This is a genomic window from Actinokineospora inagensis DSM 44258 (assembly GCF_000482865.1).
Lineage (GTDB): Bacteria > Actinomycetota > Actinomycetes > Mycobacteriales > Pseudonocardiaceae > Actinokineospora > Actinokineospora inagensis.
Map to the genome: position 1 here is coordinate 50,761 of NZ_AXWW01000017.1, position 57,671 is coordinate 108,431.

54 protein-coding genes, 1 CRISPR repeat array and 1 riboswitch (1 of these 56 running past the window's edge) are annotated in these 57,671 nt (G+C 70.3%); of the genes, 22 read left to right on the plus strand and 32 right to left on the minus strand.

From position 1 onward, the window contains the following. Positions 1–502: 502 nt before the first annotated feature. Genes H504_RS0107155 through H504_RS0107165 form a run of 3 tightly spaced genes read left to right on the plus strand, consistent with a single transcriptional unit; the run spans position 503 to position 3,709 of the window. Positions 503–1,822, plus strand: coding sequence for a hemolysin family protein (locus H504_RS0107155; protein ID WP_026422221.1), 1,320 nt, complete (start codon positions 503–505; stop codon positions 1,820–1,822). Further along, positions 1,819–2,865, plus strand: coding sequence for a hemolysin family protein (locus tag H504_RS0107160; RefSeq protein ID WP_026422222.1), 1,047 nt, complete (start codon positions 1,819–1,821; stop codon positions 2,863–2,865). Before H504_RS0107155 ends, H504_RS0107160 begins: the two co-directional genes overlap by 4 nt. Before the next feature lie 4 nt (positions 2,866–2,869). Then, positions 2,870–3,709 carry a hypothetical protein gene (locus H504_RS0107165; RefSeq protein ID WP_026422223.1) on the plus strand — a complete coding sequence of 280 codons (840 nt, stop codon included), beginning with the start codon at positions 2,870–2,872 and terminating at the stop codon, positions 3,707–3,709. 879 nt (positions 3,710–4,588) lie between these two features. Here the strand turns inward: H504_RS0107165 and rnhA are convergent. The 5 genes from rnhA to gcvP form a co-directional block, all read right to left on the minus strand. Next, a complete protein-coding gene (gene rnhA, locus H504_RS0107175) occupies positions 4,589–5,035 on the minus strand; it encodes a ribonuclease HI (RefSeq protein ID WP_026422224.1) in 447 nt (148 codons plus the stop codon). Next, complete coding sequence (locus H504_RS0107180) at positions 5,032–5,526, minus strand: SecDF P1 head subdomain-containing protein (protein WP_026422225.1); 495 nt, start codon at positions 5,524–5,526, stop codon at positions 5,032–5,034. Before H504_RS0107180 ends, rnhA begins: the two co-directional genes overlap by 4 nt. Positions 5,527–5,851: 325 nt before the next feature. Next, positions 5,852–7,585, minus strand: a complete 1,734-nt coding sequence (locus H504_RS0107185; RefSeq protein ID WP_051385587.1) for a substrate-binding domain-containing protein — start codon at positions 7,583–7,585, stop codon at positions 5,852–5,854. 138 nt (positions 7,586–7,723) lie between these two features. Continuing rightward, positions 7,724–8,548, minus strand: coding sequence for an aldo/keto reductase (locus H504_RS0107190; RefSeq protein WP_026422227.1), 825 nt, complete (start codon positions 8,546–8,548; stop codon positions 7,724–7,726). A gap of 133 nt (positions 8,549–8,681) precedes the next feature. Continuing rightward, positions 8,682–11,555, minus strand: coding sequence for an aminomethyl-transferring glycine dehydrogenase (gene gcvP / locus H504_RS0107195; protein ID WP_026422228.1), 2,874 nt, complete (start codon positions 11,553–11,555; stop codon positions 8,682–8,684). Between the two features lie 184 nt (positions 11,556–11,739). Next, a riboswitch (glycine riboswitch) is annotated at positions 11,740–11,841 on the minus strand. Positions 11,842–11,919: 78 nt separating this feature from the next. On the opposite strand from gcvP, the gene H504_RS0107200 reads away from it, so the two are divergent. Continuing rightward, entirely contained in the window at positions 11,920–12,696 is a 777-nt protein-coding gene (locus H504_RS0107200; RefSeq protein ID WP_211239279.1) for a GNAT family N-acetyltransferase, read from the plus strand. Here H504_RS0107200 and H504_RS0107205 read toward each other — a convergent pair whose 3' ends face one another. The 8 genes from H504_RS0107205 to H504_RS0107240 form a co-directional block, all read right to left on the minus strand. Next, positions 12,697–13,257, minus strand: coding sequence for a MerR family transcriptional regulator (locus H504_RS0107205; RefSeq protein WP_026422230.1), 561 nt, complete (start codon positions 13,255–13,257; stop codon positions 12,697–12,699). A 300-nt stretch (positions 13,258–13,557) separates the two neighbouring features. Next, positions 13,558–14,031: a bifunctional nuclease family protein gene (locus H504_RS0107210; RefSeq protein ID WP_026422231.1), complete on the minus strand. Its 474-nt coding sequence runs from the start codon at positions 14,029–14,031 to the stop codon at positions 13,558–13,560. 147 nt (positions 14,032–14,178) lie between these two features. After that, positions 14,179–14,886, minus strand: a complete 708-nt coding sequence (gene ftsR, locus H504_RS0107215; RefSeq protein ID WP_026422232.1) for a transcriptional regulator FtsR — start codon at positions 14,884–14,886, stop codon at positions 14,179–14,181. A 6-nt stretch (positions 14,887–14,892) separates the two neighbouring features. Next, positions 14,893–15,345 (minus strand): glycogen accumulation regulator GarA, encoded by a 453-nt coding sequence (gene garA / locus H504_RS0107220; protein WP_026422233.1) that lies wholly within the window; start codon positions 15,343–15,345, stop codon positions 14,893–14,895. Between the two features lie 142 nt (positions 15,346–15,487). Further along, entirely contained in the window at positions 15,488–15,868 is a 381-nt protein-coding gene (gene gcvH, locus H504_RS0107225) for a glycine cleavage system protein GcvH (RefSeq protein WP_026422234.1), read from the minus strand. Positions 15,869–15,911: 43 nt separating this feature from the next. Continuing rightward, a complete protein-coding gene (gene clsA / locus H504_RS0107230; protein WP_026422235.1) occupies positions 15,912–16,511 on the minus strand; it encodes a cardiolipin synthase ClsA in 600 nt (199 codons plus the stop codon). 134 nt (positions 16,512–16,645) lie between these two features. Then, positions 16,646–16,864: a hypothetical protein gene (locus tag H504_RS0107235; protein ID WP_026422236.1), complete on the minus strand. Its 219-nt coding sequence runs from the start codon at positions 16,862–16,864 to the stop codon at positions 16,646–16,648. Positions 16,865–17,104: 240 nt separating this feature from the next. Then, positions 17,105–17,665, minus strand: a complete 561-nt coding sequence (locus H504_RS0107240) for a type 1 glutamine amidotransferase domain-containing protein (RefSeq protein ID WP_026422237.1) — start codon at positions 17,663–17,665, stop codon at positions 17,105–17,107. 58 nt (positions 17,666–17,723) lie between these two features. On the opposite strand from H504_RS0107240, the gene H504_RS0107245 reads away from it, so the two are divergent. Both H504_RS0107245 and H504_RS33750 read left to right on the plus strand, forming a co-directional pair. Further along, complete coding sequence (locus tag H504_RS0107245) at positions 17,724–19,100, plus strand: FAD-binding oxidoreductase (RefSeq protein WP_026422238.1); 1,377 nt, start codon at positions 17,724–17,726, stop codon at positions 19,098–19,100. A gap of 37 nt (positions 19,101–19,137) precedes the next feature. After that, positions 19,138–19,845 (plus strand): SAM-dependent methyltransferase, encoded by a 708-nt coding sequence (locus H504_RS33750; protein ID WP_084467450.1) that lies wholly within the window; start codon positions 19,138–19,140, stop codon positions 19,843–19,845. Here the strand turns inward: H504_RS33750 and H504_RS0107255 are convergent. Both H504_RS0107255 and H504_RS0107260 read right to left on the minus strand, forming a co-directional pair. Continuing rightward, the gene (locus H504_RS0107255; protein WP_026422239.1) at positions 19,834–21,546 is read right to left on the minus strand and encodes an AMP-binding protein; all 1,713 of its coding nucleotides are present in this window, start codon (positions 21,544–21,546) and stop codon (positions 19,834–19,836) included. The genes H504_RS33750 and H504_RS0107255 overlap by 12 nt on opposite strands. Positions 21,547–21,627: 81 nt before the next feature. Continuing rightward, positions 21,628–22,449 carry a crotonase/enoyl-CoA hydratase family protein gene (locus H504_RS0107260; protein WP_026422240.1) on the minus strand — a complete coding sequence of 274 codons (822 nt, stop codon included), beginning with the start codon at positions 22,447–22,449 and terminating at the stop codon, positions 21,628–21,630. A 125-nt stretch (positions 22,450–22,574) separates the two neighbouring features. Between H504_RS0107260 and H504_RS40890 the strand changes: the two genes are divergently transcribed. The 3 genes from H504_RS40890 to H504_RS0107275 all read left to right on the plus strand — a co-directional run bounded on the left by H504_RS40890 (position 22,575) and on the right by H504_RS0107275 (position 24,605). After that, positions 22,575–22,748, plus strand: a complete 174-nt coding sequence (locus H504_RS40890; RefSeq protein ID WP_157440261.1) for a hypothetical protein — start codon at positions 22,575–22,577, stop codon at positions 22,746–22,748. A 118-nt stretch (positions 22,749–22,866) separates the two neighbouring features. Continuing rightward, positions 22,867–23,391 carry an ArsR/SmtB family transcription factor gene (locus H504_RS0107270; RefSeq protein ID WP_245614101.1) on the plus strand — a complete coding sequence of 175 codons (525 nt, stop codon included), beginning with the start codon at positions 22,867–22,869 and terminating at the stop codon, positions 23,389–23,391. 14 nt (positions 23,392–23,405) lie between these two features. Next, positions 23,406–24,605 (plus strand): MFS transporter, encoded by a 1,200-nt coding sequence (locus tag H504_RS0107275; protein WP_035303539.1) that lies wholly within the window; start codon positions 23,406–23,408, stop codon positions 24,603–24,605. A gap of 33 nt (positions 24,606–24,638) precedes the next feature. On the opposite strand, the gene H504_RS0107280 is transcribed toward H504_RS0107275, so the two are convergent. After that, positions 24,639–25,277, minus strand: a complete 639-nt coding sequence (locus H504_RS0107280) for an FMN-dependent NADH-azoreductase (protein ID WP_026422243.1) — start codon at positions 25,275–25,277, stop codon at positions 24,639–24,641. Positions 25,278–25,368: 91 nt separating this feature from the next. Here H504_RS0107280 and H504_RS33755 point away from each other — a divergent pair, with 91 nt between their 5' ends. Next, positions 25,369–25,833, plus strand: a complete 465-nt coding sequence (locus H504_RS33755; protein WP_245614102.1) for a MarR family winged helix-turn-helix transcriptional regulator — start codon at positions 25,369–25,371, stop codon at positions 25,831–25,833. A 142-nt stretch (positions 25,834–25,975) separates the two neighbouring features. Then, positions 25,976–26,553: a CRISPR direct-repeat array (repeat unit 29 nt; unit sequence GGAACAGCCCCGCGCGTGCGGGGATGACA). Positions 26,554–26,639: 86 nt separating this feature from the next. Here H504_RS33755 and uvrB read toward each other — a convergent pair. Next, a complete protein-coding gene (gene uvrB, locus H504_RS0107290) occupies positions 26,640–28,826 on the minus strand; it encodes an excinuclease ABC subunit UvrB (protein ID WP_026422244.1) in 2,187 nt (728 codons plus the stop codon). Between the two features lie 69 nt (positions 28,827–28,895). Further along, on the minus strand, positions 28,896–30,077 hold the full coding sequence (locus H504_RS0107295) for a DUF5685 family protein (protein WP_026422245.1): 1,182 nt from the start codon (positions 30,075–30,077) through the stop codon (positions 28,896–28,898). A gap of 187 nt (positions 30,078–30,264) precedes the next feature. Between H504_RS0107295 and H504_RS0107300 the strand changes: the two genes are divergently transcribed. Both H504_RS0107300 and H504_RS0107305 read left to right on the plus strand, forming a co-directional pair. Then, positions 30,265–30,858 carry a ribonuclease FAU-1 family protein gene (locus tag H504_RS0107300; protein ID WP_084467451.1) on the plus strand — a complete coding sequence of 198 codons (594 nt, stop codon included), beginning with the start codon at positions 30,265–30,267 and terminating at the stop codon, positions 30,856–30,858. 145 nt (positions 30,859–31,003) lie between these two features. Beyond that, entirely contained in the window at positions 31,004–31,528 is a 525-nt protein-coding gene (locus tag H504_RS0107305) for a ribonuclease FAU-1 family protein (protein ID WP_026422247.1), read from the plus strand. Between the two features lie 8 nt (positions 31,529–31,536). On the opposite strand, the gene coaE is transcribed toward H504_RS0107305, so the two are convergent. Next, on the minus strand, positions 31,537–32,694 hold the full coding sequence (coaE, locus tag H504_RS0107310; RefSeq protein ID WP_026422248.1) for a dephospho-CoA kinase: 1,158 nt from the start codon (positions 32,692–32,694) through the stop codon (positions 31,537–31,539). 138 nt (positions 32,695–32,832) lie between these two features. Here coaE and H504_RS0107315 point away from each other — a divergent pair, with 138 nt between their 5' ends. Then, on the plus strand, positions 32,833–33,042 hold the full coding sequence (locus tag H504_RS0107315; protein ID WP_026422249.1) for a hypothetical protein: 210 nt from the start codon (positions 32,833–32,835) through the stop codon (positions 33,040–33,042). Positions 33,043–33,059: 17 nt separating this feature from the next. On the opposite strand, the gene H504_RS38485 is transcribed toward H504_RS0107315, so the two are convergent. Further along, complete coding sequence (locus tag H504_RS38485) at positions 33,060–33,635, minus strand: hypothetical protein (RefSeq protein ID WP_026422250.1); 576 nt, start codon at positions 33,633–33,635, stop codon at positions 33,060–33,062. Between the two features lie 78 nt (positions 33,636–33,713). Between H504_RS38485 and H504_RS0107325 the strand changes: the two genes are divergently transcribed. Beyond that, positions 33,714–34,103, plus strand: coding sequence for a VOC family protein (locus H504_RS0107325; protein WP_211239280.1), 390 nt, complete (start codon positions 33,714–33,716; stop codon positions 34,101–34,103). A gap of 33 nt (positions 34,104–34,136) precedes the next feature. On the opposite strand, the gene rpsA is transcribed toward H504_RS0107325, so the two are convergent. Further along, entirely contained in the window at positions 34,137–35,639 is a 1,503-nt protein-coding gene (rpsA, locus tag H504_RS0107330) for a 30S ribosomal protein S1 (protein ID WP_026422252.1), read from the minus strand. A gap of 266 nt (positions 35,640–35,905) precedes the next feature. On the opposite strand from rpsA, the gene H504_RS0107335 reads away from it, so the two are divergent. From H504_RS0107335 to H504_RS0107355, 5 genes are all read left to right on the plus strand, one after another. Then, complete coding sequence (locus H504_RS0107335; protein ID WP_026422253.1) at positions 35,906–36,730, plus strand: class I SAM-dependent methyltransferase; 825 nt, start codon at positions 35,906–35,908, stop codon at positions 36,728–36,730. Then, a complete protein-coding gene (locus H504_RS0107340; protein WP_026422254.1) occupies positions 36,727–37,647 on the plus strand; it encodes a GNAT family N-acetyltransferase in 921 nt (306 codons plus the stop codon). The genes H504_RS0107335 and H504_RS0107340 overlap by 4 nt, the downstream gene beginning before the upstream one ends. Positions 37,648–37,778: 131 nt before the next feature. Continuing rightward, positions 37,779–38,405, plus strand: a complete 627-nt coding sequence (locus H504_RS0107345) for an ABC transporter ATP-binding protein (protein ID WP_026422255.1) — start codon at positions 37,779–37,781, stop codon at positions 38,403–38,405. Then, a complete protein-coding gene (locus H504_RS0107350; protein ID WP_026422256.1) occupies positions 38,402–40,381 on the plus strand; it encodes a YhgE/Pip domain-containing protein in 1,980 nt (659 codons plus the stop codon). The genes H504_RS0107345 and H504_RS0107350 overlap by 4 nt, the downstream gene beginning before the upstream one ends. Next, positions 40,378–40,953, plus strand: a complete 576-nt coding sequence (locus tag H504_RS0107355; protein WP_026422257.1) for a TetR/AcrR family transcriptional regulator — start codon at positions 40,378–40,380, stop codon at positions 40,951–40,953. The genes H504_RS0107350 and H504_RS0107355 overlap by 4 nt, the downstream gene beginning before the upstream one ends. Positions 40,954–41,585: 632 nt before the next feature. On the opposite strand, the gene H504_RS38490 is transcribed toward H504_RS0107355, so the two are convergent. The 6 genes from H504_RS38490 to polA all read right to left on the minus strand — a co-directional run bounded on the left by H504_RS38490 (position 41,586) and on the right by polA (position 47,010). Next, positions 41,586–42,074 (minus strand): Rossmann-fold NAD(P)-binding domain-containing protein, encoded by a 489-nt coding sequence (locus tag H504_RS38490; protein ID WP_051385589.1) that lies wholly within the window; start codon positions 42,072–42,074, stop codon positions 41,586–41,588. A 14-nt stretch (positions 42,075–42,088) separates the two neighbouring features. Further along, complete coding sequence (gene bluB / locus H504_RS0107365; protein WP_051385590.1) at positions 42,089–42,718, minus strand: 5,6-dimethylbenzimidazole synthase; 630 nt, start codon at positions 42,716–42,718, stop codon at positions 42,089–42,091. 14 nt (positions 42,719–42,732) lie between these two features. After that, a complete protein-coding gene (locus tag H504_RS0107370) occupies positions 42,733–43,182 on the minus strand; it encodes a VOC family protein (RefSeq protein ID WP_342668759.1) in 450 nt (149 codons plus the stop codon). Beyond that, complete coding sequence (locus H504_RS0107375; protein ID WP_026422260.1) at positions 43,179–43,607, minus strand: helix-turn-helix domain-containing protein; 429 nt, start codon at positions 43,605–43,607, stop codon at positions 43,179–43,181. The genes H504_RS0107370 and H504_RS0107375 overlap by 4 nt, the downstream gene beginning before the upstream one ends. A 59-nt stretch (positions 43,608–43,666) precedes the next feature. After that, positions 43,667–44,170, minus strand: a complete 504-nt coding sequence (locus H504_RS0107380) for a DUF3592 domain-containing protein (RefSeq protein ID WP_026422261.1) — start codon at positions 44,168–44,170, stop codon at positions 43,667–43,669. A 92-nt stretch (positions 44,171–44,262) separates the two neighbouring features. Continuing rightward, positions 44,263–47,010, minus strand: coding sequence for a DNA polymerase I (polA, locus tag H504_RS0107385; RefSeq protein WP_211239281.1), 2,748 nt, complete (start codon positions 47,008–47,010; stop codon positions 44,263–44,265). 44 nt (positions 47,011–47,054) lie between these two features. On the opposite strand from polA, the gene H504_RS0107390 reads away from it, so the two are divergent. After that, entirely contained in the window at positions 47,055–47,483 is a 429-nt protein-coding gene (locus H504_RS0107390) for a hotdog fold thioesterase (RefSeq protein WP_026422263.1), read from the plus strand. A gap of 991 nt (positions 47,484–48,474) precedes the next feature. Here the strand turns inward: H504_RS0107390 and H504_RS0107395 are convergent. The 5 genes from H504_RS0107395 to H504_RS0107415 form a co-directional block, all read right to left on the minus strand. Then, positions 48,475–49,188 (minus strand): ABC transporter ATP-binding protein, encoded by a 714-nt coding sequence (locus tag H504_RS0107395; RefSeq protein ID WP_026422264.1) that lies wholly within the window; start codon positions 49,186–49,188, stop codon positions 48,475–48,477. Further along, the gene (locus tag H504_RS0107400; protein WP_026422265.1) at positions 49,185–50,045 is read right to left on the minus strand and encodes an ABC transporter ATP-binding protein; all 861 of its coding nucleotides are present in this window, start codon (positions 50,043–50,045) and stop codon (positions 49,185–49,187) included. Before H504_RS0107400 ends, H504_RS0107395 begins: the two co-directional genes overlap by 4 nt. Then, positions 50,042–51,862: a branched-chain amino acid ABC transporter permease gene (locus tag H504_RS33770; RefSeq protein WP_051385592.1), complete on the minus strand. Its 1,821-nt coding sequence runs from the start codon at positions 51,860–51,862 to the stop codon at positions 50,042–50,044. The genes H504_RS0107400 and H504_RS33770 overlap by 4 nt, the downstream gene beginning before the upstream one ends. Then, complete coding sequence (locus H504_RS0107410; protein ID WP_026422266.1) at positions 51,859–52,788, minus strand: branched-chain amino acid ABC transporter permease; 930 nt, start codon at positions 52,786–52,788, stop codon at positions 51,859–51,861. Before H504_RS0107410 ends, H504_RS33770 begins: the two co-directional genes overlap by 4 nt. An 85-nt stretch (positions 52,789–52,873) precedes the next feature. Further along, positions 52,874–54,103 carry a branched-chain amino acid ABC transporter substrate-binding protein gene (locus H504_RS0107415; RefSeq protein WP_026422267.1) on the minus strand — a complete coding sequence of 410 codons (1,230 nt, stop codon included), beginning with the start codon at positions 54,101–54,103 and terminating at the stop codon, positions 52,874–52,876. A gap of 265 nt (positions 54,104–54,368) precedes the next feature. Here H504_RS0107415 and H504_RS40895 point away from each other — a divergent pair, with 265 nt between their 5' ends. Both H504_RS40895 and H504_RS0107425 read left to right on the plus strand, forming a co-directional pair. Further along, entirely contained in the window at positions 54,369–56,192 is a 1,824-nt protein-coding gene (locus H504_RS40895; RefSeq protein WP_157440263.1) for a fibronectin type III domain-containing protein, read from the plus strand. 157 nt (positions 56,193–56,349) lie between these two features. Then, positions 56,350–57,671 carry the 5' portion of a hypothetical protein gene (locus H504_RS0107425; RefSeq protein WP_026422269.1) on the plus strand. It continues 631 nt past the right edge of the window, so the window shows 1,322 of its 1,953 coding nt (coding positions 1–1,322); its start codon is at positions 56,350–56,352; its stop codon lies off the right edge, out of view.

Here is a 57,671-nt window from a genome sequence, read left to right on the forward strand (position 1 = left end):
ATCTGGCGCCCGAGGCCGGCGTCGCCGAAGGCGACCAGGCCGAACCCCGAGGCGCAGCCAGGCCCAGAGCCCCCTCACACCAAGATCAACCGAGAACAAAGCCCCCAAATACATACCCTAACCAAGCCCACCGACAAGATCGCCCCGCCGACCGACAACCATGATCAACCCGAACTTGAGCCCCTGAATACAAGCCTAGACGGACCCACCGACAGTCCACCCGGCTCATGATCAACCAGCAGCAAAGCCCCGAATACACAGCCTAGAACCCACCACCGACAAGATCAGCCACCCGGCAAGACCACCCCGCCAACCACCACCGTGGCGACCGTCTCGATGAGATCATCCCCCACAACCCCACCCCCTCCCCCTACACTGGGCCAGTTCGTCGAACGACCGACAGGAGTGCGGGTTCCGTGCGCGCGGTGCGGCAGAGAAGCCCAGGCAGTCCGGGCGAGAGTCCCGGCCACCATAGCTGCCGGGCACCCGGGTGGTTCCCCCGGTGACCGGTCCCCTGTTCAGCGTCCTCGGCCTCGTCGCCGTGTGTGCGCTCACACTCGGTACGGCCGTTTTCGTGGCTGCCGAGTTCTCGTTGACCACGCTCGAACGCAACCAGGTCGACCGGCACGCCGAGCAGGTCGGTGATCGGCGGGCCTTGACGATCGCGCGGGCGCACCGGACGCTGTCGTTCCACCTGTCCGGCGCCCAGCTCGGCATCACCATCACGACCCTGATCACCGGTTACATCGCGAAACCCGCGCTGGCCGCGCTCATCGAGCCCGCCGTGTCCTGGTTCTTGCCGGAAGGCGCCGCTGACGTCGTCGCGCTCGTGTTGGCGTTGTTGCTGGCGACCGCGTTGTCGATGGTTTTCGGTGAGCTGGTCCCGAAGAACCTGGCCATCGCCCGGCCGTTGCCGACGGCGCGGGCGGTCGCGGGGATCCAGGCGGTGTTCTCGTCGGTGTTCCGCTGGCTGATCAACGGGCTGAACGGGTCGGCGAACTGGGTCGTGCGCCGGTTGGGCGCGCAGCCGCAGGAGGAGCTCCGCTCGGCTCGGTCGCCGCAGGAACTGGGTGGACTGGTCCGGTCCAGCGCCGCGTCCGGCGCGATCGACACCGGGACCGCGACCCTGCTCAGCCGGTCCCTGCGGTTCGGCGACCGCACCGCGGACGAGCTGATGACGCCACGCATGCAGGTCCAGGCGCTACGGGCGGACGCCACCGTCGTCGACTTGGTGGACCTCGCCCGCCGCAGCGGGTTCTCGCGGTTCCCGGTGCACGGCGGCGACCTCGACGACGTGCACGGTGTCGTGCACGTCAAGCAGGTGTTCGGGGTGCCGAGGGAGAAGCGGGCGAGCACCACCGTCGCCGAGCTGGCCCGCCCGGTCCCGACCGTCCCGGAGACCCTCGACGGCGACGTGCTGCTCGACCGGCTGCGCGGCTCCGGCCTGCAGATCGCCCTGGTCGTCGACGAGTACGGCGGCACGGCGGGCCTGGTCACCCTGGAAGACCTGATCGAGGAGATCGTCGGTGACGTGCGCGACGAGCACGACCGGGGCGAGATCAGCCCGGTCCGGCCGCTGGGCCGCGACAGTTGGCTCGTGTCCGGCCTGCTCCGCGACGACGAGCTCGCCGACGCCACCGGGTTCCGGATGCCGACCGGCGAGTACGAGACGGTGGCGGGCCTGGTGCTGACCCACCTCGGCCGCATCCCCGAGGTCAACGACGAGATCCGGGTGGACGGCTGGCGGGTCACCGTGCTGCGGATGGACCGGCACCGGGTGGCCGAACTGCGGGTGGCGCGGGTGCCGGAGGTGGCGAAGTGAGCGACCTGCTGGCGCTCGGCGGGACCCTGCTGTTGCTGTTGGGCAACGCGTTCTTCGTCGGCGCCGAGTTTGCCATCATCACCGCGCGCCGCGACCGGCTGGAGGCGTTGGCCCGCGACGGCGACGCCCGCGCGGCGGTGGCGGTCGAGGCGAGCAGGCAGCTACCGCTGCTGATCGCGGGCGCGCAGCTCGGGGTCACGGTGTGTTCGCTGGGCCTGGGTGCGCTGGCCGAACCCGCCGTGGCGGGCCTGCTGGAGGGCCCGTTCGGCGCGTTGGGGCTGCCCGAGGCGGTGATCCACGGGGTCGCGTTCGCGTTGGCGCTCGGGGTCGTGGTCACGCTGCACACGGTGCTCGGCGAAATGGTGCCGAAGAACTTGGCCATCGCGGGCCCGGAGCGGGCGGCGACCACGCTGGTCCCGGTCCACCTGGCGTTCTGCCGCCTGGTGCGGCCGCTGCTGGACATGTTCACCGCGATCTCGACGGCGGTGCTGCGGCTGTTCGGCGTCGAGCCGCGCGAGGAACTGGAGAACGTCTACACCTCCGACGAACTGGCCACCCTCATCGCCGAGTCCCGCCGCGAGGGCCTGCTGGACGACTCGGAGCACCGCAGGCTGACGAACACGCTGTCGTCGGCGGGGCGCACGGTCGCGGAGGTGCTGGTGCCGCTGGACCAGCTCAAGACCATCCCGCACCCGCCGACGGTGGGCGCGGTTGCCGACGCCGTCGCCGAGACCGGCTTCTCCCGGTTCCCGGTCCGCATGCCCGACGGCACCCTCAACGGCTACGTGCACGTCAAGGACGTCCTGGACCAGGTCGATTCCGATCCCGCGACCCAGGTAGCGTGGTCCAGGGTGCGCGGCCTGCCCGAACTCCCCGCCGACTCCCGCCTCGACGAGGCACTCGCCGCGCTCCGCCGCACCCAGAGCCACCTCGCCAAAGCCGTCTCCGCCCGCCGCGAGGTCCTGGGCGTGGTCGCCCTGGAGGACCTCCTCGAGGAATACGTCGGCACCGTCCGCGACGGGACCCACATCGGTGACGCTTGAGCACTTGACCGAACAGGACTGGCACGCCCGCCGCGACGCGCACGTCGCCAGGGTCCGCCAGTGGACCGACCCGCACCAGGCCCGCCGCGCGCGGGGCGAGAAGCACCCGGTGCTGGACTTCCTGTTCACGTACTACTCGTTCCGACCCGCGCACTTGGAGCGGTGGCACCCGGGGCCGGGGGTGGTGCTGACCGGTGATTCGGCGCGGTCGTACCTGCGTTGGTCCGCGTATGAAGAGGTCCCTGGCGGGGTGACGCTCGCGCCGATCTCGGAGTCACGTCGGCGGACGGCGTCGTTCGTGCGTGACCTGCTGTCGGCCACGGCATCGCGACCCGCCCGGTTGGGGTGTTTCGGGCTGCATGAATGGGCGATGGTTTATCGGGCGGCCGCCACTCGCCACGCGCTGCCGTTGCGGTTGGGACAGGGCGGGACGGATTCAGTGGTCGAGGCCGCGACGATCAAGTGTACGCATTTTGATGCTTATCGGTTCTTCACGGAGCCCGCGCGGGGGCTGAACACTGTGCGGCCTGATCGGGAGTCGCAGTTGGCGCTTGAGCAGCCCGGGTGTCTGCATGCGAATATGGATTTGTTCAAGTGGGCTTACAAGTTGGCGCCTTATACGCCGTCGGGGTTGGTTGTGGACTGCTTTGAGCTGGCTGTTGATGTGCGGGGGGTGGATATGCGGGCCAGTCCTTATGATCTCAGTTCTTACGGGTATGCTGCGATTCCGATTGAGACGGAGCGGGGGCGGGCGGCTTATGTGCGGGCGCAGGCGGGGTTTGTTGGACGGGCGGAGCCGTTGCGGGGGCGGTTGATCGGGGTTTGTGGGGGGCTTTTGGGGTAGGTTGCCTGCGTGGGCTGTCGGTGGGGGCGGGTAGGTTGTGTATTCGGGGGCTCTTGTTTGGATTGATCTTGGTTCTTGGTCGGTGGGCGTTCTTGTCGGTGGGCTTGGGTAGGCTGTGTATTCGGGGGCTTTGTTCTCGGTTGATCTTGGTGTGAGGGGGCACTGGGCCTCGCTGCGCTCGGGGTTCGGCCTGGTCGCCTGGCGGCGACGCCGGCCTCGGGCGCCAGATTTTGCGGGCTGTGCCCGCTGGGGTGAAGTTGTTTTGTTTGGGGCCCCTAGCGGTGGCCTGGGTAAGGCTAAAAGCCGGGGCCACTGGAAAGACGTGGCCTTACCCGCCTGCCGGCTTAGGCCACCGCCTCCCCCAAACAAAACAACTTCACCCCAGCGGGCGGTTGGGATCGGCGGGTTTCGAGGCGCGCGGTGCCGGTTGGTGGGCTTCGTCGATGGGCGGGGGGTTTGTTTTGAGGCGCGTGGGGTGGGTTGGCGGCCTTTGTCGATGTAGGCGGGTTTCGAGGGGCGCGGGGCGGGCTGGCGGCCTTCGTCGATATGGGGTGGGGGTTCGAGGCGCGCGGTGCGGGAGTGGGGCTTCGTCGATCTGGGCCGGCCTTTTGGGGCGCGTGGGTGGGAGCGGCACTTCGTCGATGTGGGGTGGGTTTTTGAGGCGCGTGGTGCGGGGGTGGTGCGTTGTCGACGTTAGGCGGCCTCCTAGACGCGCGGTGCGGGAGTGGGGCTTCGTCGATGAGGGGCGGGGTTCGAGGCGTGCGGTGCGGGGTGGTCGCAGGGTGTTTTCGTTTGGTGGATTGTTGGTCGGGTGCGGGGCAAGTGTGGGGCGGCGGTGGGGGGCGGGGTGGGGGTGAGGGTGGGGGTGGGGGTGGGGCGTTACGTCTTGCCGACGGCTGCTTTTAGGCCGGCTAGGGCTAGGCGGTCGGCGAGTTCGTTGTTGGGGTTGCCGTTGTGGCCTTTGACCCAGTGCCAATTGATGGTGTGGGGGGTGGCCGCTGTAATTAGGCGTTGCCAGAGGTCGATGTTTTTGACGGGGGTTTTGGCGGCGGTTTTCCAGTTGTTGGCTTGCCAGGTGGTGATCCATTTGGTGATGCCGTTGCGGACGTAGGTGGAGTCGGTGTAGAGGTGGATGGTGGAGGGGCGGGTGAGGGACTCGAGGGCCTGGATGGGGGCCATCAGTTCCATCCGGTTGTTGGTGGTCTCGGTCGCCTCGCCGCCGGAGAGTTCGCGGGTGTGGGGGCCGTAGTGGAGGACGGCGCCCCAGCCGCCGGGGCCGGGGTTGGGGACGCAGGCGCCGTCGGTGTAGATCTCGACGATGGTCATGAGCCGGTGATCTGGGTGGCGAGGTCCTTGGCGGACTGCTCGGTGAAGTTGCCGGAGATCTGCAGGGCGCCGCCGGTGATCGCGTCGGCGATCTTGGGGGCGGACAGCAGGGTGTGGTTGACCACGATGGCCAACTGGTCGCCGACGTGGGCGCCGGTCCAGGACGCGACGACGGCGGCGGTGTCGCTGGGGAGCTTGATCGTCACCACCCAGCCGTAGTCGGTGTGCTCGGCGGCGACGGAGGTGAAGCTGGTGAAATCACCGATCGACGGGCCTAAGGTGTACACGCCGTCGGGGCCCGCGAGTTCGTCGGGCGCGGTCGCGATGGTGCCCGGGTGCATGGACAGCACGGGGCGGAGTTCGACCGGGACCTTGGCCTGCACGGCGGTGCCCCCGGGCTGACCGCTGGGCGCACCGGCCACGGACGAGCCGCAGGCGGCGAGCACCAGCAGCACCAAGGCCACCAGCACGCGGACGATCGGGTTTCGCATGCCACAGATGGTAAAGCTAAGCCCCGACCCGGTGCGCGAAGTTGTCCACAGCCCTGGCCTGACCCGGGTATCGGCCTGTCCACGCCGTTCCTGGCAACGTGCCGGAACGGCCTCGTACTGGACGCCGTTTCGGCAACGCAACCAGCGGCGCGGGGCAGGCCGAGCCGCCAGTGGCTCGCCCCAGGGGTTGACCGGTCTCGACCTGTCCACGGCGTTCATGGCAACACACCGGAACGGCCTCGTACTGGCCGTACTTTGGCGTTTCGGCAACATGGCCAGGGACGTCGTCGGCAGACCGAGACCCGGCCAACCTGGAGGCGAGCCGCTAGTCCCGGGCGGTGACGGCTTGGCCGAGGGCGGCGACGATGCCCTGGGCGTCTGCCAAGGGCGAGAGTCTGCCGCCGGTGGAGGTTGCCAGGTCGCGGAGGGCGTCGCGGTCGGTGTCGTGGCCGATGGCGATTACGTTGATGGGGACCGGCTTGTCCTTCTCCGCGGTGCGGCGGATCGAGGACTTGGCCTGGGACAACGACATCGCGCCGTCGCTGCCGCCGTCGGTGATGACGATGAGTTGGTTTCGCTTGCCGGGCACGAAACCCTGGACGGCGGAACGGTAACCGGCCACAACGGACTCATAGAGGTCAGTGCCGCCGTTGGGGGTAAGAGCCGTGACAGCGCTGTGCACCGACGCGCGTCGGTTGGCTACGGGACCCGTTGGTACCGCGACGACGTAAGGCTTGCTCTTGTTCAAGGCGTGCGAAAACGGCCACAGGCCAACCGATCCCGACACCGTGTAGTCCGCGTAGTTGTTCAAAGCGTCTTTCACCCAGTCCAGCTTGCTGCGCCCACCGCCGCCGTCGTCGCCCATGGTGCGGGACACGTCGACCATGATGGTCACGATGCCGCCGCCCTCCACGGCCGTGGACCACGTTGTCGCGATCCGCTGGGAGGTGTTCGCGTCCGACTTCGCCGCGCCCGGCACGATCTCGCCCCAGGTCATCCCGGGCGCGGGCGCGGGTCGGTCGGTCACGGTGGTGGCGCGCAGCCCGGCGTGCGCGAAGTCCCGCTGCTGCGCCGGTTCTTGCAGGTACTTGCGGAACTCGTCGGCCGCCTCGACCTGTGTCGGCCCCGACTCGCCGCAGGCGAGCGACACGAGGGGGAAGTCCGCGACCGGGGTCGGTCCCTTCGCCACGACCTCGGACAGCGCGTGCTTCGCGGCTGGTCGACCGTCGGTGCCGAGGTTGCGCCGGTAGAGGTCCACTTCGAGCGCCGGGACGGCACCGAACGGCGAGTCGGCCATGTTCTCCGTGTCGCCGAGGGTGGCCAGCGCGGCGCGGGTCGCGTCCGGCACGTCGGCGGGCTGCGACTGCGCCAACGCCAGCAGCGCCGCCGACACCGGTGGTCTGGCCAGCACGCCCTGGGTTACCGGGCTTTCCTGGGCCACCCCGATCAGCGTGGTCTGGACGGCCAACGCGCTGGCGGGGTTGGTCAGCGGGGTCGGGACGGCCACGGTCAACCGGCCCCAGCCCGGCTCGCCGAACCGGGTCCACCCGCTCGTGTCGGTGGTCAGCGCCGCCAGGTCGGCCCACCGGAACGCGGCCGACCGGTCCAGCACCCCGGCGGCGGGTTGCGGCGCGGCGAGCACGACCGGGCTGGTCGCGACCGACTCCGGCGCGGCGGCCAGCAGCGCGTCGTCGACGGCCGCGAGCCGGTCGGTCCACAGCGACGACTCCGGCAGCCACACGTCCGGCCGGTCGCCGAGTTCACGGGTGTTCCACTGCCCGGTGAGCCCGGCGAACGCTTGCGCCGAGTCCACCGAGCTGACGTTGACCCGCACGCAGTGGTCGTCGACCACGGTGGGCCGCGCGTTCCACCGGTTCGCCGCGGCCCGCACCGGCTGTTCGACCGAGGGGGTGACCGCCACCCGGAGCACGGCCTGCCCGCTGGGGCAGCCCTGCTCGCGGGCGGCCTCCCGGTCGAGCCGGTCACCGACCCAGCCCCACCCCGCCCAGCCGAGGACCAGCAGGGACACCACGGCGACCACCACCGGCCCCCGGCCCACCCGCCTTCTCCCCCGATGTTGTGACATCACGTCCTTTCCGCGCGACGGATGTGCCGATCCGTGAACGCGCCAGGCGTAACGCACTCTATTAGGGGAAGATCAAGCGTCAAGCCGGGTGACGTGGGGTGACAGTTACCGTCACCCGCCGAACTGGTCCGGGTGCGGCCCGGTCCGCCGCCCGGTGGCCAGGCCCGCCAGCGCGTCCAGGTCGGCCTGGTCCAGCTCGAAGTCGAAGACGTCGATGTTCGCGCGGATCCGCTCCGGCGTGACCGACTTGGGGATCACGATGTTCCCGAGCTGCAGGTGCCAGCGGAGGATGACCTGCGCGGCGCTCTTGCCGTGCTTGCCCGCGAGCTCCCCGATCGTCGCGTCGCCCAGCAGCTCCCCCGACGCCAGCGGGCTCCACGCCTCGGTGGCGATGCCGTGCTCGGCGTGGAAGGCCCGCAGCTCGTCCTGCGGCAGGTTCGGGTGCAGCTCGATCTGGTTGACCGACGGGATGATGTCGGTCTCGTCGAACAGGCGACGCAGGTGCGGGATGTGGAAGTTGGACACGCCGATGGACCTGGCCCGCCCGTCCGCCTTGATCTTCTCCAACGCCCGCCACGTGTCGACGTACGCGTCCCGCCCGGCGACGGGCCAGTGGATCAGGTAGAGGTCGACGTAGTCGAGGCCGAGGCGGGACAGGCTGGCGTCGAACGCGCGCAGCGCCGAGTCGTAGCCGTGGTCGGTGTTCCAGACCTTGGTGGTGACGTGGATCTCGTCGCGGGGCACGCTGGACTCGGCGATCGCCTTGCCGGTGCCGGACTCGTTGTTGTACGCGGCGGCGGTGTCGATACCGCGGTAACCGGCTTCGAGCGCCGTGAGCACAGCCGAGGTCGCGACGTCGTCGGGGACCTGCCAGACACCGAGGCCGAGCTGGGGGATGGTGGTGGCGTCGTTCAGGGGGATGTGCGGGATAGACATGGGGCCATCTTGCCCGGTGCCGTCCCCCCGGCCGCAACTCGCACCGCGCACGTGGGATGTGTCTGAAGTGGACTCGCCACTCGCGGTGGAGACGTGCCCCACCGCGAGTGGCGGGGCACGTCCACGGCGGGCGTCAACCGCTGTAGGCGTCCAGCGGCGGGCAGGAGCACACCAGGTTGCGGTCGCCCTTGGCGCCGTCGATGCGGCGGACCGGGGGCCAGATCTTGGGCGCGGCCGTGCCCGCCGGGTACACCGCTTCCTCCCGGCTGTACGGGTGGTCCCAGGCGCCGACCAGCGACTGCGGCGTGTGCGGGGCGTTGACCAACGGGTTGTCCGTGAGCGGCCACTCACCCGCCGCCACCCGGTCGACCTCCGCCTTGATCGCGATCATCGCCGCGCAGAACCGGTCGATCTCGGCCAGGTCCTCGCTCTCCGTCGGCTCGACCATGAGGGTGCCCGCGACCGGGAAGGACATGGTCGGGGCGTGCAGGCCGTAGTCGGCGAGGCGTTTGGCGACGTCGTCCACCGTGATGCCGGTGGCCTTGGTCATCGGCCGCAGGTCCAGGATGCACTCGTGGGCGACGAAACCGCCCACACCCGTGTAGAGGACGGGGAAGTGCTCGTCGAGGCGGCGGGCGATGTAGTTGGCCGAGGCGACCGCGGTGAGCGTGGCGCGGCGCAGGCCGTCGGCGCCCATCATCCGGACGTAGGCCCAGGAGATCGGCAAGATCGACGCGCTGCCCCAGGGGGCGGCGCTGATCGGGCCGACGCCGGTGGCCGGGCCCGCGGTGGGCTGCAGCGGGTGGTTGGGCAGGAACGGCGCCAGGTGGGCGCGGACGCCGATGGGACCGACCCCGGGACCGCCGCCGCCGTGCGGGATGCAGAAGGTCTTGTGCAGGTTGAGGTGCGAGACGTCGGAGCCGAACTTGCCGTAGCGGGCGAGGCCGATGAGGGCGTTCAGGTTGGCCCCGTCGACGTACACCTGGCCGCCCGCGTCGTGGACCAGACCGCAGACCTCGCGGACGGTGTCCTCGTAGACGCCGTGCGTGGACGGGTAGGTGATCATGATGGCGGCGAGGTCGGCGCTGTGCTCGGTGACCTTCTTGCGGAGGTCGTCCAGGTCGATGTTGCCGTTGTTGTCGCAGGCCACAACCACAACGCGCATACCGGCCATGACAGCGCTGGCGGCGTTGGTGCCGTGTGCGCTCGACGGGATAAGACACACGTCGCGCTCGCCGTGGCCCTGGGAGCGGTGGTACGCGCGGATCGCCAGCAGACCGGCGAACTCGCCCTGGCTGCCGGCGTTGGGCTGCAGGCTCACCGCGTCGTAGCCGGTGAGGCGGGCCAGCCAGGTCTCCAGGTCCGCCACCACCTGCAGGATGCCCTCGGCGTCCTCGACGGGGGCGAACGGGTGCAGGTCGGCGAAGGCGGGCCAGGTGATCGGCTCCATCTCCGCGGTGGCGTTGAGCTTCATGGTGCACGAACCGAGCGGGATCATGCTGCGGTCGAGCGCGACGTCCTTGTCCGACAGGGCGCGCAGGTAGCGCAGCAGCGCCGTCTCGGAGCGGTGCGTCGAGAACACCGGGTGCGTCATGAACTCGCTGGTGCGCAGCAGGTCCGCGGGCAGCACGTCGCCGGCCTCGGTGTCCAGCGCGTCGGCGTCGGCGGTCACGCCGAAGGCCTTCCACACCAGGTCGAGGTGGGCGCGGACGGTGGTCTCGTCGGTGGTGATCCCGACCGTGTCGGCGTCGGTCGGCCGCAGGTTGACGCCCAGGGCACGGGCGGCGGAGACGATCTCGGCGGCCCGACCGGGCACCCGGGCGGTCACGGTGTCGAAGAACGCGGTCTCGGCGACCTCGACCCCGCCCCGGCGCAGGCCCTCGGCGAGGACGGCGGCCATCCGGTGGGTGCGGGTCGCGATCCCGCGCAGCCCCTCGGGGCCGTGGTGCACGCCGTACATAGAGGCGACGACAGCGAGCAGCACCTGCGCGGTGCAGATGTTCGAGGTGGCCTTCTCACGGCGGATGTGCTGTTCGCGGGTCTGCAACGCGAGGCGGTAAGCGGGCTTGCCGTCCGCGTCGGTGCTGACGCCGACCAAGCGGCCGGGCAACTGCCGCTCCAGGCCCTTCCCGACGGCCATGTAGCCCGCGTGCGGCCCGCCGAAGCCCATCGGGACACCGAAGCGCTGGGTGGTGCCGACGACGACGTCGGCGCCGATCTCGCCGGGCGCGCGCAGCAGCGTCAACGCCAGCAGGTCGGCGGTGACGGCGACCTTCGCGTCACGGCCGTGCGCGACGCGGATCAGCTCCTCGTAGTCGCGGACCGCGCCGGAGGCACCCGGGTAGGACAGCAGGACGCCGAAGAAGTCGTCGACCGGCAGCCCCTCGGCCAGGTCCTGCACCACGACCTCGATGCCCAGCGGCTCGGCGCGGGTCTCGATGACGGCGATGGTCTGCGGGTATGTGTCGGCGTCGACGACGAACCGGTTCGACTTGGAGCGGCCCGCGCGGCGCAGCAGGGTCATCGCCTCGGCGGCCGCGGTGGACTCGTCGAGCATGGACGCGTTCGCGGTGGGCAGGCCCGCCAGGTCGGCGACCATGGTCTGGAAGTTGAGCAGCGCCTCCAGCCGACCCTGGCTGATCTCCGGCTGGTACGGGGTGTACGCGGTGTACCAGGCGGGGCTCTCCAGCACGTTGCGGCGGATCACCGGCGGCGTGTGCGTGCCGTGGTAGCCGAGGCCGATCATCTGCACCAGCGTGCGGTTGCGCGCCGCCAGGTCGCGCAGCTCGGCCAGCGCCTGCACCTCGGTGGCCGGCGCGGGCAGGTCGATGGCCAGGTCGCCCTCGCGGATCGACTCGGGTACCGCGTGCTGGGCCAGTTCCTCCAGCGACCCGACGCCGACGACGTCCAGGATCCGGGCCAGCTCGGCCGGGCGGGGACCGACGTGCCGGTCGGCGAACGGGGTGCCGTGCTCGAGCGCGGCGAGCGGGATCCGGTCGGTCGTCATGGGCGAACTCCTCGGGCTGGTGCGGGGGTCGGGCCGGACACCGGATTTCGCCGGTGTGGCCCTCCCCCTCTGTCCGTGCCCGTGGGCGCCTGAGAGCTTCGTCGGACGGGTCCGGACCCGGGGCCGACTTGCACCTTCGGCGGGGCTCCCCGGTGGTGCCGGGTTGCCCGCTTTCCAGAGACGTCTCGCCCACGCGGTCTTTTTGCCTGAGAGATTCCGGGGAGGATTTGCTCCTTCGGCGCCGTGCCGGTCTGGTGGACCGGACGGACTCTCCCGCGCGGGTTCAGCGACGCCTGACGAGTCTAACCCGACACCGGGTGCAACTCGATTGCGGCCGGGCTGTGTTTTCGGTCCACTGGCGATCGTGCAGATCGATACCGTGCGTGCCGCCGTGGACACCCAGTTGCGCCGCGAGGTCGGGCCGTCGTCCGACTCGGGGGCGGTGGAGCGCACGGCCCGGTACACCCGTCAGATCGGGTCCGGGCCGCTGGGCTGGTCCGGGGTCGTGTGGTCGGACCTGGACGAGACCACGGCGGACGGGGTGATCACCGCGGCCGTCGGCTGGTTCCGCGCCGCCGAGGGCCACGCGGAGTGGAAGCTCTACCACCACGACCTGCCGGTAGACCTACCGCGACGGTTGGCAGCGGCGGGTCTTGTCGCCGGACCGGTGGAGGCGGTGATGGTCGCCGAGGCCAACGCGGTACCGGATTTCGCGCCACCGGCCGGTGTTCGCCTGGTCGACGTCACCGACGACGCGGGCGTGGACATGGTCGTGCACGTGGAAGAGGCCGCGTTCGAGGAAGACTCGGGAACGCTGGGCGCGCGGTTACGGGCCGGTTTGGCGCACTCCGCGCGAGACTTGGAGGTCGTGCTGGCCATGGCCGGAGACGAACCCGTCAGCGCCGCGCGCACGGACTACCGACCGGGAACCGACTTCGCGGGCCTCTATGGCGGTGGCACCGTGCAGGCATGGCGGGGACAAGGGGTCTACCGGTCACTGGTCGGCTACCGCGCCCGCAAGGCCCGGGAGCGGGGGGTGCGTTACCTGCAGGTGGACGCGTTGCCGACGAGCCGACCCGTCCTGGAACGGGTCGGCTTCACCTGCGTCGCGTTGACCACCCCGTACACCCTACCGGGCTGATCAGCCCGCGTTTCTGGCCTTGCGGCGCTGGGTGAGCTCGTCGTCCGGCTGGATCTCGACGCCGTCGGCGCGCTCGGCCGGGAACTCGTGGATGGTGCCGCTGATCTCCCGGATGGCGCCGCTGACCGCGATGCCGAACACGCCCTGGCCGCCCTGCAGCAGATCGACGACCTCTTCCGGCGAGGTGCACTCGTACACCGTGGTGCCGTCGCTGAAGAGGGTGATCCTGGCCAGGTCGCGGACGCCGCGCCTGCGCAGGTGGTCCACCGCGACCCGGATGTTCTGCAGTGACACGCCGGTGTCCAACAGCCGCTTGACCACCTTGAGGACCAGCACGTCCTTGAACGAGTACAGCCGCTGCGAGCCGGAGCCCTGCGCGCTGCGCACCGTGGGCACCACCAGCCCGGTGCGCGCCCAGTAGTCCAACTGCCGGTAGGTGATGCCTGCGATCTGACACGCGGCGGGACCCCGGTAGCCGACCAGTTCGTCGGGCAGCGAGGCATCCGGGAACAGCTCGCCCTGCTCACCGGAGTCAGTCCCGACGGGACCTTCCTCGAACACGCCTGCCTCCCCTCGTCCGGCCACTCCTGTGACCGGCGAACGAGACCGCCCGTTCCGCCCTGGGGAACGCCTCGGTCGAGCCGTACACGCGTGAACCGGCGGGCTTGCCCTGTGCGCGGTACCGAATCCGGTATGCCTACCCGGTGAATCTCCCCGGTACCGCTACCCGCGTCCACAACGCGTGTGGCTCGTCTGTGACGGTAAGACGGGCGCGCGGGGAGGTCAACGCGACGCGCGGGGACACGGTGGCAGTCGATGTCCGACCCGGGGAGACCGGTTACCGCGGGTGACGCGGAACGGTCACGTGTCGGCGCCGCGGAAGTCTTCGGGGGACACCGAGTCGAGGAACTCGCGGAACTTCTCCACCTCGTCCTCCTGCTCGTCCGGGATGATCAGCCCGGCCTCCTGGAGCACGGCGTCCTCGGCGTGGATGGGCACCCCAATCCGCAGCGCCAAGGCCACGGAGTCACTGGGCCGGGCGGAGACCCGGACGTCGCCGTCGAAAACCAGCTCGGCGAAGAACGTGCCCTCGCGCAGATCGGTGATCCGAACCTGTTCCAGCTCGCGGCCGAGCGCGCCGATCACGTCCTTGAGCAGGTCGTGGGTCAGCGGCCGCGCGGGCCGGACCCCCTGCTGCTCGAGGGCGATCGCGGTGGCCTCCACCGATCCGATCCAGATCGGCAGGTACCGCTCTCCCTCGGTCTCGCGCAGCAACAAGATCGGCTGGTTCGCGGGCAACTCCACCCGCACCCCCACCACGCGCATCTCGCTCATCGGGCTCGCCTCCCTCCGCTCGCTGGGGCACCGGCGTCCCATCGAGGATCGCTCATCGCCTACTTCGACGCTACCCGCCATCCGGTCCCCACGCCCGCCTATCTCACGACCATTCGCCCAAGATCGGTTCACACCCGGCCCCCGCGATCACCGACCGGTGACCCTGCGCAGCCCGGTGCGCACCAACAGCGAGTGCAGGGCGACCGCCAGCCCGGCGAGGTCGTCGGCGACCTCGTCGGCGCGGGTGTGCGCGGCCGGGTCGCGTTGCCGGTAGAGCGGGGCGACGAGCTGCTCCAGCAGGCTCACCTCGCGGTCGGCGGCGGCGCGGAAGGCGCGCAGGTGCCGGGGTTCGATGCCGTACTCGGCCAGCGCGGCCGCGGTCGCCGCGACGGCGAGCGCGTCGACGTCGAACCGGCCGTCCGGGGCGGCGGCGAGCAGGCCGTACTGCTCCAGGTCGAGCAGGGTCTGGTCGGTGACACCGGCGCGGTCGACTAGCTCGGCGCGGGTGAGCCGCTCCGGCGGCCCCGGCGACTCGACCGGGTCGGGCACCGGCACCAGACCGCGCGCCGGGCGGTCCACCGGGTCCGGTGGACCGCCCAGGCGGTCGAGCTGCTCCTTGATGACCTTCAGCGGGAGGTAGTGGTCGCGCTGCGCGGCGAGCACGAAGCGCAGCCGCGCCACGTCCGCCGCGGTGAACCGCCGGTACCCCGACGGCGTGCGATCCGGGCTGACCAGCCCCTCCGACTCGAGGAACCGGATCTTGGAGATGGTCACGTCCGGGAAGTCCGGCCTCAGTTGCGACAGCACCGCGCCGATGCTCAGCCCGGCGCGCGCCTGCCGACCGGCAGCCGTCACGCGCCCCTAGGCCCCCGCGCCGGGGCCGGTGAGGAACACCAGGCGGAACTTGCCGATCTGCACCTCGTCGCCACCGGCGAGCACGGCCTGGTCGACCGGCTCCCGGTTGACGTAGGTGCCGTTGAGGCTGCCGACGTCGATCACCACGAACTCGCCGCCCTCGCGGCGGAACTCCGCGTGCCGCCGGGAGACGGTGACGTCGTCGAGGAAGATGTCGCTGTCCGGGTGCCGACCCGCGCTGGTGGTGTCCCGGTCGAGCAGGAACCGCGAGCCCGCGTTGGGGCCGCGCTTGACCACGAGCAGGGCCGAGCCGGTCGGCAGGGCGTCCACCCCGGCGACGGCGGGCTCGGGCGCGTGCTCCCGGGCGGCCTCGGGGTTGGTGAGGAAGTCGGCCCGGAAGACCGAAGTCCGCTCCGGAGACTGCTCCGGCGGGACGCCGGGCCCGTCGTTGGTGCTCACCTGGACTCCTCCTGCTGGTCAGTTCCGCTGAACAGGTGCCAACGTACCGTGCGCGATCAGGCACCGGGTCGGTGGTACCCCCTCGCCGGGCGCCGGGCGGGGCCCGGGGCCGACGAGCGGGTGAAGATCATCTCACCACCGGTCAGCCGGTGGTGACCGCCTGGTAGGCGTCCGCGTCGAGCAGGCCGTCGAGCGCGTCCGGGTCGTCGACCCGGATCTCGAACAGCCAGCCCTCGCCGTACGGGTCGGAGTTGAGCAGGTCGGCCTGCTCGGTGACCGCCTCGTTGACCGCCACGACCTCGCCGGACAGCGGCGCGTACAGGTCCGAGACGCTCTTGGTCGACTCGACCTCGCCGATCGCGGCGCCCACCTCGACGCGGTCGCCGACATCGGGCAGCTTGACGTAGACCACGTCGCCGAGCTGGTTCTGCGCGTACTCGGTGATGCCGACGCGGACCAGGTCGTCGGTCTTGGTCGCCACCCACTCGTGCTCGTCGGTGTAGCGGAGTTCTTCGGGAATCACGCGGTGCCCTCTTTCGGACCGGGATCTGACGGTGGCGCAGAGCTTAAACGGCCGCGCCGCGCGGCATCGCCAGTGCTGCCCGTGTCTGCACCAGGTAGAGCAACCCGGACCAGAGGAAGAGGACGCCGCCCCAGATGACGAACGCGTACGCGACCGGGCGGGCCAGCGTGGCGGCGGTGGAACCGCCCTGCGCCAACAGCAGCAGCGGGAACGCGTACATGAGGTTGAAGGTGGCCGCCTTGCCGACGTAGGTCACCTCGGGCGGGGCGAAACCGGCGCGGCGCAGCACCAGGATGCAGCCCGCGACGAGCGCGTCCCTGGCCACCAGCAACGCGGCCACCCACCACGGCACGATGTCACGCAGCACGAAGGCGACGATGGTGACGAGGGTGTAGAGCCGGTCGGCCGCCGGGTCGAGCAGCGCGCCGAGCCTGCTGGTCTGGTCCAGCCAGCGGGCGATCTTGCCGTCCAGCCAGTCGCTGAGCCCGCTGAACGCGAGCACCGCGAGCGCCCAGCCGTCGGCCTTGGGCACCAGCAGCAGGTAGAGGAACAGCGGCACCCCGGCCAGCCGCAGCATGCTCAGGATGTTCGGGATCGTCCACACGCGATCCAGCGCCGCCCCCTCTTCCCGCACGTCAGCCATGCGGGAAGAGTAGGGCAGGCGCGGGTTCGGTTCCCCAGGTCCCCAGTGCGTCGTGACGGTGTCCCGGTGTTCGACGGGTGTCGGTCCGGTTCGCGTCGCCCCCAGTCCCCCTGCGATTCCCCCCGGTCGGGGGGTCAGTCCTCGCGGTGGGCGGACCAGCCCTGCCGCTGGAGAGCGGCGGGGGTGAGCGACGTCGGCCGCCCGAACGCGTCCAGCCCGACCCAGCGGCCGCTGCCGCCGGTGTACTCGAGCACGAAGGCGTGCCCGTGGCTCCAGACGACGCTGCACGGCGCGGTGGGCAGGGTCGGCCCATTACCGGACCCGGCCTGTTGAGAGATCGTTTCGGTACTCATCGGCTTACCTCCGTCCCGGACGTCGGCAGCCGGGGAACGCTCGTTAGCCGTCCCGGCCGCTCATTTGAACTGAATCGAGGAACTCGCCGGTTAAGTCACCGCTGGGTAATTCCTTTGTCAGCGCTGTGTCACGGGTAGTTGTCCGTTGCTCAATGGTTGCCGAACGGGTGCCCAGCGAAGATCATCGGACTCTTCCGGGGTTGACCGGCGTTCCGGGGTGACTTAGGGGTTTATCCGGGTTCAGCCGCGCGCATCCGCGAAGATCTCCACCAACTTCGCACAAAAGGCGGGCAGGTCGCCGGGGTTGCGGCTGGTGACAAGGGATGTGGCCGCGGCGGTGTCGACCACGACCTGCTCGTCGACCCAGTTCGCCCCGGCGTTGCGCAGGTCCGTCCGCAGGCTGGGCCAGGATGTCATCTTCCTGCCACGCACGACATCGGCCTCGACCAGCGTCCACGGGGCGTGGCAGATGGCCGCGACCGGCTTGCCCTGGTCGAAGAACGAGCGGGTGAAGGCGACGGCTTCCGGCTTGGTGCGCAGGAAGTCGGGGTTGGCGACGCCACCGGGGAGCACGAGCCCGTCGAACTCGCTCGCGTCGGCCTGCCCGGTGGTGCGGTCCACCGGGAACCTGTCGCCCTTGTCCAGGTGGTTGAACGCCTGCACCTCACCGGAGTCGGTCGAGACCAGCACGGGTCGTCCACCCGCGCGCTCGACCGCCTGCCACGGTTCGGTGAGCTCCACCTGCTCGGTGCCCTCCGGCGCGACGAGGAACGCGATCGTGCGGTCGGTGAGGGCTGCCATGGCGGTTTCCTTCCAGTCGGGTACACCGGTGGTGTTCCCATCGGGGACGATTTGAACCATGACGCGCGCTGGAAGTGAGCTGTCCGACCTGCTGGCGGGGGTTGTCGGTGCCGGCCACGTGCTGACCGATCCGCAGGTAGTGGCTGGATACGCGACCGATTGGACCGGCCGGTTCCGCGGTTCGGCTCACCTCGTGGTCCGCCCGGCCGATCGGGACGAGGTCGCCGGGGTGTTGCGGGTGTGCCGGGACGCCGGGGTTTCCGTTGTGCCGCAAGGCGGGAACACGGGGCTCGTCGGCGGCGGCATCCCCTACCGGGGCGGGGTTGTGTTGAGCCTGACCAGGTTGACCGACCTGGGGCCGGTTGACCCTGTCACGCGTCAGGTGACAGCCGGGGCGGGCGTGTCCTTGGCGGCTCTTACCGCGCACGCCGCCGCGTCCGGGTTGGACTTCGCGATCGACATCGCCTCGCGCGACAGCGCTACCGTTGGCGGGCTGGTCGCGACGAACGCGGGCGGTTTGCGGGTGCTGCGTTGGGGATCTATGCGCGAGCAGGTGGCCGATGTGGAGGCCGTACTCGCCAACGGTCAGGTGGTCGGCGGTGTAACCGGTCTCGCTAAAGACAGTACGGGATATGACCTGTCCCGGGCGCTGGTCGGGAGCGAAGGGACACTCGCCGTCATTACCGCGGTGCGATTGCGGCTCATTCCGTCGTTCACCGAACGGGCGACGGCGACCCTCGCATTCGACAACACGACTGACGCCGTCGCGGCGATTGGCGCATTGCGGGCATTGCCGTCACTCACTTCCGCCGAGGTGTTCTACGCGGACGGACTTCGCCTGGTGTGCGCACACCGTGGCGTAACCCCGCCGTTCAGCTCGGAATACCCGGTTTACCTGTTGATCGAATGTACCGACGACGAAGATCCGACCGGGGAACTGGGCGCGGTCGTCGAGTCGCTTCCCCGGCTGCGCGACACGGCGCTGGCGGTCGACGGCGCGGCCCGGCGGGCGCTGTGGACACACCGGGAGGCGCACGCCGAGGCGGTCAACGCGCTGGGGGCGCCGCTGAAGCTCGACGTCGGGGTGCCCCCGGACCAGGCGGCCGAGTTCGAGCGGGAGGTCCGCGCGATCACGGCGGAGACGGCGCCGTCGGCCACCCTCGTCCTGTTCGGACACCTGGCCGAGGGGAACTTCCACGTCAACGTGGTCGGCGCGGGCGCGGCGGAGGACGACCTGACCGACCGGGTGCTGCGCGCGGCGGCGGCCCGGGGCGGCACGATCTCGGCCGAGCACGGGATCGGCGTCGCCAAGGCGCGCTGGCTGGGGCTGACCCGGTCCGCAGCCGAACGCGGGCTCTACGCGGCGGTCAAGCGGGCGTGGGACCCGGACGGGACGCTCAACCCGGGTGTCCTTGTTGCCGAACCGGCAACATAACTCGCCAGAACCGGTCGGCGGGCCGCACCATCGGGGCGTGACGAACACCGAACCACACCACCACGCGCACCACGGCGGGCATGGGCACCAGGGCAGGCCGTGGCCCGCGCCCGGCGAGCAGAGCCCGACCGAGTTCTGGGAGAACTTCTACACCGAGCGCGACCAGGTCTGGTCCGGCAACCCGAACGACCTGCTGGTCCGCGAGGTCGCCGACCTGCCGCCGGGCACCGTGCTCGACCTGGGCTGCGCCGAGGGCGGCGACGCCGTCTGGCTCGCCGAGCACGGCTGGCGGGTGACCGGCGTCGACGTGTCGGCGACCGCGCTGGCCCGCGCCGCCGCGTTGGCCGAGGCCCGCGGCGTGACCGGCTCGATCACCTTCGAGCGGCACGACCTGACCGCGACCTTCCCCGAGGGCGACTACGACCTCGTGTGCGCCCAGTACTTCCACTCCCCCGTCGAGCAGGAGAACGAGCGGCAGGACGCGCTGCGCAAGGCGGCCGGGGCGGTCAGGCCCGGCGGGCGGCTGCTGGTGATCAGCCACGGCGGCTGGCCGACCTGGATGACCGAACCGCCCCGCGAGATCCACTTCATGGGCCCGCGCCAACTGCTCGACGCACTCCGGCTCGACCCCGCCCGGTGGCAGGTGGAACTGGAGGACGTCGTCGAACGGCCCGCCACCAGCCCGGACGGGGTGGAGGGCACCCGCACGGACAACGTGCTGCGGCTGCTCCGGCTACCCGCGTAGGTCGGGGAAGTCGTCCTCGGTGAACTCGCCGGGCGCGGTGGCGGTCGGGTCGGCGTGCCGCTCGTTCTCCCGGCCGCGCAACTCGACCCGGCGGATCTTCCCGGAGATCGTCTTGGGCAGGTCGGCGAACTCCAGCCTGCGCACCCGCTTGTACGGGGCCAGGTGCTCGCGGGCGAACGCCAGGATCGACCGGGCGGTCTCGGCGTTCGGCTCGTGGCCCGCGGTGAGCACGACGTAGGCCTTGGGCACCGACAGCCGGATCGGGTCGGGCGAGGGGACGACGGCGGCCTCGGCGACAGCCGGGTGTTCGATGAGGACGCTCTCCAGCTCGAACGGGGAGATCCGGTAGTCGGACGCCTTGAACACGTCGTCGGCGCGGCCGACGTAGGTGATGTAGCCGTCCGCGTCGCGGGAGCCGACGTCGCCGGTGTGGTAGTAGCCGTCCCGCATGGCGTCGGCGGTGCGGTCGGGGGCGTCGGCGTACCCGGTCATCAGCCCGATCGGGCGCTGGTCCAGGACGACGCAGATCTCGCCCTCGTCGCCCGCCCCGCCGGTGGCCGGGTCGACCAGCGCGATGGTGAACCCGGGCAGCGGCCTGCCCATCGAGCCCGGTTTGACGTGCTGACCGGGGGTGTTGGCGACCTGCACGCTGGTCTCGGTCTGGCCGAAACCGTCCCGGATGGTCACCCCCCAGGCCCGGCCGACCTGCTCGATCACCTCGGGGTTGAGCGGCTCACCCGCGCCGACCACCTTCGTCGGCGGGGTGGCGAGCCTGGTCAGGTCGGACTGGATGAGCATCCGCCACACCGTGGGCGGGGCGCAGAAGCTGGTGACGCCGCACCGGTCCATCTGGGCCATCAGCGCGACCGCGTCGAACCGGGTGTAGTTGTGGATGAAGACCGTGGCCTCGGCGTTCCACGGCGCGAAGACGTTGCTCCAGGCGTGTTTCGCCCAGCCGGGCGAGGAGATGTTGAGGTGCACGTCGCCCGGTTCGAGGCCGATCCAGTACATAGTGGACAGATGCCCCACCGGGTACGACACGTGGGTGTGCTCGACCAGCTTCGGTTGTGCCGTCGTGCCGGAGGTGAAGTAGAGCAGCAGCGGGTCGTCGGCGGAGGTCGGGGCGCCGGGGGTGAACTCGGCGGGCGCGTCGGCGGAATCGGCGTAGCTGAGCCAACCTTCGACGGGCTCGCCCACCGCGACGCGGGTGTAGTCGCCGGGGACGTCGTCGAACTTGGCCGCGTCGGCGGAGCGGGCGACCACGTGCCGGGCCTGCCCCCGGTCCACCCGGTCGCGCAGGTCGGCGGCGGCGAGCAGGGTGCTGGCCGGGATGATCACCGCGCCCAGCTTCATCGCGGCGAGGATCGTCTCCCACAGCTCACCCTGGTTGCCCAGCATCAGGATGAGCCGGTCGCCGCGCGCCACCCCGTGCCCGCGCAACCAGGACGCGACCTGGTTCGACCGATGGGACAGCTCGGCGAACGTCCACTTCCGCTCGGTGCCATCCTCTTCGACGATCCACAGCGCGGGCCGGTCGGCGGTCGGCTGGGTCGCGGCGACGACGTCGAACCAGTCCAGCGCCCAGTTGAACTCCGCAAGCTCCGGCCACCGGAACCCGTCGCGGGCAGCGGCGTAGTCCTCGCGGTGGTGGTGCAGGAAGTCCCTCGCCGCACGGAAAACGGCGGTCTCCGCCTCGCTCACGATGGCTCCCTCCAGGATCTGCTGGGCACCGGATGAGCCTGCCGCAGCCGGGTCCGGTTGACCAGCGTGGGTTGTCGAGCACTAACGGCCGGTGAACTTGGGCGACCTGCGCTCCAGGAACGCCTGGACGGCCTCGCCGAGGTCCTTGCTGGGCAGGAAAGCGGCGTTCCACGCGGACACGTACCGCAGGCCGTCGGCGACCCGGCGCTCCCGCTCGTGGCCGAGCACGTCCTTGGTGCCCTGCACGACCAGCGGCGGGTTCGCGGCGATGGCGGCGGCCGTCGACCGGGCCTCGGCGAGGACGGTGTCCCGGTCGGGGTAGACGTCGTTGACCAGACCGATGCGCAGCGCGCGCTCGGCGTCGATGTCCTTGCCGGTGAAGGCGAGTTCGCGCAGGTGCCCCTCGCCGATGATCCCGGCGAGGCGCTGCAGGCTGCCCAGGTCGGCGACGATCGCGACCTTCACCTCGCGCAGGCTGAACTTGGCGTCCGCGCTGGCGACCCGGATGTCTGCGGCGGCGACCACGTCCAACCCGCCGCCGATGCACCAGCCGCTGACCGCCGCGATCACCGGCTTGCGGCAGGCGGCCACCGACGTCACCGCGTGTTGCAGGGCGCGGACCTCGTCGAGGAACTCCGCCCGTGGACCGGCCAGCGCGTCGCCGAGCAGGCCCGCCCAGGACGGCATCATCGCCGGGAGGTCGAGGCCGTAGGAGAAGTGCGCGCCGCTGCCGGTCAGCACGACCGCCCGGACCGCCGGGTCGGCGTCCAGTCGGGTGAACACGACCGGCAGTTCGCGCCAGAAGTCCGGTCCCATCGCGTTGCCCTTGCCCGGCCCGAGCAGGGTCACCTCCGCGACGTGATCGGCCACGTCGACCTTGAGCGACACCAGGTTCTCCGTCATGCGTTCACATTACCCAGGAGTAACCACGGTGAGCACTTCCCCCGATCGTGTGGCGCCGTGATCACCGGGGGACGGCCGGTGGCGAGGTAGGTTCCTCGGCGAGTCAGAGGTGGCGAGGAGGACCGATGGCGGACCAGGGTGTGATGTCCACCCCGATCTTCGACCAGTTGCTGCGCGAGATGACCGAGGGCGCCGCGGCCGCGGAACAGGCCCGCGACGACGCGCAGTCGGTCGGCGGCACGGGCACGCCCGCGCCCAAGCCGAGCCAGGGCGGGCGGCGCCGGGCCAAGACGAGCTGAGGCGCGACCGCGGCGTCAGCGGCACTGCGTCAGCGGCAACACGTCAGCGGCACAGTGGTGCGTGGTCACTCGACCGTAGTCATTTGACACAGTGCGTCCACGTTCAGAGACTCGCTGTATGAACATGGGGGATTCACACTCGACGCTGCACGGGATGCGCGCGCTCGCGCACCCGCTGCGGATGCGCATCCTGTCCCTGGTGACCGACCGCGCGATGAGCGCCGCCGAGGTGGCCAGGGAGCTCGGCGACAGCCAGCCCAACATCAGCTACCACCTGCGCAAGCTCGCCGACGCGGGCCTGGTGGAGATCGTCGCGGAGGTGCCCATCCGCGGCGGCATCGCCAAGCGCTACCAGCACACACCGCCCACGGTCGCCGCGCCGCGCGACCCGGAGGACTCTCGAGAGACCCTGGCCAGGGCGCTGGCCGCCAGTCTCGGCACCCGCTCGGCGCAGCGGAAACCGGGCAACGCCGAGGCGCTCACCGACGCCGAGCTGTGGGTCGACCCGCAGGTCTGGCGGGACACGGTGGCGCACGTGCGCGAGGTGAGCCTGCGGCTGCGCGACGCGGCCCAGCCGCCGCGCACCCCCGGCACGGTGCGGGTCAGCACCACGATCTCCATGTTCGAGATGGACCGCTGTTGACCGGGTCGGCCGGGATGCTCGCCCCGTTGCGGGCACCCGTGTTCCGCAGGCTCGCCGTCGGCAGGGTGACCACGTACATCGGCAACGCCGTCGCGCCGGTCGCGCTGGCGTTCGCCGTGCTGGACCTCACCGGTTCGGTGGTCGCGCTGGGGATCGTGGTCGGTACCCGGTCCATCGCCAACGTGCTCCTGCTGCTCATGGGCGGCGTCCTGGCCGACCGGCTCCCCCGGGCGGTGATCCTGGAGGGCGCGAGCTTCGCCGCGGCCGCCTCGCAGGCGGCCACGGCGCTCGCCGTGCTGTTCCACTTCGCCTCGGTGCCGCTGCTGGTGGTGCTGAGCGTGGTCAACGGTGCCGTCTCCGCCGCGTCGCTGCCCGCGGCATCCGCGCTGACCCCGCAGACGGTGCCCGCCACCGAGATCCGCCAGGCCAACGCCCTGGTCCGGATCGGCATCAACGGCGCCCTGGTCACCGGATCGTCGCTGGGCGGCATGCTGGCCGCCCTCGCCGGACCCGGCTGGGCGATGGCGGCCACCGCGGTCGTGTTCCTGGCCGCCGCGCTCTGCTACGCCCGGGTCGACGTCCCCGAGGTCGACGCCGCCGCGCCCACCCGGCTGGTCGCCGACTTGCGCGAGGGGTGGACCGAGTTCACCGCCCGCGCCTGGGTGTGGTCGGTGGTGCTCGCCTTCATGGTCGTCAACGCGGCGGTGACCGGCGGCATCCAGGTCCTCGGCCCCGCCATCGCCGACACCACCTTCGGCAGGCTCGCCTGGGGGTTCATCCTCGGCGCGCAAACGGTCGGCGCCCTCCTCGGCGGTGTCGTCGCCAGCCGTTGGCAACCCCGGCACGCGTTGCTGTTCGGCACCGCGTTGGTCGCCGTCGAGGCGGTGCCGTTGTTGGTCTTGGCGCACGCCCAGTACGTCATCCCGCTGCTGGTGGTGATGTTCATCGGCGGGGTCGCGACCGAGCAGTTCGGCATCGCCTGGGACGTGTCGCTGCAGGAGAACGTGCCCCAAGCCCACCTCGCCCGCGTCTACTCCTACGACGCGCTGGGTTCGTTCATCGCGCTGCCCCTCGGCGAGATCGCCGTGGGGCCGCTCGCGGCGCACTTCGGCACCGCGACCACCCTGACCGGACTGGCGATCCTGGTCGTGGTCGCCGTCGCGGCGGCGACGCTCGCCCCCAGCGTCCGGGCGCTCACCCTGCGGCCCCGTTGACGCGCGATGGGTCACGCGCCAACGGAAGTGGGTCTAGCGGGTCGCGAAAGCCTTGCCGGTACTCGCGGCCAGGTCGTGCGCGGCCGCGGCGGACTGGTGCGACAAGGGGATCAGGTCGGCCATCGCCGGGTTGACCTCGGCCATGGTCAGTTCCGCGGTCACCTCGGTCACGTCCGCGCCGAAGACGTCGCGGAAGATCCGGACCAGCCAGGGCGTCGCGTGGTCCCAGCCCTCGCGGGGCGTGCCCGGACCGTAACCGCCGCCGCGCGCGACAGCGAGGGCGACGGATTTGCCCGCGAGCGGGGACTTGCCCGGCCTGAACCGCGGGTCGGTGATCAGCATGTCGATCCAGGCCTTGAGGTGCAGCGAGATCCCGAAGTTGTACAGCGGCGCGGCGATGACAGCGGCGTCGGCGGTGGCCAGTTCATCGGCGATCGCGGTGGCCAGGTCGACCGCGCCTGCCTGCTCGGGGGTGCGCTGGTCGATGGGCAGTTCCCGGCCTGCCAACGCCGCGGACCAGGCGGTGATCGGGACGGGGTCGGCGAAGACGTCACGGTGCCGCACGGTGCCGTCCGGGTGCTCGGCCCGCCACGCGCCGGTGACGGTGTCGGCGAGGGCACGGCTGACCGAACCACCGGCGCGGATGCTGCTGTCGACTCGGAGCAGGATCAAGGCTTCCTCCGGGATTTAGATCGTCTGTTCTGCAGATCATCTTGCCCGCAGAAGGATTCCGCTGTCCACCTTGTGCCGTACGATTGCGACCGTGCCCACACCAGCCGTCGAGTCCGACCTGGGCTGGGCCTTGGGCGCCGTCTTCCGTGGCTATGTCCGCGCCGCCGAGCAGGTGCTCGCGGGCCTCCCCGGCGGCCCCCGCGGCTACCAGGTCCTCACCACCGCCATCGAGGGCGAGTCGTGCAGCCAGCAGACCCTCGCCCACCGCCTCGGCGTGGACAAAACGGTGATGACCTACCTCATCGACGACCTCGAACGCACCGGCCTCGTCGAACGCCGCCCCGACCCCACCGACCGCCGCGCCCGCCTCCTCTCCGCCACCGACGCGGGCCACCGCAGGCACACCGAGACAACCGCAGCCCTACACGCCGTCGAGGCCGAAGTCCTCACCCCCCTAACCCCCACCGAACGCGAAACCCTCCGCGACCTCCTCCGCAAACTCGCCACCCACCAGGGCGACCCCACCACCCACCCCTGCGCCACCAACCCCTGCTGACACCCAGCGGTTTGTCGAGCCCCGGCAACCGTTTCGCGGGTTAACCAGCAGCCTCGCCACCACCGCAGCCGCTCACCCCTTCGACAACAGCCCCGCGTACGGGGATGACTGGTTGATGTGGTTAGGCGGCCGGTGATTGTGGGGAACAGCCCCGCGCGTGCGGGGATGACGCCCACGGAACCAAGGCATCCTTGGGGATGCCCGGAACAGCCCCGCGCATGCGGGGATGACCTGTTGGATTTGTTCGGCGTGCTTGATCTGCTGGGAACAGCCCCGCGCGTGCGGGGATGACGCCCACGGAACCAAGGCATCCTTGGGGATGCCCGGAACAGCCCCGCGCATGCGGGGATGACCTGTTGGATTTGTTCGGCGTGCTTGATCTGCTGGGAACAGCCCCGCGCGTGCGGGGATGACTTGAACACGTTGGGGATCTTCATGACCCCGTCGGGAACAGCCCCGCGCGTGCGGGGATGACGCCGAGACCGTCGTCGCCATCACCCCCGCCTACGGAACAGCCCCGCGCGTGCGGGGATGACAAGGCCGATCAGGCAATCGGCGACGAGAGCACAGGAACAGCCCCGCGCGTGCGGGGATGACAAGTCCACTCAGGATGGTGCGCAGGTTGGGCAGGGAACAGCCCCGCGCGTGCGGGGATGACAGGTCCGCGGCTATGACCTGCCGGAGGGTGTGCGGAACAGCCCCGCGCGTGCGGGGATGACACTTGATGACCAGGGGCGCTATAAGCCAAGCCCTCCGTTCTCATTCACTTTCGCGGTCGGCTTGCCCATCCCCATCAGCAGAGCCCCTCAGCGCACGCCTGCGGCGTCCATGCCGCGGAGTTCGCGTTTGAGGTCGTGGATTTCGTCGCGGAGGCGGGCGGCTAGTTCGAACTGGAGGTCGCGGGCGGCGTTCATCATCTGGTCGGTGAGTTGTTGGACGAGGTCGGCGAGTTCGGCGCGGGGCATGGATTTGGGGTCGCGGTCGGCGACGATGCCCGCGCTCTTGGCGTTGCCCGCCTCGCCGGTGGCGCGTTTGCCTCGGGAGGTGTTGCGGCCGGAGCCGCCGATGGGGACCGCGGTGTCGGACTCGTCGGCCTCGGTGTAGACGCGGTCGAGGATGTCGGCGATCTTCTTGCGCAGCGGCTGCGGGTCGATGCCGCGTTCGGTGTTGTACGCGACCTGCTTGGCGCGGCGGCGGTTGGTCTCGTCGATTGCCTGGGCCATCGAGTCGGTGATCTTGTCGGCGTACATGTGGACCTGGCCGGAGACGTTGCGGGCGGCGCGGCCGATGGTCTGGATCAGCGAGGTGGCGCTGCGCAGGAAGCCCTCCTTGTCGGCGTCCAGGATGGCGACCAGGGACACCTCGGGCAGGTCGAGGCCTTCGCGGAGCAGGTTGATGCCGATCAGCACGTCGTACTCGCCGATGCGCAGTTGGCGCAGCAGCTCGACCCGGCGCAGGGTGTCGACCTCGGAGTGCAGGTAGCGGACCCGGATGCCCAGTTCCAGCAGGTAGTCGGTGAGGTCCTCGGCCATCTTCTTGGTCAGCGTGGTGACCAGGACCCGCTCGTCGCGTTCGGCGCGGGTGCGGATCTCGTGCACCAGGTCGTCGATCTGGCCCTCGGTGGGCTTGATGACCACCTCCGGGTCGATCAGGCCGGTCGGGCGGATCACCTGCTCGACGAACTCGCCGCCTGCCTGGCCCATCTCGTACGGGCCGGGGGTGGCCGACAGGTACACCGTCTGGCCGATCCGCTGGGTGAACTCCTCCCAGGTCAGCGGCCGGTTGTCGGTGGCGCTGGGCAACCGGAAGCCGTGTTCGACCAGGTTGCGCTTGCGGGACATGTCGCCCTCGTACATGCCGCCGATCTGCGGGACCGTCACGTGCGACTCGTCGATGACCAGCAGGAAGTCGTCCGGGAAGTAGTCGATCAGGGTGGCCGGGGCGGTGCCTGCGCCGCGGCCGTCGATGTGCCGGGAGTAGTTCTCGATGCCGGAGCAGAAGCCGACCTGGCGCATCATCTCGACGTCGTAGCTGGTGCGCATCCGCAGCCGCTGCGCCTCCAGCAGCTTGCCCTGCTTCTCCAGGGTGGCCAGCCGCTCCTCGAGCTCCTGCTCGATGCCGCGGATGGCGCGTTCCATCCGCTCCGGGCCCGCGACGTAGTGGGTGGCCGGGAAGATCCGCAGTTCGTCGCACTCGCGGACGATGTCGCCGGTGAGCGGGTGCAGGTAGTACAGCTTGTCCACCTCGTCGCCGAAGAACTCGACCCGGATGGCCAGTTCCTCGTACGCCGGGATGATCTCCACCGTGTCGCCGCGGACCCGGAACGTGCCGCGGGCGAACGCGATGTCGTTGCGGCTGTACTGCACGTCGACCAGGGCGCGCAGGAACAGGTCGCGGTCGAGGGCCTCGCCGGTCTTGAGCCCGATCGAACGGTCCAGGTAGGACTGCGGCGTGCCGAGGCCGTAGATGCACGACACCGAGGCCACCACGATCACGTCCCGCCGGGACAGCAGGCTCATCGTCGCCGAGTGGCGCAGCCGCTCCACGTCGTCGTTGATCGACGAGTCCTTCTCGATGTAGGTGTCGGTCTGCGGGATGTACGCCTCTGGCTGGTAGTAGTCGTAGTAGCTGACGAAGTACTCGACCGCGTTGTCCGGGAAGAAGTCGCGCAGCTCGTTGGCCAACTGGGCGGCCAGCGTCTTGTTCGGCGCCATCACCAGCGTCGGCCGCTGCACCCGTTCCACCAGCCAGGCCGTGGTGGCCGACTTGCCGGTGCCGGTGGCGCCGAGCAGCACCACGTCCTGCTCACCCGCCCGGATGCGCCGTTCCAGGTCGTCGATGGCGGCGGGCTGGTCGCCCGCGGGCTGGTAGTCCGCGGCCATCCGGAACCGCCCGCCCGCGCGCGGGATGTCGCTGACGGGGCGGTGCTCCGAGTGGGCCAGCACCGGCGCCGACTCGGCCTGCCTCTGAGATTTCTCGGTCGCGAAAGCCACGGACCCGAGGCTACGCCGACCCACCGACAATCCCCGGACGGCGGGTTGACGGCGGCCGGGTTCCAGCCACTAGCAGTTGCAGTCGCACCCGTCGCAACAGCAGCCGTCACAGCAACAGCACCCGTCGCAGCCGTTGCAGTCACAACCGCTGCAGTCCGTGCAGTCGCAGCCGCTCTGGTGGCACCAGCCCGGCTTGGGTTGGCCGGTCCACGGGTCGAAGTACGGATCCGCGCAGCAGTACCGGCAAGAGCAGCACATGACGAGCGCGATGCCGCAGCCCCCTGCCGTCCCACGCTTCTTACCCCACTTCGGGCCGTCGTCATGAGGTTGCCGCGGCCCAGGAGTGAGCGGACGGTGCTGACCTGGTTGCTGTCGGCCAGGTTGCTCTCGACTCGTGGCGAGATGGCCGAAAGTGCGGTGCACGGCGGAATCGAGTTCGTGCACCAGCAGCGCGTGGACCAATTTCTGGTCGTGGAACTCGGCTTCCCGCAGAGCGAGCCGTACGCCCAAGACAGCGTCTTCGCACAACCGGCGTGCTTCGTCCAAGGTGGTCCCGGTTGCGGCGAGCGGGTTCCACGCGCCGGTGGTGGCGTCCTCGTCGAGGTCTTCGACCGCGTCGAGCAGGTGGGCCACACGCCCGAACATGCGTCCGGCCTCCGCGAGCGGCGCGGTGTTGCCGGGCCTACCGGACAAAACAGCGGTATGTGCGAAGGCGGCCGCGGTGGCTGTCTCGGTGGGCTCGGTGGCGAGCAGGACCGACGAGCCGGTGAGCAGGCCCGACTCCAGTTCACCCTGTCTGCCCACGGCGTCGAGGAGGACGGCCGTGGAGAACCCGATCCGCTCCCCCGTCGCCGCGCCCTGCCTGGCCCACCGGGACGCGACCCGGCGCGCAACGCCCGCCACCGGGGCCCGGCGGAACCCGCCGTCGCCATCATCGACGTGGTCGCGCATCTTCGCCGCCGCCAGCACCAGCGACACGGCGGCGGCCAGCCGGGCACCCGAGCCCTCGGCAACCGGGGCGGTGCGCATGCCGCGGAGCGGGCACGGACCGGCGACCCGACGCGTGCCCACAACCGGCGACTGGGCCTCCACCAGCGCGGACACCACCAGACCGTCGTAGTTGGTCACGGTTCGGGCGAGCTGGCCGTGGTCATCGCGCAGGGCGAGGCAGAGGCCGCAGAGGTGAGCCATCCACGAGGTCCGCAGCGTCACCGACAAGCGGTGCCTGCACGGCCGAAGGATTCCGAACACGCTGCCTGACCTCCACCGTCCGCACGACCCGACCGGGGCGGGAGCCTAGTGGCTCGACCCAGAGGCGGACAGGGTCTCGACCTGCCCACCTCTGGGTCGAGCCACTAGCGAGTATTCACCCGTACGGGTGGAGAAAAGACACCACAAGGTCTGGGCTTGCCGCGGGGTCGGTAGGCACGATGTGCCCATGCGCGCCCATGTCGACGGTTCGGCCACCGAGGTGGTCGGCGACCTGCCCGTGCCACCGGCCCGCCGGGACGACACGGCCCACGAGGTCCACCCGCCCAAGGTGGAGTTGTTCGACCCGACCCGGATGACCAACACGGACCCGAAGGGGTTCATCCGGCCGGTGGACGAGTACCGGCGAACCCCGCACGGGCTGTACATGTCCCGCCCGGTCGACGGTCACCCGAGGATCGCGCACTTCGAGTCGCTGCTGCTGCCGCGCGCCGGGCTGCGGGTGTCCAAGTGGCGTGGGCGACCTGGGGTCGACCTGGGCCACGACTTCTACATCGACGTCGTGGACGTGACCGTGGCGGGCGGCGAGTGGCGGACGGTGGACCTCTACCTGGACGTCCTGGTGCGCACGCGGCGTGACCTCCGGGTCGAGGACAGCGACGAGTTGCTGGCCGCGTTCCGGGCCGGGCTGATCGATCTCGCGACCACCCAGCGGGCCATGGAACGCGCGCACGACACGGTCGACGGCATCGCCCGCACCGGGTACGACGTGGACGCCTGGCTGGCCGGTCAGGACATCGCCGCCCCGTGGGCGTCCCGTTAGTGGCTCGCGGACCAGCGGGGTCAACTATCCGTGAGGACCCGGTCGGCCAATTCGCCTGAACGATATCGGAGCGCACACGATCCGTGACATAACGAATCGACCCCGGTAGTCACACAGCGCACGTTTCCGACTACCCTCTGGCCGCGTGGGCACGGCCATCACCCCGCAACTGGTCGACATCGTCGACACGGTCACCGCGGTTCGCAGCTACTCATCCGGGATGTCCCGGGTGCTCCGCACGTGCCAGGTCGAGCGGTGGGGCCTGCGCATGGAGTGCCCCACCCCGGAGGATCCGTTCTCCGACGCCGAGGTGACCTGGCTGCTGCCGCACCTCAACCTGCGGCTCACCCAGCGGAAACCGAGGTCCCGGCACGCGCGCGGCGGCCCCAGCGTGCTCACCGCGGTCCGGGTGCTGCGCGACGGCCGGACCTGGCGCACCACCGACCTGCTGCTCGGCCTGGCCGCCCCGGGCGGGACGACGGCGCGGATCGTCCGCTCGGAGGAGTTCGCCGCCGCGGTCGCGGGCCGGGTGCTGCGGGTCGGCGACGCGGACCTGGCGCTGTGCACGGTGCACCAGACCCTGGAGGAACTGAGCCGGTTCCGGCACGACCTGTCGTCCTGGCTGGCGTACAAGCACGTCTTCGAGGTCTGGCCGCCGTTCGGCGCCTGATCCCCGCGCTAGCCCGCCCGCCAACCGGTCGCGTCCGCCCACGCCTGCGCGCGCTGGATGGCCTGGTCGAACCACGGTTCCTTGGCCTGCGCGTACTCCGGGATCGCCGCGAAATCGCCCGCCAGCCCGCGCTTGACCTCCTGGTACTCGGCGCGCGCCGCGTCGTCGGCGCGCAGCCAGGCGGGGAACAGCAAGGTGTGCCGCGCGAACGGGCTGTCCCGGGTGCGGACGTGGACGTTCGCCCAGCGCAGCGGGTCGGCGGCGACGTGGGTCCGCTTGGGGAAACCGGACGAGTCGCTGACGAACTCGGGGTGGCGCGGGAAGCCCGCGGCGGCGAGGGGTTCGTCGAGCGAGTCGTCGAGGGTGGGGACGACGACCTGGAAGTCGAGCACGTCCTTGGCGGCCAGGCCGGGCACCGAGGTGGAACCGACGTGGTCGACCCGGATCGCGCGGGGACCGACGGCGAGCCGGAGCCGTTCGAGCAGCCGTTCGGCCTGCAACGGCCAGGTCAGGTCGTAGTCGACGATGCGCGGAGCACCGCGGTCGACGTGGCGGCGGAGGCGGATGTTCTCCTCGTACGGCGCCAACCGGGTGGTCCACAACGCGTCTACGGCGGCATTGGTCCCGGCGGGGGTGCCCGCGTTGGACAGCCAGATGTCGCCGACGGCGCGGCGGGCGTCGTCGTCGGCCTGGGCGGCGACGCGGGCGCGCGCGTCGGACTCGGTAAGACCGCGCGAGGTCACCAGCCTGCGCACCCGCTCGTCGACGGGCGTGTCGACGATGACGACCAGGTGGTACAGCGCGCCCATGCCGTTCTCGACGAGCAGCGGGACGTCGTGCACCACGATCGCGTCCGCCGGGGCCTCGGCGACCAACTCGGCGGCGCGTTCGCGGACCAGCGGGTGCACCAGGGCGTTGAGCCGCTGCCGGGCCGCGTCGTCGCTGAACACGATCTTCGCCAGCGCGGGCCGGTCGAGGGCGCCGTCGCCGGTCAGCACCCCGGGCCCGAACTCGGCGACGACGGCGGCCAGGCCGGGGGTCCCCGGTTCGACCACCTCGCGCGCCACCCGGTCGGAGTCGACCACGACCGCGCCGTGCCCGGCCAACCGACCGGCCACTGTGGATTTACCGGACCCGATCCCCCCGGTGAGGCCGACACGCAGCATGGCCGCATTCTTCCAGCAGCGAGTGGTTCGCGGGTGAACTGTTGACAACTGGCCCGCCGGACACGCCGTGCCGCTACCGGGATTTGTCACCCCGGCCGGCTACGGTGTGCCCAGGGATATCACCCAAGCGGAGGAACGATGCACAACTCGCCGCGCCGAGGTCGGCACCGACTCGGCACCCCGGGTCTGGTGCACTGCACCGAGTACCTGCCGGTCGCCGCTGCCCTGGCCGCCCGCCGCGCCTGGGCGTCCCTGCTGCCCGCCCGGCACAGCCTCGCCGGTCTGCGCCGCCGCGCCGCCTTGGCCGCCGCCGAACGCGCCTGGGCACCACAGGTCCGCGCCGCTTAGCACTCCGCGCACCCGGGTCAGTGCTCGGTCAGCGCGAGATCGGCCAGCTTCGCCGCCTGCTCCGCGTTGACCACCGCGGGCTGCGCCGTGATCGCGACGGTGAACTTCCCCCGGGCCGCCAGGACCGTCCTGGTCGGTCCCTCCAGCAGGAAACCCTTGTCCGCCCCCACCTGGATCTCCTGCGGGGCGGTCCCCTTGTCCCGCTCCGCGTCGACGGTCTCCTGGATGCGGGTCCGCGCTGAGGTCTCGTCGGTGTACCCGGCCAGCCCGACCGTGAGCACCGCCGCGGACTGCGGCTGACCGGCGGGAATGCCGTAGTAGCAGTCCACCCGCCCGGTCCGCCCGATCTTCGGCAACGCCACCCCCACCACCACGTCCGTGCGCCCCGTGATGACGGTGGTGACAACGCCGTCCAGGTCCTGCCGGGTGAGCACCTTCCCACAAGCCGTCGGCACCGACCCCCGCGCGGGCACCGGCTTCGGCGCGGACGTCGAGAACTGCGGAACCGACGGCGCCTGCCGCGCACTCGTGGTCGGCGGCGCGGAGGTGCAGGCGGCCAGCAGCAACACGAGAGGCAGCAACAGTATCCGCACGTCGCAGACGGTAGATCCCCACCGCCGGTTCGGAAAGTGGAAGATCCCAGCGGGTGAGGCAGGAAGGAAGCGACGATCATGCGACTCGGAACGGTGGCCATCGTGGTGCGCGACTACGACGAGGCGATCGCGTTCTACTCGACGGTGCTCGGGTTCGAGTTGATCGAGGACACGCCGCTGGGTGACGGGAAGCGGTGGGTCGTGGTCGACGGCGGCGGGGTCAGGCTGTTGTTGGCGGAGGCCGCGTCCACCGAACAAAAAGCCAGGGTCGGCGACCAGACCGGGGGGCGAGTCGGGTGGTTCCTGCACACCGAGGACTTCGCGGGAGACCACGACCGGCTGCGACGAGCAGGGGTCGAGTTCGAGGAAGATCCGCGCGAAGAGGCGTACGGAACAGTCGCCGTGTTCAGGGACGTCTACGGCAATCGGTGGGATCTCGTGGAAAGCCGAAGGGCCCCGCACCGGTGAGGTGCGGGGCCCTTCGGGGAAGGACTGACTAGCTCACACGCCGCCCGAGAGCTTTTCGCGGAGGGCCGCGAGCTGCTCGTCGCTGGCGAGGGTGCCGCCGCTCTGGGCGGGCTTCTCACCACCGGTCGAGGAGTAGTTCTGCTCGCCACCACCGGCGGCACCGGCGACAGCGCCCTCGGCCTCGGCGGCCGCGTCGGCCTCCGCGGCCTTGGCGATCTGCTTCATGTGCTGCTCGTAGCGGGCGTGCGCGTCGGCGTACTGGCGCTCCCACTCCTCGCGCTGCTTCTCGAAGCCTTCCTGCCATTCCTGGGTGTCCGGGTCGAAGCCCTCGGGGTAGATGTAGTTGCCCTCGGGGTCGTACTCGGCGGCCATGCCGTACTGGGTCGGGTCGAACTCGGTCTCGGTGGTGAAGCCCTCGTTCGCCTGCTTGAGCGACAGCGAGATGCGGCGCCGCTCCAGGTCGATGTCGATGACCTTGACCATGACGTCGTTGCCGACCTGGACGACCTGCTCCGGGATCTCCACGTGCCGCTCGGCGAGCTCGGAGATGTGCACCAGACCCTCGATGCCCTCGTCGACCCGGACGAACGCGCCGAACGGAACCAGCTTGGTGACCTTGCCCGGCACGATCTGGCCGATCGCGTGGGTGCGGGCGAACTGGCGCCACGGGTCTTCCTGGGTGGCCTTGAGCGAGAGCGACACGCGCTCGCGCTCCATGTCCACGTCGAGGACCTCGACGGTGACCTCCTGGCCGACCTCGACGACCTCGGACGGGTGGTCGATGTGCTTCCAGGACAGCTCCGACACGTGCACCAGGCCGTCGACCCCACCGAGGTCGACGAAGGCGCCGAAGTTGACGATGGAGGACACGACGCCCTTGCGGACCTGGCCCTTCTGCAACTGGTTGAGGAACTCGCTGCGGACCTCGGACTGGGTCTGCTCCAGCCACGCGCGCCGGGAGAGAACCACGTTGTTGCGGTTCTTGTCCAGCTCTATGATCTTCGCTTCCAGCTCGCGGCCGACGTACGGCTGCAGGTCGCGCACGCGGCGCATCTCGACCAGCGAGGCGGGCAGGAAGCCGCGCAGCCCGATGTCCAGGATGAGACCGCCCTTGACGACCTCGATGACCGTGCCCTTGACCGGCTCGTCCGACTCCTTGAGTGCCTCGATCGTGCCCCACGCCCGCTCGTACTGCGCGCGCTTCTTGGACAGGATCAGGCGGCCCTCCTTGTCCTCCTTCTGCAGGACCAGGGCCTCGACCTCGTCGCCAACGCTGACCACGTCGGCGGGGTCGACATCGTGCTTGATCGACAGCTCGCGCGAGGGGATGACACCCTCGGTCTTGTAGCCGATGTCGAGCAGGACCTCGTCCCGGTCGACCTTGACGATCGTGCCCTCAACGATGTCACCGTCGTTGAAGTACTTGATCGTCGCGTCGATCGCGGCGAGGAACTCCTCCTCCGTCCCGATGTCGTTGATGGCGACCTGCTGCTTCGGCGTGGCGGCAGCCGGGACAATGGTGGTGTCGGTGGACATTAGGTAGGTGGCTCCGGTACGGATTGGGGGTCGCTGGGTTCAGTTCTCGGGCGCCGCGGGATCGTCGTCGCCGACGGACACCCGGATAACAGGAACCAACACCGCCAACGCCGCACCGTCCCGGGATCATTCCCCAGCGCTGGGTCAAACCCGGGGCAGCGCGATACCACCGCGCGGATGTATCCTACGCGGCCCCGCGAGAGCCGGGCAAACCCGGGGTGCACTCCCGCCGGTGCCGGTCGCGGCCGGGCTGACAGGATGGTCCGGTGGCGAGCGAGACCAGCGCGGAGCGGGCTCTGGGGACGACCGGTGTGGCCAGGGTGGCGGTGGGGTCGACCGAGTCGGTCGCGGCGAACATCGCCTGGTGGGACGCCGACGCGGACGACTACCACCGGGAGCACGGGGACTTCCTCGGGGTCAGCGATTTCATGTGGTGCCCGGAGTCGGTGCGCGAGGCGGACGCGCGGCTGCTCGGCGACGTCGACGGGCGGGACGTGCTGGAGGTCGGCTGCGGGTCGGCGCCGTGCGCGCGGTGGCTGGCCGACCAGGGCGCGCGGGTGGTCGGGCTGGACCTGTCGAGCGGGATGCTGCGGTACGCGGCGGCGGCGAACACGGCGACCGGGACCCGGGTGCCGTTGGTGCGGGCGAACGCGGAGCGGTTGCCGTTCGCGGCGGGCTCGTTCGACCTGGCGTGCTCGGCTTTCGGCGCGGTGCCGTTCGTCGCCGATGTCGGCGCGGTGTTCCGCGAGGTGGCCCGGGTGCTGCGGCCGGGCGGCACCTGGACGTTCGCCGTCACCCACCCGATGCGGTGGATCTTTCCGGACGACCCCGGCCAGGACGGGTTGCGGGTGACCGGCTCGTACTTCGACCGGACCCCGTACGTGGAGGTCGACGCGGACGGCACGCCGACCTACGTGGAGCACCACCGCACGCTGGGCGACTACGTCCGCGCCCTGCACGGCGCCGGGTTCGACCTGTTCGACCTGGTGGAGCCCGAGTGGCCGGAGGGGCACACGCAGGAGTGGGGGCAGTGGAGCCCGCTGCGCGGTGAACTGTTCCCGGGGACCGCGATCTTCCGCTGTCGCCGGTGACCGCCCCGCTGGTGCGGGCGCAGTCGGTTCGGTTCGCCGGGCTGGACCCGCTGCTGCCCGCCGTCGTCGAGCCACCACCGGGGGACGTGATCACGGCGGCGCTGCCGGACGGTGACCGGGTGGCGGCGGTGATCACCAAGACCACCCCTGCGCCGGGCACCCCGCAGACGCTGTGGTCGGCGGCGCGGGTGTGGGAGATGCACCCGCTGGCCGGGGCGACCGGCGGTGCCGGGGTGGACGCGTTGCTGCGGCGGTGGCCGTCGGTGCTGGCGCGGGTCTCCCCCGGCCGGGATTCCTCGTGCGTGGTGTCGTGGCCCGCGCGGGACGTCGCGGCGACCAGCGCGTTCCTGGCGCACGGATTCGTCCCGCTCGCGGTGTTGGCCGTGCGGACGGGCGGTCCGACCGCGAGCGGCGGCCAGACGTCCGCGCGGGTGCGACGGGCGGTGGCGGGCGACCTCGACGCGCTGGTGGTCTCGGCGATGGCGGAACTGGAGTACTCGGCGCTGGTCGGCGGCGCGATCCCCCGCGCGGGGGCGGCGACCATCAAACGGGAGGCGCTGCGCCAACACCTCGCCCAAGGGGACCCGATCTGGATCGCCGAACTCGACGGCGTTCCAGTGGGCCACATCGAGGGTTGGCACACCGTGTCGACGGCGGGCTCGTGGGCGGAGACCCGGCTGCGGCACGGGCGGTGGGCGTACGTGAACTGCCTGTCCGTGCTGCCATCCGCGCGAGGTAGTGGCGTCGGCCGCGCGTTGACAGATGTGGCGCACGATGAACTGCTCGTCGCGGGTACGGCGGGCTCGTTCCTGTACTACAACCCGCCGAACCCGGTTTCACCGGTGTTCTGGGCCCGACAGGGCTACCGGCCACTGTGGACAGTCTGGGAGATCCGCCCCGCGAGCGCGCTCCGCTGACCCCCGGGTCCCGGCTTCACCCCATCGAGTCGTCCAGATCACCCCCTCCCCGGTTGCGCCGTGCCCCCGCCCGGCGCAGTATTTGAACTGACCAGTCAGTTTAAGAGCCAGCCGGCTCAAGGGGAGGTGTCGTGGACGTCTACGCGGACCGCGTCGTGGTGACCGGGGCGCACGGCCGCCTGCTGGAGCCGACCTCGCTCCGAGTCGGCCCCGGTGAACTCGCCGTGGTCGCGGGCGAACCCACCGCCGGTCACACCGCCTTCGGCCTGGCGTTGACCGGCCGGATCGCCCCGTCGGAAGGGTCGGTCAGCCCGTCGGCGGCCGAACTGCGGGCGCACGCCGTCCTGGTCGACGCGCCCGCCGTCACCGAGCCCGAGCCGAACCTGCGGGTCGCCGACGTGATCGCCGAGGAGCTCGTGCTGGCCGGGGCGCGACACCGGAAGTCGGCCACCGCCCGGCTCCTCGACGAGCACGGCCTCGCGCCGGGCACCCGGTTCGAGGACGTCCCCGGCCGGACCAGGGTCGCGCTGCTGACCGCGCTGGCCGCGAGCCGCCCCGGCGCCGAGCTGCTGGTGATCGACACGCCCGACCGGCACAGCAGCGACCCCGCCGACTGGCTGCCGACCGCGATGGCGCACGCGAAGGACGGTCGGGCGGTGGTCGTGCTGTGCGGCACGTCGACCGCGTTGCGCCTCCCCCTGACCCCGGCCCGGCTCGGCGAGTCGGACCAGCCCGCCCCCCTGGAGTCGTCGCTGTGAGTGTTCTCCGCCTGGCCCGCAACGAGCTGCGCCGGGTCAGCTCGGGCACCCTGCCCAAGCTGGCCGTCGCGGCCCTCGTGCTGGTGCCGCTGCTCTACGGCTCGCTGTACCTGTACGCCAACGCCGACCCGTACAACCGGCTGGACAAGATCCCGGCCGCGCTGGTGGTCACCGACCAGGGCGTGCTGCTGGCCGACGGGTCCAGGCTGGACGCGGGCGGCAAGGTGGCCGAGCAGTTGAAGTCGTCCGGGAAGTTCGACTGGCGCGAGGTGGACGCCAAGGCGGCGGAGGACGGGGTGCGGTCCGGGCAGTACACCTTCTCGATCACGCTGCCGGAGGACTTCTCCGCGTCGCTGGCCTCGTCAGCGGACTTCGCGCCGCGGCAGGGCATGATCACGGTGACCACCAACGACGCCAACAACTACCTGGTCGGCACGATCGCGGACCGGGTGGTCAGCGCGGTCCGCGAGTCGGTGGCGGCGGCGGTCGGCACCCAGGCGGCGGACAAGTTCCTGGTCGGGTTCGGCACCGTCTACCAGCGCACCCAGCAGGCCGCCGACGGCGCGGCCCGGCTGACCGACGGCGCGACCCAGCTCGACACCGGCGCCACCCAACTGTCCGACGGTCAGCACAAGCTGCTCGACGGCGCCACCCAGCTCGCCGACGGTTCGACGGCGGCGGCCACCGGCGCGCGCAAGCTGTCGTCCGGTTTGGACACGTTGCAGGCCAAGACGAAGGACCTCCCGGCGCAGACCGCGCAGCTCGCCTCGGGCGCGCGGCAGGTGGCCAACGGCAACGAGCAGGTCGCGACGACCGCGGAGCAGTTGTCGGCGGCGGCGCAGGGCGCGGTCGACAAGATCGGCGACCTCGACTCGGCCATCAGCGCCAAGCTGCACGCCGCGGGCCTGTCCGACGCCGACGTCACCCAGGTCATGGGCCAACTGCGCACGCTGCGCGACCCGGTCAACCAGGCGAACAGCCAGGTGCAGACCGCCGCCGGGCAGTTGCGGACGCTGGCCAACGGCGCCGACCAGGTCGCCGACGGCGCCGAGACCCTGGCGGACGCCACCCCCGCGCTGACCACGGGCATCTCCGACGCGGCGACCGGCGCCCGCGACCTGTCCACCGGCGTCGGCAAACTCCACGACGGCGCCGCGACCCTGAAGTCCGGCGAGGTCTCCGCCGTCGACGGCACCGACAAGCTGACCGCCGGTTCGAAGCAACTCCTCGACGGCGCCACCCAGTTGCGCGACGGTCTCACCGCGGGCCTCGGCCAGATCCCGCACCCGGACAACGCGACCCGCGAGGCCACCGCGAAAACCATCGGCGACCCGGTCGCCGTGCACACCGTCGGCGAGAACAGCGCGGGCAGCTACGGCGCGGGCCTGGCCCCGTTCTTCCTCGGCCTCGCCCTGTGGATCGGCGCGTTCGTGCTGTTCCTGCTGATCCGGCCGCTGTCCGCGCGCGCCCTTGCGGCCGGGCACTCGGCTCCCCGCACCGCGCTCGCCGGTTGGCTCACCCCCGCCGCGCTCGGCCTGGCCCAGGTCGTGATCATGTACGCCGCCGTCACCACCCTGATCGGCATCCACCCGGCCCGACCGATCGCCACCCTCGGTTTCCTGATGCTGACGTCGATCACGTTCGTCGCCGTCGTGCACGCGCTGAACGCCCTGCTGGGACCGGTCGGGAAGTTCGTCGCGCTGGTCGTCCTGATCCTGCAGTTGATCAGCGCCGGTGGCACGTTCCCCTGGCAGACCCTGCCGGGCGCGTTGATCCCGCTGCACAAGGCCCTGCCGATGGGGTACGTGGTCGACGGGCTGCGACACCTGCTCTACGGTGGCTCCGCCGACGGGGTGGGAGCCGACATCGGCGTGCTGCTGGCGTACCTGATCGGAGGACTCGTGCTGTCGACCCTGGCCGCGCGCAGGCAACGGGTGTGGACACCGGCGCGGCTGAAGCCGGAACTGGTCTTGTGACCGGGCGGACCAGCGCGACCAAGCGCAAACTGTTCGACGCCACGCTGCGGTTGGCCGGGACGCGGGGGATGGTGGGCCTCACCGTTGACGAAATCGCGGCTGAGGCGGGGGTCGCGAAGGGGACGGTTTACTACAACTTCGGCAGCAAGGACGGGTTGATCGATGCTTTGCTGCGGTATGGGGTTGATCTGCTCGCTGCTCGGTTGAGGTCGGCCGAGGGGTCGGCTGCGGATACGTTGACCTTTTTGATCGACGGGATGTTGGGGTTCTTTGCGGAGTACCCGACGTTTGCGCAATTGCTGGTGAGCGAGCTTTGGCGGACTCCTGGGCAGTGGCAGCAGACGTTGACGTTGCTGCGGGAAGAAGTGACGTCGATTATTCGGGGGCAGTTGCAGCGGTTGGCTGATGAGGGGGAGATGCCGGAGGGGATTCGGGTGGAGACGGCTGCTTCGGCGTTGTTCGGGACGGTGTTGGTGGTGGCGTTGGATTGGCAGGTTTTTAATCGGGAGCAGACGGGGGTGGAGGTTCGGGAGTCGGTGCTGATGTTGGTTCGGGGGCTTCGGCGGGGATAGCGCTTGGGGGGTGCTCCTGGGGGAGCCTTCTTGGGGTGTGTCCCTGGGTTTCTCCAGGTGGTCGTGGTTGGGGTGGACTGTCGGTGGGGTTGTCTAGGCTGTGTATTCAGGGGCTCAAGTTCGGGTTGATCATGGTTGTCGGTCGGCGGGCGGATCTTGTCGGTGGGTCGGTCTAGGCTGTGTATTTGGGGGCGTTGTTGGCGGTTGATCTTGTGTGAGGAGGCTCTGGGCCTCGGCTGCGCCTCGGGGTTCGGCCTTGTCGCCTGGCGGCGACGCCGGCCTCGGGCGCCAGATAAAACGGGCGGTTGGGATCGGCGGGTCCCGAGGCGCGCGGTGCAGGTTGGTGGACTTCGTCGATGTGGGTGTTGGTTTCGAGGCGCGCGGTGCGGGGGTGGGGCTTCGCCGATGGGGCGGGGGTTTTGTGGCGCGCGGGGGGCAGGGGTGGGGCTTGGCCGATGGGGCGAGGGTTTTGTGGCGCGCGCGGGGGGCAGGGGTGGGGCTTCGTCATGCGGTGGATTCGATTGTGGTGGTGCCGGGTGGGCGTGGTGGTTCTTGCTCGCGAGTGGCTGGTTGGAGAGGCGGGTTCTTGGCCTGCTTGAAGGCGCGATGTGAATGGGATAAGGGGAGAGTTGTCAGGGGTGGGTGAGGGCGCGGCGGGTGGCGTTGAGGATTTCTTCGGTGATTTCGGTGGGTGAGGGCCAGCGGGTGCGGCCTGCGTAGCCGACTGGGGCGAGGATGACCTGGTGGAGGGGGTGGCCTTTCAGCACTGTCGGCTCGGTGTGGTTGTGGGGGGTGCAGGCCTCGACCACGGGGGCGTGCGGGGCGAGGAGGGGGGCGATGGCGCGGAGGGTGGGGGTGCGGGTGTCGGCGTGGATCCAGGTGATGAGGAGGTCGGCGGGGGCGCCGAGGGTGCGGCGGGCTCGGGTGGCGAGGGTGCGGGGGTGGGCCCAGTCGGCCTCGACCCAGCGGGCTCGGCCAGATGTCGCCGTGTCGTGGTCGGCGGGGAGGGGGGCGTAGTGGCGGCTGGGGAGCACCACATACCAGCCGTTGGCCACCAGGCGTTCTACGCAGCCGGTGAGCATGCCGGTTCCGCTGAGCACCAGGGCACGTTTGGTTCCCACGCCGCCTCCCGTTGTCAGGCGGGGCCCCGGGTGTAGCGCTCGTGGTGGATGACCTGGTCCACCGGGATGCGGCTCCGCCAACCGTGTCGTTCGAGGTCGGGGACCTCCTGGAGCCGCTCGACCGGGCCGAGGCAGAGCCAGGCCACCGGCCGCACCGACGCGGGGATGTGCAGGAGCGACCGGAGGTGGTCCTCTTGGTAAAAGCTTACCCAACCGACGCCCAATCCCTCAGCGGTCGCGGCGAGCCAGAGGTTCTGGATGGCCAGGCACACCGAGTACAGGCCCGCGTCGGCGATGGCGTGCCTGCCGAGGACGGCGGGGCTGCCCCGGTCCGGGTCGTAGGTGACGACGACGGACAGGGTCGACTCGAGGATTCCGTCGATCTTGATGCGGTCGAAGGCGGTGGCGCGTTCCCCGGTGAGGCCTGCGGCGAAGTGGGCGCGTTCGTCGTGCACGTGGCGGTGGAAGCGGGCCCGGGTGTCCGGGTCGCGGACGACGACGAAGTCCCACGGTTGCGTCATGCCCACGCTGGGCGCGGCGTGCGCGGCGGACAGGACGCGGCGTAAGACCTCGTCGTCGATGGCGGCGCCGGTGAACTCGGCGCGCACGTCGCGGCGGCGGGAGATGACCTCGTAGACGTCCATCCCGCCAGCGTAAATCAGCCGGCGCGGTGCTGGGTCAGGCTGAAGGTGTTACCCGAGTCGTCGCGGAACATGGCTTCGATCCCGTAAGGACGGTCCGCGGGTTCGCTGAGGAACACGACGCCGCGCTCGCTGAGCTCGCGGTACGCCTTGTGGCAGTCGTCGGTGGACAGGACGCCGGGGCCGAGGGCGCCCTTGGCGATCAGGCCGCTGATGACCTCGGCGGTCTCCGGGTCGTTGCCCATCGACGGGTGCGCCAGGATCAACTCGCCGCCGCCACCGGGCGGGGCGACGGTGAGCCAGCGGGCGGTGCCGGGCTCGGGTCCCAGGGGGACGTCCATCCGCGCCTCGAACCCCAACTTCTCGGTGTAGAACGCCTTCGCCGAGTCCTGGTCGAGCACCCAGACGGTCGTGTGCGTCAACTTCATCTTCGCGATCTCTCCCTGCTTGTCGTCGCTGGGGGTCACGCTAGGCCCTCGTCAGGTCGGGTGCCTTCTCCTGGATTGCGGGCCCACAACATCGCGATGCAGCCGGGGATCGCGGGCGGCCCCCCGCGTTCGACGACGCGCCTGCGGTACTCGCTGGGCGGGCAGCCGACCAGTTCGGTGAACCGGGACGAGAACGACCCGAGGCTGCTGAACCCCACCACCTGGCAGATCTCGGTGACGGTCAGGTTCGCGTTCGCCAGCAGGTCTTTCGCCCGCTCAACCCGCCGCCTGCTCAGGTACGCCCCCGGCGGTTCGCCGTAGGCGCTCTTGAACTCCCGCGCGAAGTGGTACCGCGAGAACCCCGCCTCCGCCGCCATGGTCGCCAAGTCCAACGGCTCGGCGTAGCGGGCGTCGATCAGATCGCGCGAACGCCGCAGGTGTACGAGCACGTCAACGGCGGTCACCACCCGAGTTTACGCCCGCGCCAAGCCCCGACCACGCCGACGATGTGGCTGGGTGTGGATCAGCGGCGGCCGTGCCTCCCGTGCGAGGCGATCCTGGCGCGGTGCTTGCCCGGTGGGCGGTCCCCCGGCTCGCGGAACGAATCGAAGACCCACCACGCGGCGAGCACGAACAAGATCAAGGAGGCCAACAGGCAGAGGGCGAGTACCGCCACCAGGCCTGATTCGTTGGCGACGCCGTCCGCGACCAGGTTGTCCGGGTCGGTGCGGTCGTAGACGACGGTGATCGGGTCGCCCACTCCGAACCTGGCGTCCGACCGGGTGAGGTAGAGCGTGCGGACCCGCTCGACACCGGCGACGCTGAACCGGGCGTCGAGCGAGCCGTCTTCGCGCCCGGTGGGTTGCTTGACCCGCACCACGACGCCCCGGACGTGCACGGCGTTCGCCTGCAGCGACTGCTGCGCCGCGTCCACCGGCGCGGCCGCCGCGCCACCCGCCACGCCCGAGCCGACGCAGGCCACCAACGCGCACCCGGCCCAGATCAGCCTGGTCCGCCGGTACCCCACGTCAACGCCCCGGCCGGTGCATGATCCCCACCCCCGTGGAGATCATCGCTCAGTGGCGGTGGGTGTTCCAGGAGTGGCGGGTCACGGGGGGATCAGTGGGCGGCGTCGTTCCAGGAGTGGCCGAAGCCGACGGAGATGTCGAGGGGGACGCGGAGGTGGAAGGCGGCGGCCATCTGGGTGCGGACGAGGGATTCGGCTTCGGCGCGCTCGCCCGCGGCGACCTCGAGGACGAGTTCGTCGTGGACCTGCAGGAGGGTGCGGGTGCGCAGGCCGGTCTTGGTGAGCTCGCGGTGGACGTTGAGCATGGCGACCTTGATGATGTCGGCGGCGCTGCCCTGGATGGGGGCGTTGAGCGCCATCCGCTCGGCCATCTCGCGGCGCTGGCGGTTGTCGCTGGTCAGGTCGGGCAGGTAGCGGCGGCGGCCGAACAGGGTCTCGGTGTAGCCGTCCTTGCGGGCCTTGGCGACCACTTCGTGCAGGTAGTCGCGGACACCGCCGAAGCCCTGGAAGTAGTCGTCCATCAGGCCGCGGGCCTCCTCGGTGGAGATCCGCAACTGCTGGGACAGGCCGTAGGCGGACAGGCCGTACGCCAGGCCGTAGTTCATCGCCTTGATCTTGGCGCGCTGCTCCTGGCCGACCGAGGTGGGGTCGACGCCGAAGACGCGGGCGGCGGTGGCGGCGTGGAAGTCGAACCCGGAGTGGAACGCCTCGATCAGGGCGGCGTCCTCGGACAGGTGCGCCATGATCCGCATCTCGATCTGGCTGTAGTCGGCGGTGAGCAACTCCGCGTAGTCGGCGCCGACGACGAACGCCTCGCGGATGGTGCGGCCCGCCTCGGTGCGGATCGGGATGTTCTGCAGGTTCGGCTCGGTCGAGGACAGCCGACCGGTGGCGGCGATGGTCTGGTTGAACGTCGTGTGGATGCGGCCGTCCTCGGACACCGACTTGATCAGGCCCTCGACGGTGACCCGCAGCCGGGTGGCGTCCCGGTGCTCCAGCATGTGCGCCAGGAACGGGTGCTGGGTGGTCTCGTAGAGCGTGGTGAGCGCCTCGGCGTCGGTCGTGTAGCCGGTCTTGGTGCGCTTGGTCTTGGGCATCTGCAGCTCGTCGAACAGCACGACCTGCAACTGCTTGGGCGAACCGAGGTTGATTTCCTTGCCGATCACGTCGAACGCGGCCCGCTCGGCATCGCGCACCCGGGCGGCGAACTCGGACTCCAGGACCTCCAGCCGCTCCGTGTCGACGGCGATGCCGACGGCCTCCAGGTCGGCCAGCACCCGCAGCAGCGGCAGCTCCATGTCGGTGAGCAGCCCGGCCTGCCCGGTCTCGGCGAGCGCCGTGTCCAGCGCGTCGGCCAGTTCGGCGATGGCGCGGGCGCGCAGGATCTCCCCCGCGGCCAGCTTGCGCTCGTCCTCGCCCTCCTCGTCGAGCAGGGACAACTGCTGCTCGCCGTCGCCGTCCTCGACCCGCAGTTCGCGCTGCAGGTACCGCAGGACCAGGTCGTCGAGGTTGAAGGTGCGCTGGCCGGGCCGGACCAGGTACGCGGCGAGCGCGGTGTCGGTGGCCAGGCCGTGCAGCGCCCAGCCGCGGTGCCGGATGGCGTGCAAGGACCGTTTGACGTCGTGCGCGAGCTTCGGGCACTCCGGGTCGTCGAGCCAGGCGCTGAACGCGGTCTCGTCCTCCTCGGTGAGCGCGGTGACGTCGACGTACACGCCCTCACCGCCCGCCGTGGCGAGCGCGACCGACTTGAGCTCCACGGCCTGACCGGACACCCCGGTCGGCGTGTCCCGGAACGAGAGCCCGATGCGGGTCCCGACGGGCGCGTGCCTGGCCAGCCAGCCGGGCAGCTCCCCCGCCGCGAGCGCGCCGCCACTGACCTCGAACCCCTCCTCGGCCTCCGGCTCGGCGGTGGACAGCGTCTGGAACAGCCGGTCGCGCAGCACCCGGAACTCCAGCTCGTCGAACAGCCGGTGCACCGCGTCCCGATCCCAGTCGCGCACCACCAGGTCGTCCGGGACGACACCGAGCGGGACGTCCCGGACCAGCTCGGTGAGCTGCCGGTTGAGCAGCACGTTGGCCAGGTTCGCCCGCAGCGAGTCGCCCACCTTGCCCTTGACCTCGTCCACCCGGTCCACCAGGTCGCCGAGCGAGCCGAACTGCTGGATCCACTTGGTGATGGTCTTCTCGCCGACGCCGGGGACCTTCGGCAGGTTGTCGCTGGGGTCCCCGCGCAGCGCAGCGAAGTCCGGGTACTGGGCGGCGGTCACCCCGTACTTCTCCAGGACCAGGTCCGGGGTGAACCGGGCCAACTCGGACACGCCCTTCACCGGGTACAGCACGGTGACGTCCTCGGTGACCAACTGCAGCGCGTCCCGGTCGCCGGTGCAGATCGAGACCCGGTAGCCCTCGGCGGTGGCCAGCGTGGTGAGCGTGGCGATGAGGTCGTCCGCCTCGTAGTTGTCCAGCGACAGCCGCTGGATGTTCAGCGTGGTCAGCACCTCCTCGATCAGGCTGACCTGCCCCTTGAACTCGTCCGGACTGGCACTGCGGTTCGCCTTGTACTCGGCGTACTGCTCAGTGCGGAACGTCTTGCGCGACACGTCGAAGCACACGGCCAGGTGCGTGGGGGCCTCGTCGCGCAGCAGGTTGATCAGCATGGAGGTGAAGCCGTAGACCGCGTTGGTGTGCTGGCCGGTGCCGGTTTGGAAGTTCTCCTTCGGCAGCGCGAAGAACGCCCGGTACGCCATCGAGTGGCCATCGATGAGCAGCAACCGACGGGCATCGGTCGCGGCGGTCGCGGCGCGGGTCGTCGTGGCGTGGGTCTCAGTCTTCGCGGGCACGGTTCGAGTCTAGGGTGGGGCACCGACACCTTTCGGAGGACCCAGTGAGCGGGATCGACCACAGCAGGCTGCCGGGAGCACGCCCGGAGTTCGCCGACCAATTCCTGCCGGACAAACTCGGCATCGAGATCACCGACTGGACCCCCGACCGCCTCATCGGGACCATGCCGGTCAAGGGCAACCTCCAGCCCTACGGCCTCCTCCACGGCGGCGCGAACGCCGTACTCGCCGAAACCCTCGGCTCAGTGGCCGCCACCCTCAACGCCCCCGAAGGCAAACTGGCAGTCGGCCTCGAACTCTCCTGCACCCACCACCGAGCCGCCCGCACCGGCCTCGTCACCGGCGTGTGCATACCGCTCCACCTGGGCCGCACCACATCGACATTCGAAATCGTCATCACCAACGACGAAGGCAAACGAACCTGCACCGCCCGCCTGACCTGCGTGACGGTGAACAAAGCACCTGGGGACTGAAAGTCGCTCCACACACAGCCCATCCGCAACAGCGGATGGGCTTTATTTCTTTAACCCCCAACCACACACCCCTCATCGACGAAGCTCCACTCTCGCACCGCGCTCTTCGAGACCCCACGCAAATCGACGAAGCTCCACTCTCGCACCGCACCCCGAGAAACCCACCCCGAATCGACGAAGCCCCACCCCCGCGCCGCGCGCCTCGGGACCCGCCGACACCAACCGCCCGTTGTGGTGAAGTTGTTTTGTTTGGGGGGAGCGGTGGCCTAAGCCGGCGGGCGGGTAAGGCCACGCTTTCCAGTGGCCCCGCCTTTTTGCCTTACCCAGGCTGCCGCTAGGGGCCCCAAACAAAACAACTTCACCACAACGGGCACTACAGCTTTAATCTGGCGCCCATGGCCGGCGTCGCCGAAGGCGACCAGGCCGACCCCCGAGCGCAGCGAGGCCCAGAGACCCCTCACACCAAGATCAACCCGGACGAAAGCCCCCGAATACACAGCCTAGACGAACCCACCGACAGTCTCGGGGGCATGAGGGCCCACGCAGGGACTCTGAGCCTCGGCTGCGCCTCGAGACTCGGCCTTGTCGCCTGGCGGCGACGCCGGCCATTGGCGCCAGATAAAAGCGGTGGTGCCCGTTGTGGTGAAGTTGTTTTGTTTGGGGCCCCTAGCGGCAGCCTGGGTAAGGCAAAAAGGCGGGGCCACTGGAAAGCGTGGCCTTACCCGCCCGCCGGCTTAGGCCACCGCTCCCCCCAAACAAAACAACTCCACCACAACGGGCGGTTGGTGTCGGCGGGTCCCGAGGCGCGCGGTGCAGGTTGGCGGACTTCGTCGATATGGGGTGGGTTTCTCGGGGTGCGGTGCAAGAGTGGAGCTTCGTCGATGGGGGCGTGGGTTTTGGGCGTGCGGTGCGTAGAGGTGTTGGGGAGCTGTAAAATGTAGAAAGGGCCGCGCCACTGGTGTGGCGCGGCCCCTTGGGATCTGACAGAAAATCAGCCTTCGCCGAGGTATGCGGCGCGGACTCGTTGGTCGGCCAGTAGGTCGCGGCCTGGGCCTTCCAGTGTGGTCCGGCCCAGGTCGACCACGTAGCCGCGGTCGGATAGGGCTAGGGCGGCTAGGGCGTTTTGCTCCACCAGGAGGATTGTGGTGCCCTGGGATTGGAGTTCGCGGATTGTGTCGAAGATGCGTTGCGTCATGATCGGTGAGAGGCCCATGGAGGGTTCGTCGAGCATGAGCAGGCGGGGTTTGGACATCATGGCTCGGCCGATGGCGAGCATTTGTTGTTCGCCGCCGGAGAAGAGGCCTGCTTTTTGGTGGCGGCGTTGGCCGAGGACCGGGAAAAGGTCGTACACCCTGGACATGTCCGCCGCGACGCCGTTGTCCTTGCGGACGTAGGCGCCGAGGTGGAGGTTTTCCTCGACCGTCATCCGGCCGAACAGGCGCCTGCCTTCCGGGCAGTGCGCGATGCCGCGGCCGAGGATGGTGTGGGCGGGGAGTTTCTCGATCGGCTGGTCCTCGAACCGGACGGTGCCGGATTTGGGGCGCAGCAGACCGGAGATGGTGCGCAGGGTCGTTGTCTTTCCCGCGCCGTTGCTGCCGATGAGGCTGACGATCTGGCCTTCGGCAACGCTGAAGGACACGTCGCGGACGGCTTCGATGGCGCCGTAGGCGACGCTGAGGTTGGTGACCTCGAGCAGGGGGCTCACTGGTTGCCTCCGGTGTCCTTGACCTGGGTGTCCGGACCCGCTTCCTCGGTGTACTGGCGGACTTCCGCCTCCACCTCGTCCGGTGGTTTGCCGAGGTAGGCCTCGATGACCCTGGGGTCGTCGCGGACCACCTCGGGCGCGCCCTCGACCAGCAACTGCCCCTGGACGAGCACGGACACGTGGTCGCACAGCGAGAAGATGAACTTCGTGTCGTGCTCGATGACCACGACGGCGACCCCGGTCTCCCGGATGGCGAAGATCAACTGCCGGGTGGCCTCGGTCTCCTGCGGGTTCATGCCCGCGGTGGGCTCGTCGAGCAGCAGCACCGACGGGTCGGTGGCCAGCGCGCGGGCGATCTCGAGCCTGCGCTGGTCGCCGTAGGGCAGGTTGCGGGCGAGTTCGTCGTGGACCTTCGCGAGGCCGACGAACTCGAGCAGCTCCAGGGCCCTGGTGCGGGCGTCCGCCTCGCCCCTGCGGTACGCGGGGCCGTGGAACAGCGACGCCAGCGGCCCCTGGCTCATCCGCGCGTGCCGTCCAACCAGGACGTTCTCCAGCGAGGTCATGCTGGGGAACAACCGGATGTTCTGGAACGTGCGAGCCACCCCGGCGACGGTGACCGACGCCGGGTCGTGCGGCAGGACCCGCCCGCGCAACTGCACACTGCCGGTGGTCGGCGTGTACAGGCCGGTGAGGCAGTTGAAGAACGTCGTCTTCCCGGCGCCGTTGGGTCCGATCAGGCCGAGGATCTGGCCCTCACCGAGCTGCAGGCTGACGTTGGACAACGCGGTCAGGCCGCCGAAGACCATCGACACCTCGTTGGCGACCAGCACCGGCGCCTTGGTGGCCGGGGCGCTCATCGGGTCGCCCCCTGCGGGCTGTCGGGCACGTTGAGCTCCTCGATGGGTACGCCGCCTTCGGCCTCACCGGCCAACTCGGCCCTGCGGTGCCGGTCGGGCACGATGCCCTGCGGGCGGAACCGCATGATCAGCACGAGCGCCAGGCCGAACAGCAGCAGCCGGTAGTCGGAGAAGTCGCGCAGTTTCTCCGGCAGGATCAGCAGCAGCGACGCGCCGATCACCGCGCCCGGGATGGTGCCCATGCCGCCGAGGATGACCGCGGCGAGCAGGGTGACCGACTCGGGGAACTGGAAGCTGTCGTAGGCGACGGTGGACGTCTTGTGCGCGAAGACCGAACCCGCCAGTCCGGCCAGGGTCGCGCCGATGAGGAAGGCGAGGATCTTCGCCTGCCCGGTCTTGATGCCCATCGCCCGCGCCGCGTCCTCGTCCTCGCGGATGGCGATCCAGGCCCGGCCGATGCGCGAGTTCTTCAGGTTCGCGAACACCAGCATGACCACGGACACCAGCACGATGATCAGCACGTAGTACAGGACACCCGAGGGCAGTTGGACACCGCCGATGGTGAACGACTCGTCGAAGCTCGCGCCGAACCAACTGATCGGTGGGACGCCGGGGATGGCGTTGGCGCCGCCGGTCAGCCCGCCGATGTTGTTCTGCGCGGCCTTCTTGAAGATCTCACCGAAGGCGAGGGTGACGATGGCGAGGTAGTCGCCGCGCACCCGCAGCGTCGGCGAGCCGACGATCGCGCCGAACACGCCCGCGACCGTCGCCGAGACCAGCGCGGCGACGACGAACGGCAAGTGGATGTGGAACTCGGCGGCCGCCGCACCGGACAGGTTCGCCGCCACGAACGCGCCGATGCCGAGGAACGCCACGTACCCGAGGTCGAGCAGCCCCGCCAGGCCGACGACGATGTTGAGGCCGATCGCGGTCGCGGCGTAGACGCCGATGTTGGCCGCGATGGTCATCCAGTAGTCGGTACCCGCTTCGGTGAACGGCAGCGCGAGCGCGGCCAGCAGCAGGACCAACACGCTGAACAGCTTGTGGTCGTCCGAGACCGCGGAGAGCCAGCCCGCGAAACCGATCGCGTGCAGCGCGCCGAACAGCCCCGCGAAGAACACGAGCAGGGACAAGAAGATGGGGCCGGAGTAGGTGGTCGAGCCGCCGCCGGAGTCGCTGCCCGAGTTGAGCAGGCGGGCCACGGCGAACAGCAGGACCAGGAAGGACACCAGCAGAGCCGCGTAGGCGACCAGGCGCGGGACCTTGGTGTTCCACCGCGGCAGCGGCTCCAGGTCACCGGCCTTGCTCACGAAGAACAGCACCAGCGACGCCACCAGGGTCACGATGCCGCCGAACGCGAACGCGCCGTCGGCGGCGGTGATCGCACCGAACCCACCGCCGTCGATCAACGGGAAGATCGTGTTGACCAGCGCGACCCCGGCGAGGCCGAGGCCGAGCGCGCGCAGCACCCGGCGCACCGGGATCCTGGGCACGAAGCTCAACGCGATCGCGGCGACGCCGGTGATCAGGGTGAACAGCCGGAAGCCGGTCACCGCGAACGGGGCGTCGAAGAACTGCAGGGTGGCCAGGTCCGGGTAGGGACCGTCGTTCAACGGGAAGGTCACCCAGGGCAGCAGGGCACCGACGACCGCGAGCACACCGCCCGCGATGGCCAGCGGCCGCACCAGCCCGGGTCGGCCGCCGAGGAACCGGGCCAGCGCACGGTACCCGGTGACCAGCAACCAGATGACGAGCAGACCGGCCGCCACGTAGAGCAGGAACTGGCCGAGCCAGGACCAGCCAGGGGGAATGTTCACGCGCGGACCCTTTCCGGCTCACCGAACAGGCCCTGCGGCCGGAACACCAGTACGACGATCAGCAGGACGAAGATCCACACCAGGTCGTACTCGGTGCCACCGGGGAAGTACTGGCCCGCCATGGTCTTGATGACGCCGATGGTGAACCCGCCGATCACCGCGCCCTTGATCGATCCGACTCCGCCGAGCACGGCGGCGGTGAAGGCGAAGATCCCGTTGAGGAAGCCCGCCTCCGTGTCGACCGTGTTGATGTGGATGCCGTAGAGCACCGCCGCCAGGCCCGCGAGCGCGCCGCCGATGACGAAGGTCAGCACGATGGTGCGGTTGGGGTCGACGCCCATCAGCCGGGCGGTGTCCGGGTCCTGCGCGGTGGCGCGCATGGCCCGACCCATCCGGGACCGGGTGATGTAGGTCTGCAACAGCACCGCGCCGATGATCGACACCACCACCAGCAGGATGCCGGTGGACTGGATGACGACCGTGCCGCCGGGGACGGCGAAGGTGATCGCCTTGTCCACGAACGCGCGCGGGACGCTGACCGCCGCGGTCGCGCCGGGGAAGAAGTTCCGCACGAACTCCTTGAGCATCACCGACACGCCCAGCGCCGTGATCAACGGCGCCAACCGCGGCGCGTTGCGCAGCGGCCGGTAGGCGAAGCGCTCCATCAGCACCGCGAGCACCACGGCGACGAGCACCGCGCCGACGAGCATGCACGGCAGGGCGATCTGCCAGGTGCCCTGCCAACTCTGCGGGATGAACCACTTGTAGGTGGCGAGCGCACCGAACACGCTCACCATGAACACCTCGCCGTGCGCGAAGTTGATCAGTTGAATAATGCCGTACACCATCGTGTAGCCCAGGGCGATGAGCGCGATCAGCGCGCCCAGCACCAGGCCGCTAGTTAGCTGCTGTAGCAGCGTGGCCACTTCTACCTCCAAGAGTGGCGGGGGCAAGCCGCCTGCCTGCCCCCGCCACGGTCCAGCTGTGGGTCAACTACTGAAGTGGTGCGGCTCAGCCGCCGAAGGTGCCGGTCTCGTCAGCGGCCCACTTGCCGCCGGACACCTTGTAGACGGTCAGCAGCTTGTTGGTGCTGTCGCCGTACTGGTCGAACTTGACCTCACCGGTGGCGCCCTGGGCCGAGTACGACTGGACGTTGGTGATCAGGTCGGCGCGCTTGCCGTCGCTCCACGCGGTGCCGCCGGACAGGGTCTTGGCCAGCGAACCGATGATGGCGTTGGTGGCGTCGTAGGAGAAGGCGCCGTACGCGCTGAAGTCGTCCTTGTACGCCTTGGCCTTGTACGCGCTGACGAACGCCTTGGCAGTGTCCAGCGTGTCGGTCGGGGCGCCGACCGAGGTGGCCAGGTCACCCTCCTTGCCGCCGAGCTCGATGAACTTCGGGTCGTAGATGCCGTCGCCGCCCATGACCGGGACGTTGAGACCGGCGTCCTTCATCTGCTTGGACAGCGGACCGGCCTGCGGGTACTCGCCGCCGTAGTACACCGCGTCCGGGTTGGAGCCGCGGATGGAGTTGATGACACCGCTGAAGTCGGTGTCCTTCTCGCCGACCTTGGCGACGGCGGCGATCGCCGCGCCCTCCTTCACCGCTTCCTTCTTGAACTCCCCGGCCAAGCCCTCACCGTAGGTCTTGCCGTCGGTGATGACCGCGATGTTCTTCTTGCCCGCCTTGCCGACCAGGTACTTGGCCGCGAACGGGCCCTGCAGGTCGTCGGTGGCGCAGACGCGGAAGTAGTTCGCGTATTCCCGCTTGGGGTTGGTGCCGTAGTCGGTACCGCGCGTCAACGACGGGTTCGTGTTGGCGGGCGAGACCTGAACGATGTTCTTGGCCTTGAGGATCGGCTGCACGCTCTGCGCGACCGACGAGTTCAAGGTGCCGACCACGCCGACCACGTTGGCGTTGGACGACAACCGGGTGGCGGCCTGGGCGCCGACCTGGGCGGTCGCCTGGTCGTCCTCGGTCTGCACCGACAGTTTGTAGCCGGGGACGGCGCATTTCTCGTTCGCCTGGTCCACCGCGAGCATCGCGGAGTTCTTGATGCCGAGACCGAGGGCTGACAGACCACCGGACTGTGGCGCGATGACGCCGATGACCAGGGTGCCCTTGCTCTGGTCGCAGCTCTGGTTGTTCCCCCCTGAGCCCGACTCGGTCTTGTTCGTGCTACAGGCTGCGAGCAACAACGCGCCGGCGACCAGCACCGCGGCCTTCACCGTGTGGTTTCGCACGTGATGTCCCTTCTCCGCTTTCGTCCGGACAATGCGTGTAAGCATGCCGAACCTCGCCCTCATACCTGTTGGAGGGTTCCGCCGGAAAGTAGTGACCGAATGCGACGTAGTCACGCGCCTGGGCTGCCTGTGACCAGACTGCAATCAAACGACGGGTGGTGTTCGGGCTCCGGACATCTGAGGACGAACTTCGCGTGCTACACCGGACCCAGGTTTCACATCATGCGTGGACCTGGGCGCCGCCAAACGGGTTACGGTAGCGGGCATGCGTCCGCGGACCCGGTTGCTGGCCTGCGGTTCCGCCGCGGCGGCCATCGCGGGTGCCGTGCTGGCGCTGCGCGGCGGGGACAGCGCGCCGCCGCCGGGCCCGGTTCCGCCGCCGCGGCCGCCACAGGTGACCCGGTACGCGGCCGACGATGTCGTACTGCCCGCACCCGGCGAAGTGCCGGATACTCCGCGTGATCTCCGCCTACTCCCTTCCCCCGGTAGGTTGGTTGTTTCCTGGACCGGTTCCGTTCGAGCAACCGGTTACCAGGTGAACTGGGCGATCGGGGGACAGCGATCGGGTGGGCGGCTGGTGACCACTGAGGACACCCAACTCGACGGACTCACCGACGGTCAGAAGTACCTGGTCGAGGTACGCGCGGTGGACGCGTTCGGCCAGGTGTCGACCCCCGCGTCGGCCACCGGCGTCCCCGGACCGGGCGACCCGGCCTGGCGGACCGGGTTGACCGGGTTGTTGGACGACTTCCCCGATGATTCCTCCCTTCGAGCGGACACAGTCGGGTCGTCGTGGCACCTGTCCGGCTACCGAGGGTGCGTTGATCTGGGTGCGCGGGCGTCGACCGAGATCGGACTGCCGATAGATCTGGGTTGCGGCGCGGACGAGGCCGTGCTCCGCGCCCGCAGACCGATGACCCTCACGTCGTCCACATCGGACCCAATGTTGGGTCGGGTGGCGGTGCTGACCGACGCCGCGGGACCCGGCGGTCGGCTGACCCTGGACTTGGTCCCCGGCCCCGCCGACCGGGTGGGGCCGGACTCGGCGCTGCCCGCCGGGACCATTCGGGGCGAACTGGACGACGGCGGCGCCCGAGTCCTGCCCGGTGGTTCGTTCGTCGCCGCGCCGGGCCCGCGCGGAGCCGGGGCACTGCACCTGGTGGAACTGACAGTTAGCGCTACCGGCGTGACGTTGTCGCAAGACGGCCGAGTGGTGGCGTCGTCGTCGGTAGTGCCTACCTGGCGGGATGCGTGGGTGTTGATTGGAGTACGTGGACCAGAAGGACGCCGCGTGCGGATTCACCTCGCGTCGGCGGGATTCACCGGCCCTCCGGGCCCAGTTCCGCAGGTAGTGGAAACACCGGTAAGTCTTGCCACACGACAAGTATTGGATCCCGACGCGATAGCACCATCTGCAGGCATTGTTCGTAGACCGCTAACGACAGCACTATCCGCACGGTTGATCGTCACCATGGCCGTCTCCCCCGGGATGGAAGTGTCCTCGACGCGGATTCAATTAGGCACGTATTCCTTGCCCGCGCGCCCAGCGGTGCTGTCGGACGGGGTGGTCACCGTCATCGCCGACGTTCCACGGGCGCTGCTGGGCGCGAACGGCCCGGACCCCCTCACCCCGCTCGTCGTACGAGCCGCAGGCGCGGGACCGGGCGCCCTCGTCCAGGAGAGCTACCTGGAACTGGTCCCCGCACCCGACGGCAGCCCCCGGACCACCACCCAACCCGCGCGCACCGACCGGCAGCGCCCCACCACCGACGCCCTGCCCACCGCCACCCTCACCCTCGGCGACTCCGCCGGTCACCCCGCGGAAACCCCCACCGAGGGACGACTGGTCATCACCGTGACCATCAGTGGCGTCACCGCCCAGTGGGACACCGGCGCCCTCGAACCCGTCGCAGGCTTCCAACTCTGGCTCGACGGCCGGATGGTGGCCGCCCTCCCCACCGGCGGCACCGCGGGCGGCCGCTACGCCATCCCCGTCACCGCCACCCCCGGCGACCACAGTGCCGAGATCCGCGTCTTCGGCACCGCCACCGGCCGCGGCTCCACCCTCACCCAGTTCGCCGTCAGGTAAGGATCTTGCCCGTGGCGCGCGATCCCGGTTGGTTGTGCGACAACGGGTCACCGTCGGCCACCACCGGATCGGGGTGTGGCGAACCGGCGACGAACAGCGGGTGAAACAGGCTCGCGTCCGGGGTGCGAACAGGCCCGGTCGACCTAGCGTGCGGTGCATGATCAGTGTGCGTCGCCTGGCGATGGCCAGTGCGTTGTGTGTGGTCTCCCTGCTCGTGTCGGTGAACCCGGCCGGAGCTGTGGGGAACGGGGTGGATCCGACCGTGACGGCGATCCGCGAGCCCGTGAGCGGTCAGCTCGTCGACGACTGGAAGCTCGCAGGTCGGGCCAGCGCGTCGGGGGTGCAGGTGGCGCCGCAGTGGGTGTTGACGACTCGGCACGCGCCCGGGGCGGTCGGTGGGAAGTTCACCAACGCCTACGGAACCGCGACGATCGACGCGGTCACCTCCTGCGCCACCTCGAGCTGCGACCTCAGCCTGTCCCACCTGACCGCGCCCCTGTCCGCGCCCGCGTACCCCGACCTGCTCGACAACGGCCTCCCGCGCCTCGACGGCACCGTCGCCGGTTCCGCGCTCGTGGTCGGTATGGGCGGCGGCAAGCTCACCGCGGGGTGGACGACCCCCACCGGCATCCCCGAGCTGTCCACCCTGGGTGCCCCGCCGACGGCGATCTCCGGTGACAGCGGCGGTCCCGCCTTCTACCACCGCCCCGGCGACCCGACCGGGCACCTGTTCGGCCTGATGACCTACGCCTCGCCGGGCGTGATCAGCGGGGTGCCGCAGTTCAACGCCGACGCGAAGGCGTTCATCACGGGCGTCGCCGGGACCGCGGTCCGCTGGACCACCTTCGACCAGCTCGGCCCCAAGCAGGTGCGGCCCGAGGCGATCACCGACTTCACCGCGACCGCCACCGCGACCACGATTCGGCTCAACTGGAACGCGGTGACCGCCGCGCCGCCCGTCACCGCGTACACCGCCGTCTTGGTCAACCCGGACAACGCCGCCGACCGCAAGGTGGTGCGCACGACCGGGACCACGGCCGCCTTCACCGTGGCGACCGGCGTCAAGTGGGCGGCGTTCGTGCTACCGGAGAGCGTGAACGGGCAGGCGTTGGTCCCTGCGGGCATGAACTCGTCGGGCACGGTCGTGACCTACATCTACTCCCGGTACGTCGCCGCCGCGGCGGCACCCGCGAACGCGGTCCACGACGTCGTCGTCACCGCCACCCCGGACGGCTTGCGCGTCGAGTGGGAGCGCGGGGCGGGCGCGGTGGCGGACGTGAACCACACCGAGGTCCGGCTGTGCCGCGGCAGCGACATCCAGTGCGTGGCCCCGTTCTACCGCGTGGACACCGAGAACCCCGCCGTCGACATCACCATCCCGGACGTGGCCTACGCCGACCACTTCATGCTGTCGCTGACCGACCGGAACCTGGTCGGCGCGGCGTACCCGGTCACCACCGTCGCCACCTACCTGCCGCT

Excerpts from the sequence above, each read along its gene's own strand:
- rnhA (WP_026422224.1), bottom strand. The coding sequence starts at position 5,035 with ATGACCATCGTCGAGATCTACACCGACGGCGCCTGCGTCCCCAACCCC.
- H504_RS0107180 (WP_026422225.1), bottom strand. The coding sequence starts at position 5,526 with ATGCGAAACCCGATCGTCCGCGTGCTGGTGGCCTTGGTGCTGCTGGTG.
- H504_RS0107190 (WP_026422227.1), bottom strand. The coding sequence starts at position 8,548 with ATGTCTATCCCGCACATCCCCCTGAACGACGCCACCACCATCCCCCAG.
- gcvP (WP_026422228.1), bottom strand. The coding sequence starts at position 11,555 with ATGACGACCGACCGGATCCCGCTCGCCGCGCTCGAGCACGGCACCCCG.
- H504_RS0107210 (WP_026422231.1), bottom strand. The coding sequence starts at position 14,031 with ATGAGCGAGATGCGCGTGGTGGGGGTGCGGGTGGAGTTGCCCGCGAAC.
- clsA (WP_026422235.1), bottom strand. The coding sequence starts at position 16,511 with ATGGCTGACGTGCGGGAAGAGGGGGCGGCGCTGGATCGCGTGTGGACG.
- H504_RS0107235 (WP_026422236.1), bottom strand. The coding sequence starts at position 16,864 with ATGAGTACCGAAACGATCTCTCAACAGGCCGGGTCCGGTAATGGGCCG.
- H504_RS0107240 (WP_026422237.1), bottom strand. The coding sequence starts at position 17,665 with ATGGCAGCCCTCACCGACCGCACGATCGCGTTCCTCGTCGCGCCGGAG.
- H504_RS0107245 (WP_026422238.1), top strand. The coding sequence starts at position 17,724 with ATGACGCGCGCTGGAAGTGAGCTGTCCGACCTGCTGGCGGGGGTTGTC.
- H504_RS0107260 (WP_026422240.1), bottom strand. The coding sequence starts at position 22,449 with ATGACGGAGAACCTGGTGTCGCTCAAGGTCGACGTGGCCGATCACGTC.
- H504_RS40890 (WP_157440261.1), top strand. The coding sequence starts at position 22,575 with ATGGCGGACCAGGGTGTGATGTCCACCCCGATCTTCGACCAGTTGCTG.
- H504_RS0107270 (WP_245614101.1), top strand. The coding sequence starts at position 22,867 with ATGAACATGGGGGATTCACACTCGACGCTGCACGGGATGCGCGCGCTC.
- H504_RS0107275 (WP_035303539.1), top strand. The coding sequence starts at position 23,406 with ATGCTCGCCCCGTTGCGGGCACCCGTGTTCCGCAGGCTCGCCGTCGGC.
- H504_RS0107300 (WP_084467451.1), top strand. The coding sequence starts at position 30,265 with ATGCGCGCCCATGTCGACGGTTCGGCCACCGAGGTGGTCGGCGACCTG.
- coaE (WP_026422248.1), bottom strand. The coding sequence starts at position 32,694 with ATGCTGCGTGTCGGCCTCACCGGGGGGATCGGGTCCGGTAAATCCACA.
- H504_RS0107315 (WP_026422249.1), top strand. The coding sequence starts at position 32,833 with ATGCACAACTCGCCGCGCCGAGGTCGGCACCGACTCGGCACCCCGGGT.
- H504_RS0107325 (WP_211239280.1), top strand. The coding sequence starts at position 33,714 with ATGCGACTCGGAACGGTGGCCATCGTGGTGCGCGACTACGACGAGGCG.
- rpsA (WP_026422252.1), bottom strand. The coding sequence starts at position 35,639 with ATGTCCACCGACACCACCATTGTCCCGGCTGCCGCCACGCCGAAGCAG.
- bluB (WP_051385590.1), bottom strand. The coding sequence starts at position 42,718 with ATGGACGTCTACGAGGTCATCTCCCGCCGCCGCGACGTGCGCGCCGAG.
- H504_RS0107400 (WP_026422265.1), bottom strand. The coding sequence starts at position 50,045 with ATGAGCGCCCCGGCCACCAAGGCGCCGGTGCTGGTCGCCAACGAGGTG.
- H504_RS40895 (WP_157440263.1), top strand. The coding sequence starts at position 54,369 with ATGCGTCCGCGGACCCGGTTGCTGGCCTGCGGTTCCGCCGCGGCGGCC.